The 56,408-nt window shown below is 75.3% G+C and carries 52 protein-coding genes and 1 riboswitch (1 of these 53 running past the window's edge); of the genes, 29 read left to right on the top strand and 23 right to left on the bottom strand.

Features of this window, described 5'->3' with window-relative positions; all coding sequences use genetic code 11:
• Together ACI79A_RS10240 and ACI79A_RS10235 are read left to right on the top strand one after the other, a co-directional pair.
• On the top strand, positions 1–603 hold the final stretch of the coding sequence (locus tag ACI79A_RS10240) for a DUF222 domain-containing protein (protein WP_457082665.1). 984 nt of this gene lie to the left of the window's left edge; only the last 603 of its 1,587 coding nucleotides appear in the window; the start codon falls outside the window, past its left edge; it ends in the stop codon at positions 601–603.
• Between the two features lie 153 nt (positions 604–756).
• Positions 757–1,050 carry a hypothetical protein gene (locus tag ACI79A_RS10235; RefSeq protein WP_457082663.1) on the top strand — a complete coding sequence of 98 codons (294 nt, stop codon included), beginning with the start codon at positions 757–759 and terminating at the stop codon, positions 1,048–1,050.
• Between the two features lie 158 nt (positions 1,051–1,208).
• Here ACI79A_RS10235 and ACI79A_RS10230 read toward each other — a convergent pair whose 3' ends face one another.
• The 4 genes from ACI79A_RS10230 to ACI79A_RS10215 form a co-directional block, all read right to left on the bottom strand.
• Positions 1,209–1,607 carry a thiol-disulfide oxidoreductase DCC family protein gene (locus ACI79A_RS10230; RefSeq protein ID WP_457082661.1) on the bottom strand — a complete coding sequence of 133 codons (399 nt, stop codon included), beginning with the start codon at positions 1,605–1,607 and terminating at the stop codon, positions 1,209–1,211.
• Positions 1,608–1,632: 25 nt separating this feature from the next.
• Positions 1,633–3,369 (bottom strand): pyruvate dehydrogenase, encoded by a 1,737-nt coding sequence (locus ACI79A_RS10225; RefSeq protein WP_457082659.1) that lies wholly within the window; start codon positions 3,367–3,369, stop codon positions 1,633–1,635.
• Positions 3,370–3,515: 146 nt separating this feature from the next.
• Positions 3,516–3,815, bottom strand: a complete 300-nt coding sequence (locus tag ACI79A_RS10220) for a hypothetical protein (RefSeq protein ID WP_457082657.1) — start codon at positions 3,813–3,815, stop codon at positions 3,516–3,518.
• Between the two features lie 36 nt (positions 3,816–3,851).
• Positions 3,852–4,244, bottom strand: coding sequence for a cupin domain-containing protein (locus ACI79A_RS10215; protein WP_457082655.1), 393 nt, complete (start codon positions 4,242–4,244; stop codon positions 3,852–3,854).
• A 178-nt stretch (positions 4,245–4,422) separates the two neighbouring features.
• On the opposite strand from ACI79A_RS10215, the gene ACI79A_RS10210 reads away from it, so the two are divergent.
• From ACI79A_RS10210 to ACI79A_RS10180, 7 genes are all read left to right on the top strand, one after another.
• Positions 4,423–4,854 (top strand): DUF5709 domain-containing protein, encoded by a 432-nt coding sequence (locus ACI79A_RS10210; RefSeq protein WP_457082653.1) that lies wholly within the window; start codon positions 4,423–4,425, stop codon positions 4,852–4,854.
• Between the two features lie 110 nt (positions 4,855–4,964).
• The gene (locus ACI79A_RS10205) at positions 4,965–5,513 is read left to right on the top strand and encodes a universal stress protein (protein WP_457082651.1); all 549 of its coding nucleotides are present in this window, start codon (positions 4,965–4,967) and stop codon (positions 5,511–5,513) included.
• A 46-nt stretch (positions 5,514–5,559) separates the two neighbouring features.
• Positions 5,560–6,207, top strand: coding sequence for a class I SAM-dependent methyltransferase (locus ACI79A_RS10200; RefSeq protein WP_457082649.1), 648 nt, complete (start codon positions 5,560–5,562; stop codon positions 6,205–6,207).
• 163 nt (positions 6,208–6,370) lie between these two features.
• Positions 6,371–6,519, top strand: a riboswitch (cyclic di-AMP (ydaO/yuaA leader).
• Between the two features lie 15 nt (positions 6,520–6,534).
• Positions 6,535–7,488 carry an aggregation-promoting factor C-terminal-like domain-containing protein gene (locus tag ACI79A_RS10195; protein WP_457082647.1) on the top strand — a complete coding sequence of 318 codons (954 nt, stop codon included), beginning with the start codon at positions 6,535–6,537 and terminating at the stop codon, positions 7,486–7,488.
• A gap of 140 nt (positions 7,489–7,628) precedes the next feature.
• Positions 7,629–8,228: a YceI family protein gene (locus tag ACI79A_RS10190; protein WP_457082645.1), complete on the top strand. Its 600-nt coding sequence runs from the start codon at positions 7,629–7,631 to the stop codon at positions 8,226–8,228.
• A gap of 175 nt (positions 8,229–8,403) precedes the next feature.
• The gene (gene mftD, locus ACI79A_RS10185; RefSeq protein WP_457082643.1) at positions 8,404–9,645 is read left to right on the top strand and encodes a pre-mycofactocin synthase MftD; all 1,242 of its coding nucleotides are present in this window, start codon (positions 8,404–8,406) and stop codon (positions 9,643–9,645) included.
• 102 nt (positions 9,646–9,747) lie between these two features.
• Positions 9,748–10,875 (top strand): serine hydrolase domain-containing protein, encoded by a 1,128-nt coding sequence (locus ACI79A_RS10180; RefSeq protein WP_457082641.1) that lies wholly within the window; start codon positions 9,748–9,750, stop codon positions 10,873–10,875.
• Positions 10,876–10,878: 3 nt separating this feature from the next.
• Here ACI79A_RS10180 and ACI79A_RS10175 read toward each other — a convergent pair whose 3' ends face one another.
• The 6 genes from ACI79A_RS10175 to ACI79A_RS10150 are packed head-to-tail and all read right to left on the bottom strand — an operon-like array spanning position 10,879 to position 16,123.
• Positions 10,879–11,769: a maleylpyruvate isomerase N-terminal domain-containing protein gene (locus ACI79A_RS10175; protein WP_457082639.1), complete on the bottom strand. Its 891-nt coding sequence runs from the start codon at positions 11,767–11,769 to the stop codon at positions 10,879–10,881.
• A 29-nt stretch (positions 11,770–11,798) separates the two neighbouring features.
• The gene (locus ACI79A_RS10170) at positions 11,799–12,953 is read right to left on the bottom strand and encodes a cation:proton antiporter (RefSeq protein ID WP_457082637.1); all 1,155 of its coding nucleotides are present in this window, start codon (positions 12,951–12,953) and stop codon (positions 11,799–11,801) included.
• 9 nt (positions 12,954–12,962) lie between these two features.
• Complete coding sequence (locus ACI79A_RS10165; RefSeq protein ID WP_457082635.1) at positions 12,963–13,463, bottom strand: cation:proton antiporter regulatory subunit; 501 nt, start codon at positions 13,461–13,463, stop codon at positions 12,963–12,965.
• Positions 13,464–13,486: 23 nt separating this feature from the next.
• The gene (locus tag ACI79A_RS10160; protein WP_457082633.1) at positions 13,487–14,338 is read right to left on the bottom strand and encodes an alpha/beta fold hydrolase; all 852 of its coding nucleotides are present in this window, start codon (positions 14,336–14,338) and stop codon (positions 13,487–13,489) included.
• Between the two features lie 22 nt (positions 14,339–14,360).
• Complete coding sequence (locus ACI79A_RS10155) at positions 14,361–14,981, bottom strand: CE1759 family FMN reductase (RefSeq protein ID WP_457082631.1); 621 nt, start codon at positions 14,979–14,981, stop codon at positions 14,361–14,363.
• Positions 14,978–16,123 (bottom strand): LLM class flavin-dependent oxidoreductase, encoded by a 1,146-nt coding sequence (locus ACI79A_RS10150; RefSeq protein ID WP_457082629.1) that lies wholly within the window; start codon positions 16,121–16,123, stop codon positions 14,978–14,980. The genes ACI79A_RS10155 and ACI79A_RS10150 overlap by 4 nt, the downstream gene beginning before the upstream one ends.
• A 164-nt stretch (positions 16,124–16,287) precedes the next feature.
• Here ACI79A_RS10150 and ACI79A_RS10145 point away from each other — a divergent pair, with 164 nt between their 5' ends.
• Complete coding sequence (locus ACI79A_RS10145; protein ID WP_457082627.1) at positions 16,288–16,989, top strand: universal stress protein; 702 nt, start codon at positions 16,288–16,290, stop codon at positions 16,987–16,989.
• Here ACI79A_RS10145 and ACI79A_RS10140 read toward each other — a convergent pair.
• Positions 16,962–18,110, bottom strand: a complete 1,149-nt coding sequence (locus ACI79A_RS10140) for an acyl-CoA dehydrogenase family protein (RefSeq protein ID WP_457082625.1) — start codon at positions 18,108–18,110, stop codon at positions 16,962–16,964. The genes ACI79A_RS10145 and ACI79A_RS10140 overlap by 28 nt on opposite strands.
• A 7-nt stretch (positions 18,111–18,117) precedes the next feature.
• A complete protein-coding gene (locus ACI79A_RS10135; protein ID WP_457082623.1) occupies positions 18,118–19,293 on the bottom strand; it encodes an acyl-CoA dehydrogenase family protein in 1,176 nt (391 codons plus the stop codon).
• A gap of 267 nt (positions 19,294–19,560) precedes the next feature.
• Here ACI79A_RS10135 and ACI79A_RS10130 point away from each other — a divergent pair, with 267 nt between their 5' ends.
• From ACI79A_RS10130 to ACI79A_RS10120, 3 genes are all read left to right on the top strand, one after another.
• Entirely contained in the window at positions 19,561–21,651 is a 2,091-nt protein-coding gene (locus ACI79A_RS10130) for a putative bifunctional diguanylate cyclase/phosphodiesterase (RefSeq protein WP_457082621.1), read from the top strand.
• 65 nt (positions 21,652–21,716) lie between these two features.
• Positions 21,717–22,535 carry an HDOD domain-containing protein gene (locus ACI79A_RS10125; RefSeq protein ID WP_457082619.1) on the top strand — a complete coding sequence of 273 codons (819 nt, stop codon included), beginning with the start codon at positions 21,717–21,719 and terminating at the stop codon, positions 22,533–22,535.
• Positions 22,536–22,594: 59 nt separating this feature from the next.
• Positions 22,595–23,446 (top strand): hypothetical protein, encoded by an 852-nt coding sequence (locus ACI79A_RS10120; protein WP_457082617.1) that lies wholly within the window; start codon positions 22,595–22,597, stop codon positions 23,444–23,446.
• A 24-nt stretch (positions 23,447–23,470) separates the two neighbouring features.
• Here the strand turns inward: ACI79A_RS10120 and ACI79A_RS10115 are convergent, their stop codons facing one another.
• A complete protein-coding gene (locus tag ACI79A_RS10115; RefSeq protein ID WP_457082615.1) occupies positions 23,471–24,544 on the bottom strand; it encodes a DUF3616 domain-containing protein in 1,074 nt (357 codons plus the stop codon).
• Positions 24,545–24,741: 197 nt separating this feature from the next.
• Here ACI79A_RS10115 and ACI79A_RS10110 point away from each other — a divergent pair, with 197 nt between their 5' ends.
• On the top strand, positions 24,742–25,803 hold the full coding sequence (locus ACI79A_RS10110) for an SDR family oxidoreductase (RefSeq protein WP_457082613.1): 1,062 nt from the start codon (positions 24,742–24,744) through the stop codon (positions 25,801–25,803).
• A gap of 12 nt (positions 25,804–25,815) precedes the next feature.
• Here the strand turns inward: ACI79A_RS10110 and ACI79A_RS10105 are convergent, their stop codons facing one another.
• A complete protein-coding gene (locus tag ACI79A_RS10105; protein WP_457082611.1) occupies positions 25,816–26,406 on the bottom strand; it encodes a hypothetical protein in 591 nt (196 codons plus the stop codon).
• A 179-nt stretch (positions 26,407–26,585) separates the two neighbouring features.
• Between ACI79A_RS10105 and ACI79A_RS10100 the strand changes: the two genes are divergently transcribed.
• Together ACI79A_RS10100 and ACI79A_RS10095 are read left to right on the top strand one after the other, a co-directional pair.
• Entirely contained in the window at positions 26,586–27,767 is a 1,182-nt protein-coding gene (locus tag ACI79A_RS10100) for a glycosyltransferase family 4 protein (protein WP_457082609.1), read from the top strand.
• A 1-nt stretch (position 27,768) separates the two neighbouring features.
• Positions 27,769–29,916 (top strand): amylo-alpha-1,6-glucosidase, encoded by a 2,148-nt coding sequence (locus ACI79A_RS10095; protein WP_457082607.1) that lies wholly within the window; start codon positions 27,769–27,771, stop codon positions 29,914–29,916.
• 117 nt (positions 29,917–30,033) lie between these two features.
• On the opposite strand, the gene ACI79A_RS10090 is transcribed toward ACI79A_RS10095, so the two are convergent.
• The 3 genes from ACI79A_RS10090 to ACI79A_RS10080 are packed head-to-tail and all read right to left on the bottom strand — an operon-like array spanning position 30,034 to position 32,051.
• Positions 30,034–30,972 carry an Hsp20 family protein gene (locus ACI79A_RS10090; protein ID WP_457082605.1) on the bottom strand — a complete coding sequence of 313 codons (939 nt, stop codon included), beginning with the start codon at positions 30,970–30,972 and terminating at the stop codon, positions 30,034–30,036.
• Positions 30,969–31,283, bottom strand: a complete 315-nt coding sequence (locus tag ACI79A_RS10085) for a glutaredoxin family protein (protein ID WP_457082603.1) — start codon at positions 31,281–31,283, stop codon at positions 30,969–30,971. Before ACI79A_RS10085 ends, ACI79A_RS10090 begins: the two co-directional genes overlap by 4 nt.
• A gap of 39 nt (positions 31,284–31,322) precedes the next feature.
• The gene (locus ACI79A_RS10080) at positions 31,323–32,051 is read right to left on the bottom strand and encodes a redoxin domain-containing protein (RefSeq protein ID WP_457082601.1); all 729 of its coding nucleotides are present in this window, start codon (positions 32,049–32,051) and stop codon (positions 31,323–31,325) included.
• 370 nt (positions 32,052–32,421) lie between these two features.
• Here ACI79A_RS10080 and ACI79A_RS10075 point away from each other — a divergent pair, with 370 nt between their 5' ends.
• The 5 genes from ACI79A_RS10075 (at position 32,422) to ACI79A_RS10055 (ending at position 38,305) form a co-directional block, all read left to right on the top strand.
• Positions 32,422–33,450, top strand: coding sequence for a DnaJ C-terminal domain-containing protein (locus tag ACI79A_RS10075; RefSeq protein ID WP_457082599.1), 1,029 nt, complete (start codon positions 32,422–32,424; stop codon positions 33,448–33,450).
• Between the two features lie 77 nt (positions 33,451–33,527).
• Complete coding sequence (locus ACI79A_RS10070) at positions 33,528–36,011, top strand: ATP-dependent Clp protease ATP-binding subunit (RefSeq protein WP_457082597.1); 2,484 nt, start codon at positions 33,528–33,530, stop codon at positions 36,009–36,011.
• 71 nt (positions 36,012–36,082) lie between these two features.
• Complete coding sequence (locus ACI79A_RS10065; RefSeq protein WP_457082595.1) at positions 36,083–36,433, top strand: hypothetical protein; 351 nt, start codon at positions 36,083–36,085, stop codon at positions 36,431–36,433.
• A gap of 188 nt (positions 36,434–36,621) precedes the next feature.
• Positions 36,622–37,728: an NAD(P)-dependent alcohol dehydrogenase gene (locus ACI79A_RS10060; protein WP_457082593.1), complete on the top strand. Its 1,107-nt coding sequence runs from the start codon at positions 36,622–36,624 to the stop codon at positions 37,726–37,728.
• A 139-nt stretch (positions 37,729–37,867) separates the two neighbouring features.
• Positions 37,868–38,305, top strand: a complete 438-nt coding sequence (locus ACI79A_RS10055; protein WP_457082591.1) for a hypothetical protein — start codon at positions 37,868–37,870, stop codon at positions 38,303–38,305.
• Positions 38,306–38,343: 38 nt separating this feature from the next.
• Here the strand turns inward: ACI79A_RS10055 and ACI79A_RS10050 are convergent, their stop codons facing one another.
• Positions 38,344–40,158, bottom strand: coding sequence for an alkaline phosphatase D family protein (locus tag ACI79A_RS10050; protein WP_457082589.1), 1,815 nt, complete (start codon positions 40,156–40,158; stop codon positions 38,344–38,346).
• Between the two features lie 106 nt (positions 40,159–40,264).
• Complete coding sequence (locus tag ACI79A_RS10045) at positions 40,265–41,785, bottom strand: acetyl-CoA hydrolase/transferase family protein (protein ID WP_457082587.1); 1,521 nt, start codon at positions 41,783–41,785, stop codon at positions 40,265–40,267.
• A gap of 273 nt (positions 41,786–42,058) precedes the next feature.
• On the opposite strand from ACI79A_RS10045, the gene ACI79A_RS10040 reads away from it, so the two are divergent.
• From ACI79A_RS10040 to ACI79A_RS10020, 5 genes are all read left to right on the top strand, one after another.
• On the top strand, positions 42,059–43,447 hold the full coding sequence (locus ACI79A_RS10040; protein WP_457082585.1) for a threonine/serine ThrE exporter family protein: 1,389 nt from the start codon (positions 42,059–42,061) through the stop codon (positions 43,445–43,447).
• 130 nt (positions 43,448–43,577) lie between these two features.
• Positions 43,578–45,002, top strand: coding sequence for an NADP-dependent succinic semialdehyde dehydrogenase (locus ACI79A_RS10035; RefSeq protein WP_457082583.1), 1,425 nt, complete (start codon positions 43,578–43,580; stop codon positions 45,000–45,002).
• 284 nt (positions 45,003–45,286) lie between these two features.
• Complete coding sequence (locus tag ACI79A_RS10030) at positions 45,287–45,895, top strand: PadR family transcriptional regulator (RefSeq protein WP_457082581.1); 609 nt, start codon at positions 45,287–45,289, stop codon at positions 45,893–45,895.
• Entirely contained in the window at positions 45,892–46,620 is a 729-nt protein-coding gene (locus ACI79A_RS10025; protein ID WP_457082579.1) for an ABC transporter ATP-binding protein, read from the top strand. Before ACI79A_RS10030 ends, ACI79A_RS10025 begins: the two co-directional genes overlap by 4 nt.
• Positions 46,617–49,256 (top strand): hypothetical protein, encoded by a 2,640-nt coding sequence (locus tag ACI79A_RS10020; protein ID WP_457082577.1) that lies wholly within the window; start codon positions 46,617–46,619, stop codon positions 49,254–49,256. Before ACI79A_RS10025 ends, ACI79A_RS10020 begins: the two co-directional genes overlap by 4 nt.
• Positions 49,257–49,367: 111 nt before the next feature.
• Here the strand turns inward: ACI79A_RS10020 and ACI79A_RS10015 are convergent, their stop codons facing one another.
• The 3 genes from ACI79A_RS10015 to ACI79A_RS10005 are packed head-to-tail and all read right to left on the bottom strand — an operon-like array spanning position 49,368 to position 51,900.
• On the bottom strand, positions 49,368–50,240 hold the full coding sequence (locus ACI79A_RS10015; RefSeq protein ID WP_457082575.1) for a metal ABC transporter permease: 873 nt from the start codon (positions 50,238–50,240) through the stop codon (positions 49,368–49,370).
• Positions 50,234–50,944 (bottom strand): metal ABC transporter ATP-binding protein, encoded by a 711-nt coding sequence (locus ACI79A_RS10010; protein ID WP_457082573.1) that lies wholly within the window; start codon positions 50,942–50,944, stop codon positions 50,234–50,236. Before ACI79A_RS10010 ends, ACI79A_RS10015 begins: the two co-directional genes overlap by 7 nt.
• A complete protein-coding gene (locus tag ACI79A_RS10005) occupies positions 50,935–51,900 on the bottom strand; it encodes a metal ABC transporter substrate-binding protein (RefSeq protein WP_457082571.1) in 966 nt (321 codons plus the stop codon). Before ACI79A_RS10005 ends, ACI79A_RS10010 begins: the two co-directional genes overlap by 10 nt.
• Positions 51,901–52,433: 533 nt before the next feature.
• On the opposite strand from ACI79A_RS10005, the gene ACI79A_RS10000 reads away from it, so the two are divergent.
• Complete coding sequence (locus ACI79A_RS10000) at positions 52,434–53,150, top strand: permease (protein ID WP_457082767.1); 717 nt, start codon at positions 52,434–52,436, stop codon at positions 53,148–53,150.
• Positions 53,147–53,848 (top strand): TIGR03943 family putative permease subunit, encoded by a 702-nt coding sequence (locus tag ACI79A_RS09995; protein WP_457082569.1) that lies wholly within the window; start codon positions 53,147–53,149, stop codon positions 53,846–53,848. Before ACI79A_RS10000 ends, ACI79A_RS09995 begins: the two co-directional genes overlap by 4 nt.
• 57 nt (positions 53,849–53,905) lie before the next feature.
• Here ACI79A_RS09995 and ACI79A_RS09990 read toward each other — a convergent pair whose 3' ends face one another.
• Entirely contained in the window at positions 53,906–54,763 is an 858-nt protein-coding gene (locus tag ACI79A_RS09990) for a pentapeptide repeat-containing protein (protein ID WP_457082567.1), read from the bottom strand.
• Positions 54,764–54,976: 213 nt separating this feature from the next.
• On the opposite strand from ACI79A_RS09990, the gene ACI79A_RS09985 reads away from it, so the two are divergent.
• Positions 54,977–56,140: a ScyD/ScyE family protein gene (locus tag ACI79A_RS09985; RefSeq protein ID WP_457082565.1), complete on the top strand. Its 1,164-nt coding sequence runs from the start codon at positions 54,977–54,979 to the stop codon at positions 56,138–56,140.
• The last annotated feature ends 268 nt before the right edge of the window (positions 56,141–56,408 follow it).

The following is a 56,408-nucleotide window of genomic DNA, read 5'->3' as shown; positions in this document are numbered from 1 at the left end:
TTCGCGATCACCGGCCCGGACGGGGAACTGCTGGCCACCCTCACCCCGGCCGAGCTGGCGCGGCTGGCGAAGCGGGGCTGCCCCGACCACCCCGGCCCCAGCAACGGCGAGCAGAGCGACGCCGAGCAACGTGACGCCGAGCAGAACGACGCCGAGCAGGGCGACGGGGGTGCGTCGTGCAGCTGTCCGGTGCTCGGGCCGCCGCCACCCACCGAGCGCTACGAGCCCACCGCACGGCAACGGGCCTTCGTGACCACCCGCGACCGGCGCTGCCGCTTCCCCAACTGCGGCCAGCGCGTGGGGTGGGCCGACCTCGACCACGTCGTCCCCCACGCCTGCGGCGGTGAGACCGACTGCGCCAACCTCTGCTGCCTGTGCCGCAGCCACCACCGGCTCAAGACCCACGCCCCCGGCTGGCACTTCGCCATGACCCCCGACGGCACGCTGCAGGTCACCACGTGCGGGATCACCCGCACCACCCGACCACCCGGCCTCCGACCACCTCCGCCGGAACCCGCCGAGCGATTCGGCGGGCCCGAGCCACCAGTCGCCGGCCCCGAATCACGACCGACCGAGCCCGCCGACGACCCGCCGCCCTTCTGAGATTGCGGGGAGAGGTGCTGCGACCGTGCACGGCTCTGGTCAGCGAGCCGGGTCACCGTCCAATCGGTGTGACTGGTGTGCCGGTAGTTGCTGTGCCGCGCTTCGTCGACCACTCGAGTCCCGGCGACGCAGGCTCGTGCCGATAAGAGCAGCGTGATCCGTCAGGACGTCCCGCAGGGCTCGCCGCGGAGCCCGCAGTGGTTCGACCCCGAGCACCAGGCCGACATCCTCGCGGCCTTCGACCATCACCTGGCCTCGGGGCTGCACGAGCGCACTCCGTTCTGCCCGCGCCCGGAGCGCGTGCTCGAACTGGGTCAACTCGCTGCCGCCAGCGCACTCCCCGCCCGTGCCGCCCTCCTCCGGTGGGGCGCGCTGCCTGCCTCGGTGCGCAGTCACCTGCTCACCGGCTGGTACGGGGTCCGCGAACCCCGCCGCCACGCCGCCTGACCGCACGCGCGCTCCGCCCACGTGCGGCTGACACACGCGCGTCAGCCGTACGACCGCCCTGCCCATGCGATCCGGCCGCACGACCGGCTGACTGCACGACCGGCTGACCGCACGCTCGCGTCATCAGTGCGGGCGGTGGGCGGCCGCACTGGCCGGCGTCAGCCGGCGCCGCGGTCCCGGACCGGCGGTGGCGTGGGCAGCGCGCAGGCCACCGTGCCACCCGGCAGCCGCATCCGGTTTGCCGCCACCAGCCGGTACACGCCCGCAGCCACCCAGCGCACCGGCGGCAGCACCAGCAGCAGACCCAGCAGAGGCAGCGGCCGGCGGCTCACCAGCAGCGCGTGCGCCACCGCCTGTGCGCCGCCGTCCACCCGCCCCGAGCGCCGCACCCACAGCACCTCACGCGCCGCCCGCTCGGCCGTGGTGCCCAGCGCAGGCAGGTCGGCCGGCTGCCAGGCCAGCACCTCCGCGTCGGCGGGCAGCACCCGCGGCGCCCAGCCGGCCACCCGCTGGCAGAAGCCGCAGTCGCCGTCGAACAGCAGCACCGGCCGGGCCACGGTCACCTCCACGGACGGGTGCGGGTCACGGCCGCGGGACGTTCCGCAGGTTGCTGCGGGCCAGGTCGATCATCTTCCCGACCCCGCCGCCCAGGACCATCTTCGACGCGGTCGCCGCGAACCCGCGGATCTGCTCCCCGGTGATCGCCGGCGGGATGGACAGCGCGTTCGGGTCGGTCACGAACTCCATCAGCACCGGCCCCGGCTCGGCCAGCCCCGCGGCGAGGGTGTCCCGCACCTCGCGGGGGTCCTCCACCCGCATCGACCGGATGCCGACCGCGGCCGCGATCGCCGCGAAGTTCGTCGGCTCGTGGTCGGTCTCGAAGTCCGGGATGCCGTCGACCATCATCTCCAGCTTCACCATGCCGAGCGACGCGTTGTTGAACAGCACGATCTTGACCGGCAGCCGGTGCAGCCGCGCCGTGATCAGCTCACCCAGCAGCATCGCCAGCCCGCCGTCCCCGCTCATCGACACGACCTGCCGCCCCGGCGCGGCGAACTGCGCGCCGATCGCGTGCGGCAGCGCGTTGGCCATCGACCCGTGCCGGAACGACCCGATCACCCGCCGCCGGCCGTTCGGCGTCAGGTAGCGCGCCGCCCACACGTTGCACATCCCGGTGTCCACGGTGAACACCGCGTCGTCCGCGGCGAGCTCGTCCAGCTGCGCGGCCACGTACTCCGGGTGGATCGGCCGCATCTTCTCCACCCGGTGGGTGTAGGCGTCGACCACCTTCTCCAGCGACGCCGCGTGGTCACGCAGCATCCCGTCCAGGAAGCTCCGGTCGGTCTTGCGCTCCAGCAGTGGCAGCAGCGCCCGGATCGTCTCCCCGACGTCGCCGTGCACGGCCACCTCGAGGGGGCTGCGCCGCCCCAGATGGGCGGCGTCCGCATCGACCTGCGCGGTCCGCGCCTGCGGCAGGAAGTTCACGTACGGGAAGTCGGTGCCCAGCAGCACCAGCAGGTCGGCCTCGTGCGTCGCCTTGTGCGCCGCGCCGTAGCCGAGCAGGCCGCTCATGCCGACGTCGTAGGGGTTGTCGTACTGGATGAACTCCTTGCCGCCCAGTGCGTGCCCCACCGGGGCGAGCACGTGCTCGGCCAGCTGCATCACCTCGTCGTGGGCGTCCCGGCAGCCGGCGCCGCAGAACAGCGTGACCGTGCCGGCGGCGTTGATCGCGTCGGCCAGCGCCTGCACCTGCTCGGCCGGCGGCCGGACGGGGGAGGGGCGGGCCACCATCGCCGACTCGACGGTCTCGCCACCGGACTCCTCGGCGGCCAGGTCACCGGGGAGCACAACGACGGAGACACCCTGCTCGCCGACGGCGGTCTGGATCGCCACCCGGAGCGCCTGCGGCATCTGCTTGGGGGTGACCACCTCGCACCAGGACGAGCAGTCCTGGAACGTCCGCTCCGGGTGGGTCTCCTGGAAGAAGGCCGTCCCGATCTCCTGGGACTGGATGTGCGAGGCGATCGCCAGCACCGGCGCCCCGCTGCGGTGCGCGTCGTACAGCCCCTGGATCAGGTGGGTGTTGCCCGGCCCGCAGGAACCCGCGCAGACCGCCAGCCGCCCGGTCACCTGCGCCTCGGCCGCCGCGGCGAAGGCGCCGCCCTCCTCGTTGGCCACGTGCACCCACTCGATGCCGTCGGTGTGCCGGACGGCGTCGACGATCGGGTTCAGCGAGTCACCGACCACGCCGTAGATCCGTTCCACCCCCGCGGCGCGGAGCATCTGCACGAGCTGGACGGCGACGGTCGGATGTGCCACGGGTGCTCCTCCGGACGGTGGGTCGGACGTCTGCTGCCGCACTCCTACCCGTGGCCGGTGGGCTGAACATGAACGGGGTCAGTCCTGCTCGGGCGGGGCGAACCGGGCGAGCGCCTCGACCGCCGGGCAGGTGTCGGACGCCCCGGTCAGCGGCGTGAGGTAGCCGGTCGGCCCGTCGCGCACCCCGTCCCGGCGCCGATGATCGGCTCGTCGAGGCCCGCGGTGTCGGCGGGCGCGTCGGCCGGGGCGACGGCGGCCCAGAACTCGGGCCGGAAGCCGACGACGACGTTCACGCCGCCGGTCGAGGAGAGCGGACCGGTCAGCCCGGCCACCCCGCGGACCAGGTCCGCCGCGGAGCGGCCGGGCGCCAGGTCGGGCGCCAGGTCGAACTCCAAGTAGCAGTGCTCGGGCGTCCCGAGCGCGACGATGCCGGGCTGCGGGGTCACGGCCTCACTGTGCCCGACACCCCGCAGCCGAGGGCATCAGTCGTTCGACGGCGGCTCGTCCTTGCCGGCCTCCTCGAGCGCGTCGGCCTCCTCCTTGGTCTTGTGCACGGCCTTGTCGGCGTGCTCCGGCGGCCCGTAGACGGTGTAGAGCACCAGTGGGTTGACCCCGTCGTTGACGAAGTTGTGCTTCTTGCCGGCCGGCACGACCACCAGGTCGCCCTGCGCGACCTTCTTCTCCTGGCCACCGACCTTGGCCCTGGCGGTGCCGCTGACGAAGGTCAGGATCTGGTCGACGTCGTGCACCTCCTCGCCGATCTCCCCGCCTGGCGGGATCGTCATGATCACCAGCTGGGTGTGCTCGCCGGTCCACAGCACCCGACGGAAGTCGGCACTCTGCTCGGCGACGGTGGCGATGGTGAAGTGCTCCATGGACGCCGGTCCTCCGTTCCCTCGATCCGCTGACCGGCGCGCGCCGGTCGCGACGGTCAGTCAAGAGCAGGTCGGCCGACGGCGCGATCCGAGAGCCCGTCCCCGACACCCTGGTGAATGTGGCCGCGCGGGGGGATGCTGACCGCCGTCACGCGCCGCCCGGCCCCCGGAGGCAGCCATGCGCACGCACCACGACGGCACCGACCCGGCCACCGTGGCCGCGGTCTCGGACACCCTCGAACCGGACACCGACGACGACACCGCCGGCTGGTCCCCGCCCGATCGGCCGTGGGTGTCGACCGGCTGGGGCACCACCGAGCGCGAGGAGGAGGCCGGTGAGAGCCTCTCCGGCCGGCTGGCCCGCGAGCTCCGCGACGGCGGGACCGACGACCGCGACGACGAGGGTGACGGTCTGGGCGACGACGCCGGCACCGACGGCGAGCTCCTCGACGACGAGGTCGGCGACGACCGCGCGGGCCGGCTCGCCGACGCCGACGACGACGGCCTGGTCGACCGGGAGGCGGAGCTGTACGCCGAGGACGAGGGCATCGACGGCGGGGCGGCCTCGGCGGAGGAGGCCGCGGTGCACCTCGTGCGGGACGGCGGCTGACCCGGGACCTCCGGCTCTGTGCGACCGGCGGCCCGGTGGGCCAGGCTGGTGCGAGCAGCCCGGTCGTCGGTGAGGGCCATGGGACGGCCGGGCACGGACAGGAGGACACGGTGACCGAGCAGGACGGCACGCGGGACGCGCTCGCGGCGGAGGTCGACGAGGCCATGGGCAACGCGGCTGGGGACGTGGCGCCCGCGGTGACGTCGACCGGGGCGGTCGAGGGCGGGGTCGTCGTCGGCCACGACGGTTCCGGGTGCGCCCAGGAGGCGCTCGTGTGGGCGGCCGGCCTGGCCGAGCGGGCCGGGTGGCCGCTGCACGTCGTCCGTGCCTGGCGGATCGCCACCGCGCCCCAGCCGGCCAGCTGGTCGCCGGGGTACGTCCCGCCGGTGAGCGACTACGAGAAGGCGGTCCAGGCCGACCTGGAGGCCGACGTCGTCGCGGCGCTCGGCCAGGACCGCGCCGCGGGCGTCACCTGCCACGTCGCGCACACCGCACCGGTGAAGGCGCTCATCGCCGCCGCCCGGCAGGCCGACCTCCTGGTGGTGGGTGCCCGCGGCCGCGGTGGCTTCGCCGGCCTGCTGCTGGGCTCGACCAGCGACCAGGTCACCCGGCACGCGCCCTGCCCCGTCACCGTGGTCCGGAGCGACCGCGAGGACTGACCACCCCGGCGGGTCGCGGCCGGGCCCGTGGGTGTCCACTGTCCGGGTGCCCGCCCCCGATCGCGTCCCGCCGTCCTTCCTGCAGGCCCACACCCGGGTCGAGCGGCCCACCCTGGTGCCCGAGGTGCAGCTGCACGTCGCCGACGACGTCGTCGCCCTGTGGGAGGCGATGGAGACCGAGGCCGGCGGCGCCGGCCAGGACCCGCCGTTCTGGGCCGCGGCCTGGCCGGGTGGCCAGGCCCTGGCCCGGTACGTCCTGGACACCCCGGAGCTCGTCGCCGGCAAGCGGGTGCTGGACCTCGGTGCCGGGAGCGGCCTGGTCGCCGTGGCGGCGCGGCTCGCCGGGGCGGCGCGCGTCGTCGCCAGCGACGTCGACCCGTACTCGCACGCCGCGGTCGCGCTCAACGCCGAGCTCAACGGGGTCACCGGGGTCGAGGTGGTGGGCGACGTGCTGGGCGAGGACGGACCGGACGTGGACGTCGTGCTGGCCGGCGACGTCTGCTACGACCGGGAGATGACCGCCCGGGTGCTGCCGTACCTGGGCGCCCACTGGCTGCGCGGCGCCACCGTCCTGCTCGGGGACCCGGGCCGCGCCTACCTGCCGCGGGAAGGGCTGCTGCCGGCCGCCACCCACGACGTCCCGGACGCCGACGGCGGGGAGGTCCGCCGGACGACGGTCTGGCGCCTGCCCTGAGCCGGGTGCGACCGGTGCGGCCTGCGGGACGGATCACACCGCGCTGACCAGGGGCGCCGTGGCACATCCCGACGAACTGGCGACGGAGCATTGTCACGAGGTCGTAAAGCGCTTTACCGTGGGCAGGTCCGGCCGGACGTCACGTCCCCACCCGGGGAGCCCGCGCCGGATGCCGCCGAGTCGCTGTCCGCAGCGATCCGGGGACCCACCGAAGCACTGGGGTGAATCCCGCCCGGGCACGCGCCCGGCCGGGTAGGGCGCCTTCCCGCCCGAATCCGTCAGCTAACCCGGTAGGCGGCCACGGAAGAGCCCGGAGCCCCCTCCTTCATGTCCCCACGCGCCATCCCGCACGACCACGCCGGGCACGACCTGCCGGCCGACGGAGACCTGCCCACCACGGTCCTCCCCGTCGCCGGGGAGGAGACCTCCCGTCGTGCCCGCCGCCTGGCGCCCCCGGCCGGCCTGCGCCGTCCGGCGATGTACCTGGCCGCCGCCGCGGTCGGCGCGGTCGTGGTGAACGTCGTCGTGGGCGGGCAGACCGGCGCGCAGGCCACCGCGGCGCCCGAGCCGGTGAGCATCGCCACCCAGCTGGGCCTCACCGCCCAGCACGCCAGCACCGTCGTCGCCGAGGGGCAGGTCGGCGACCGGCTCGGGGCGCTGGCGGCCGACCGCAGCCAGCGGCAGGAGGCCGAGGCCGCCGCCCAGCAGGCGCAGGCCGCCGCTGTCGCCGCCGAGGAGGCGCGGCTGGCCGAGGAGGCGCGGCTGGCCGAGGAGGCGCGGCTGGCCGAGGAGGCGCGGCTGGCCGAGGAGGCGCGGCTGGCCGAGGAGGCGCGGCTCGCGGAGGAGGCGCGCCAGGCCGAGGAGGCGCGCAAGGCGGAGGAGGCGCGCAAGGCCGAGCAGGCGGCTGCGGCTGCAGCCCCGCGGTCGCAGTCCAGCTCCCGGCCCTCCGGTGGCGGTGCCCCCGCCCCCGCCCCGGCTCCCGCCGCGCCGGCCGGCTCCTTCCAGAGCTACGCGCTGTCCCAGCTGGGCGGGGACGCCGGTCAGTTCTCCTGCCTGGAGAAGCTGTGGGGCAAGGAGAGCGGCTGGAACCCCAACGCGCAGAACCCGCGCAGCACCGCCTACGGCATCCCGCAGTTCCTGGACTCCACCTGGAAGGGCACCGGGATCGCCAAGACCTCCGACGGCTACCGTCAGATCGACGCCGGCCTGATCTACATCAACAACCGGTACGGCTCGCCGTGCGGCGCGTGGTCGCAGTCGCAGTCCGCCGGCTGGTACTGATCGACCCAGCACCGACCAGGAGGGGCCGCTCGCACCGGGCGGCCCCTCCTCGCGTGCCCAGCACGTCACCGCCCTGCCCGAATGTCACCCCCATCGGTCAGGATCACCGGGTGGACCACCCCGACCAGGAGGGCTGAACCGTGGGCAAGCACCGGGCACCCGAGCCCGCGGCCTCGGACTTCGACGCCGCGACGGCCGCGTTGGCCGACGTGACCGGCGACTACGTCGTCGACGCCGCGCACACCCGCATCGGCGTGCGGGCGCGGCACGCGATGGTGACGACGGTGCGCGGCGCGTTCACCGAGTTCGCCGGCACCGCCCATCTCGACACCGCCGACCCGGGTGCCAGCACCGTGTCGCTGCGCATCCGCACCGCCAGCATCGACACCGGCGCCCCCGACCGCGACGCGCACCTGCGCTCGCCGGACTTCCTGGACGTCGAGCGGTTCCCGGAGATGCGCTTCGACTCGACCGCGGTGCGGCAGGTCGACGACGAGGTCTACCGGGTCACCGGCGACCTGACCATCAAGGACGTCACCCGCACCGTCGAGATCGACTTCACCCTGACCGGCTCGGCGCTGGACCCGTTCGGCAACACGCGGGTCGGCTTCGAGGGTGCGCTGGCGATCAAGCGCAGCGACTGGGAGCTCACCTGGAACGCGGTCCTGGAGACCGGTGGTGTCCTGGTCAGCGACCGGATCCAGGTGGAGTTCGACGTCTCGGCGATCCGGGCCGGCTGACCCGGCGCGTTCCGCCCGCCGGGTCGCGCGCCCCGGCGGGCGGTGTCCGGGAGGCGGAAGGGTTGTGTCCCAGACCACTTCGCCCCGCTACGGTGGCACTGAGTGCCAGCGGCTGCGGCCGTGGGCACCGGAGGACGACGGCGTCCTCCGGTCCGAGCAGCAGGGGAGTGCGCAGATGGCGAACGCGTGGTTCGAGACGGTGGCCGAGGCGCAGCGGCGGGCCAAGCGCCGGTTGCCGAAGGGCGTGTACGGGGCGCTGGTCGCCGGCTCCGAGCGCGGGCTGACCGTCGACGACAACCTGGCCGCCTTCGCCGAGCTGGGCTTCGCCCCGCACACCGCCGGGCTGGCCAACGGCCGGCAGACGGCCACCCGCGTCATGGGCCAGGACATCGCGCTGCCGGTGCTGATCAGCCCGACCGGGGTGCAGGCCGTGCACCCCGACGGTGAGGTCGCCGTCGCGCGGGCCGCGGCCGCCCGCGGCACCGCGATCGGGCTCTCCTCGATGGCCAGCAAGCCGATGGAGGAGGTCATCGCCGCCAACCCGCAGACCTTCTTCCAGCTCTACTGGGTCGGCGACCGCGACCTCATGGCCGCCAAGGTCGAGCGGGCCCGGCGGGCCGGGGCGGCCGGGCTGATCGCCACGCTGGACTGGTCGTTCTCCTACGGCCGCGACTGGGGCAGCCCGTTCATCCCCGAACGCATCAACCTCGAGGCGGTGCGGCGGTACGCCCCCCAGGTGGCCCTCAAGCCCAGCTGGCTGTGGGACTTCGCCAAGACCAAGAAGCTGCCCGACCTCACCGTGCCGAACATGGTCGCCAACCCCGGCGACCCGGCGCCCACCTTCTTCGAGGCCTACGGCATGTGGATGCAGTCGCCCATGCCGACCTGGGAGGACGTCGCCTGGCTCCGGGAGCTGTGGGGCGATGACCGGCCGTTCATGCTCAAGGGCGTGATGCGCGTCGACGACGCCAGGCGGGCCGTCGACGCCGGGGTCAGCGCCATCTCCGTCTCCAACCACGGCGGCAACAACCTCGACGGCACCCCGGCCTCCGTCCGCGCCCTGCCGGCGATCGCCGAGGCCGTCGGCGACCAGGTCGAGGTGCTGCTGGACGGCGGCATCCGGCGCGGCGGCGACGTCGCCAAGGCCCTCGCCCTCGGAGCGAAGGCCGTGATGATCGGGCGCGCTTACCTCTGGGGCCTGGCGGCCAACGGGCAGGCCGGCGTGGAGAACGTGCTCGACGTGCTGCGCGACGGCCTCGGCTCGGCGATGGTCGGCCTGGGACGGGAGTCGGTGGCCGACCTGTGCCGGGACGACGTCGTCGTCCCGCCCGGCTTCGAGCGGTACCTGGGCGTCGACCAGGTCGCCGACGCCCCCGTGGAGACCGTTTCCGCGCAGCACCGGCCCGCCCGGGGGTAGCCGGCCGGGGCCGTGGCGAAGAGCTGCGGGCACCGATGACTTCGGGGCGGCTCGGCGGTCTGGGTGGGCAGAAGACCCGCCCGGTCGCCGAGGAGGCCGCCCATGTGCCCGCTGTCCCGTTTCGTTCCGCTGTGGTCGGTGCTCGAGCAGCGGGTCGCCGACGGCCGGTTGCCCGGTTACGCCGCGGCCGTCCGCTACCGGGGCGACATTGAGGTGCGCACCGGTGGCTGCCTGGTCCGCGGCGGCGGCGATCCGGTCACCCCGGACTCGCTGTTCCGGCTCGCGTCGCTGTCCAAGCCCTACGCCGGCGTGCTGACCCTGGCCCTCGTCGAGGACGGGGTGCTCACGCTGGACGACCGGGTGGCCCGGTGGCTGCCCGAGCTGGCCGACCCCCGGGTGCTCACCGTGCCCGGGGGTCCGCTGACGGAGACCGTGGCGGCGGCACGGGAGATCACCGTGCGCGACCTGCTGACGAACACCGCCGGTTTCGGTGCGCTGTTCGACGGCAGCCCGCTGGACGTCGCCATGGTCGCCGCCGGCCTGGGGGCCGGGCCGTCGTCCCCGGTGCTCCCACCCGCGGAGTTCCTCGCCCGGCTGGCCGAGCTGCCGCTGGCGGCCCAGCCGGGGGAGCGGTGGCTCTACCAGACGTGCACCGACGTCCTCTCCGTGCTGCTCGTCCGCGCGACCGGGTGCCCGCTGGGTGAGCTCCTCGCCCGGCGGGTCACCGACCCGCTGGGGCTGGCCGCGACCGGCTTCTGGGCGCGCGACGCCCGGCGGCTGACGGCCGCGTACCTGCCCGAGGGGGGAGACCTGGTGCTGCTCGACGGCCCCGGCGGGGCCGCCGCCCGGCCGCCGGTGTTCGAGGGGCTGGCCGCCGGGCTGGTCGCGACCGCCGGGGACGTGCTGGCCTTCCTCGCGGCGCTCGCCGACGGCGGCGGCCCGGTGCTGGCGCCCGGGTCGGTCGCCGAGCTGACCACCCCGTCGCTCACCGACCGGCAGCGGGCGACGGCCGGGGCGTTCCTGCCCGACGGCCTCTCGTGGGGGCTGCAGACCGGCGTGCGGGTGGACGACGGCGTGCCCGGCGGCTTCGGCTGGGACGGCGGCACCGGCACCACCGGCTGGGCCGACCCCGCCCGAGACCTGGTGGCCGTGCTGCTCACCACCCGCGGGTTCGGCGGCCCGGGGGAGGGCACCGACTGGTTCTGGCCGGAGCTGCACCGCTGCCTGTGACGGTCAGCCGCGGCGCAGCCGGCCCAGCAGGCCACCCGCGCCGCCGAGGGTGCGGGCGGCCAGCTGCAGGAGGGGACCGCCGGGTATGCCGGGCGCGGACTCGACGACGGGCGCCAGCCGCATCAGCCCGCCCAGCTGGTGCACCGTGAGCCGGCGGCGGGCGAGCGCGGCCACCGGGTTCGCCCGGCCGGAGGCGGCGTCCAGCAGCAGGTCGGCCGGGGCCTCGACCGCGGGGCCGGCCGGCCGTCCCGGGGGCACGCGCGTCACGGTCCAGCCGCCGTCGGCCGCGGCGAACGTCCAGCCGCCGTCGGGGGTGGTCAGGGTGGCGCCCGCGGTGATGCCCGCGGCCGTGGTCAGCGCGCCGGTGACGTCGGCGAGGGCGGCCAGGCCGGCCTGCAGGCTCTCCGGTGGCGGCGCGGGGGCACCGGCGGAGACCAGGTCCAGGCCGTGCACGGCCAGCTCGTAGGCCTGCCCGAGGACGACGCTGAGCAGCGGGAGCCGACCCACCGTGGCGACCGTCGGGGCGGTGTCGAGCGCGGCCGGTTCCTCGGTCAGGTAGTGCACCGTCGCCGCCCGGGCGCGCTCGAGGGCGGCGAGCACCTCGGCGCGGCTCGCGTCCCGGTGCGCCGCGGTGACCTGGGCGTTGACCACGTCCGGGTCCGCCGGGGTGCCGGTGGCGCCGGAGCGGGCGCCGGCGACCAGGTCGTCGAGCGCGGCGGCGTCCGGCCAGACGCCCAGGTGCGTGCAGACCTCCTGGGCGCGCCAGCCCGGCAACCGGGTGCTTCGGTGCAGGTCGACGGCGCGCGCCTGGGCCAGGAAGCCGTCCCAGGCCCCCAGCACCAGCCGGCTGACCTCGTCGCGTCCGGCGTCGGTCATCCCGCGGGCTGCGCTCATGCCCAGCCCCTACCCGCGCCCCGAGCCGCTCAGGCGGGCCGGAACCGGGCCGACAACGGCTCGACGAACCGCGCCAGCACCGGCCCGCCGATCGCGAGCACCAGCACGTACCCGGTGGCCAGCGGCCCGACGGCGGTCAGCCCGGCGGCGACCGCCAGCCCGGCGATGACCACGGAGAACTCCCCGCGCGCCACCAGCGCCGCCCCGGCGCGCAGCCGGCCGGGCACCGCCACGCCGTCGCGCCGGGCGGCGAACCAACCGGTGCCCAGCTTGGTGGCCGCGGTGACCAGCGCCAGCAGCAGCACGGCCGGCAGCACCGGCAGCAGGGCGCCCGGGTCGGTGGACAGCCCGAAGGCGACGAAGAAGGTCGCGGCGAACAGGTCGCGCAGCGGGGACAGCACCGCGCGGGCCCGTTCGGCCAGCGACGCCGGGACGGCGATGCCCACCAGGAAGGCGCCGACCGCGGCCGAGGCGCCCAGCGCCTGCGCCGCGCCGGCGACCAGCAGGGTCAGGCCGAACAGCCGCAGCAGCACCTGCTCGTCGTCCGGGTGGTCCAGCACCCGGCCCAGCCGGTGCCCGTGCCGGCTGGCGGCCAGCAGGACCAGCAGCACGGCGCCGCCGGCCAGCGCGATCCCGGCGACGGCCTGCAGCGGTCCGCCGCCGGCCAGCGCGACCACCAGCAGCGGGAGGAACAGCGCCATCGCGACGTCCTCGAGCACCAGCACCGACAGCACCGCGGGGGTCTCCCGGTTGCCCAGCCGGCCCAGGTCGCCGAGCAGCCGGGCGACGATCCCGGAGGAGGAGATCCAGGTGACGCCGGCCATCGCCAGCGCTCCCTGCCAGGGCAGCCCCAGCAGCAGGCCGGCGGCGAACCCCGGTGGTGCGTTGAGCAGCAGGTCGACCAGCCCGGAGGGCCCGTGCCGGCGCAGTGAGCCGAACAGCTCGGCGGCGGAGAACTCCAGGCCGAGCGCCAGCAGCAGCAGGACCACGCCGATCTCGGCGGCCGCCTCCAGGAACGGCTCGGCGGTGGTCAGCGGGGCGACCCCGCCCTCGCCGAGCGCGAGGGAGGCCAGCAGCACGAACGGGATGGGGGACAGCCCGAGCCGGCGGGCGAGCAGCCCCAGCGCCGACAGGCCGAGGAACAGCAGACCGAGCTCGACGAGGAGCGCCGCGACGTGCTCCACCGCCCGCCCTCAGGACTGGCCGGTGAGCAGTGCGGCGAAGGCGGCCAGGCCGGATCCCGAGCCGATCGCCACCAGCACGTCGCCGACCTGCAGCACCTGCTCCGGGCCGGGCGCGGTGACGACGTCGCCGCCGCGGACCAGCGCCACGATCGAGCAGCCGGTCAGGGTGCGCGCGCGGGTGTCGCCCATCGGCCGGCCGGCGAACGGCGACCCGGCGGGCACGGTCACCCGGGTGGACTCCAGCCCGGGCACCTCGCGGGACAGGTCGGCGAAGCGCTGGGTCACCCGGGGCGCGCCCAGCACCTCGGCGACCGCGGCCACCTCATCGGCCTCCAACTGCAGCACCTCGCGGGCCTGGTCGGGGTCGCGCCGGTCGTAGAAGACCAGCTCCACCGAGCCCTCCCGGCGGACCACGATGCCGACCGGCTGGCCGGCCCGGGTGGTCAGCTCGTAGCGGACACCGACGCCGGGCAGCAGCGTCTCGACGAACTCCACGGGGCTCACCGTCACCGGTCCATCGTGGCAGCCGCCGGTCAGCGCGCGGGCGGGGGCTGCAGCGCCAGCTGTGTGCGCAGCGCGGCGACCAGGGCCAGCGGCTGGTCGAGCATCGGGTGGTGCCCGGCGGCGGGCAGCTCGACCACGGGCAGCGGCCCGGGGGTGAGGCCGGCCATCTCGGTGGCCATCTCCGCGGTGACCAGCCCGTGCGCGCAGCGCAGCAGCATGGCCGGCCGGCGCAGCCGGGGGAGCAGGTCGCGCAGCCGCAGCCGGGTGCCGAAGAACTCCGGGTCGAAGGCCCAGGTCCACCCGCCGTCGACGGCGCGCAGCGAGCCGCGGGCGACGTGGTCGCGGACCTCCGGCAGGTACACCTCCTGCGGCGGGAGGGTGCGGAACCGCGCCATCGCCGCGTCCAGCGTGGGGTGCACCGTGTGCGGGCGGCACCGCTCGCGCAGCCGGCTCTCGTCCGGGGGTGCGTCGTTGAGCGGGGAGTCGATGACCACCACGCCGCCGACCTGGGCCGGGTGCTCGACCGCGGCGGTGACCGCGACCCAGCCGCCCATGCTGTGCCCGACCACCAGCGGCCGGTCCAGCCCGGCAGACGCGGCGACCGCCACCACCTCGCGGGCCCACACCAACGGGTCGTACTCGGGGCGGTGGTCGCTGTCGCCGTGCCCGGTGAGGTCCAGGGCGACCACCCGGTGCCCGGTCAGCTGCGGGGCGATGTGGTCCCACCAGCCCGAGTGGACGGCGCCGCCGTGCACCAGCACCACGCCGGGGGCGCCGGCCGGCCCCCAGGCGCGCACGTGCACGCGGGCGCCGGCCACCACGACGTCACGGTGCTCGGGCTGGGCGGCGAGGGCTTGGGTGAACCACGTCGGCGGGGTCATCCCCGGATCCTGCCCGACGGGGTCACCGGCCCTTCAGCAGCTCCTCGAACGACGTCGTCGGGTCGGCGAACGGGTCGGCCGGGCGGGCGCTGACCGGCCGGCCCGCGACCAGCCCGGCCAGCTCGCCGGCTGCCCGCTCGACCCGCTCGGCCAGCGACCGGTCGATCCCGCCGCCGGCCCAGTCCTCCGCGGCGGCGAAGACCCCGGTGGGCGCCGGCACCGCCCGCAGGTAGGCGAACAGCGGCCGCAGCGCGTACTCCACGACCAGCGAGTGCCGCGCCGTCCCCGCGGTGGCGCCCAGCAGGACCGGCCTCCCGATGAGCGCGTCCTTGTCCAGCACGTCGAAGAACGTCTTGAACAGCCCGGAGTAGCTGGCCGAGAAGACCGGGGTCACCGCGATGACGGCGTCCGCCCCGACGACGGTGTCGATCGAGGCCTGCAGGGGCTCGTTGGCGAAGCCCGTCGTCAGGTGGTCGGCCAGGTCGCGGGCGTGCCCGCGCAGCTCGACGAGCTCGACGGTGGCGTCGTCGCCGCGGCCGCGCAGCGCCTCGACCGCGGCTGCGGCGAGCCGGTCGGCCAGCAGCCGGGTCGAGCTCGGGGTGCTCAGCCCGGCGCTGACCACCGCGAGGGTGCGGGTGGTCATCGGGCCGGGACCTCCTGGACCTGGCCGGTGACGTCGTCGGCCGGGGCGTACACCGTGGCGTCCTTGCTGCCGCCGGCGGCGGCGACCAGGGAGGCGTGCGTCGGCGCCTCGGGGACGTGTGCCGGCTTGAGCGCGGCGAACTCGCGGCGCAGCACGGGCACGACCTCCTCGCCGAGGATGTCCAGCTGCTCGAGGACCGTCTTCAGCGGCAGGCCGGCGTGGTCGATGAGGAACAGCTGGCGCTGGTAGTCACCGACGTAGTCGCGGAAGCCGAGCGTCCGCTCGATCACCTGCTCCGGCGAGCCGACGGTCAGCGGGGTCTGGGTGCTGAACTCCTCCAGCGACGGTCCACCGCCGTAGACCGGCGCCTTGTCGAAGTACGGGCGGAACTCCCGGACGGCGTCCTGCGAGTTCTTCCGCATGAAGACCTGCCCGCCGAGCCCGACGATGGCCTGGTCGGCGGCGCCGTGGCCGTAGTGCTCGAACCGTCGGCGGTAGAACTCGACCATCCGCTGGGTGTGCTCGGCCGGCCAGAAGATGTGGTTGTGGAAGAAGCCGTCGCCGTAGTAGGCCGCCTGCTCGGCGATCTGCGGGCTGCGGATCGAGCCGTGCCACACGAACGGCGGGACGCCGTCGAGTGGGCGCGGTGTGGCGGTGAAGCCCTGCAGCGGCGTGCGGAACTGCCCCTCCCAGTTGACGACGTCCTCGCGCCACAGCCGGCGCAGCAGCTGGTAGTTCTCCACCGCGAGCGGGATGCCGTCGCGGATGTCCTTGCCGAACCAGGGATAGACCGGGCCGGTGTTGCCGCGGCCCATCATCAGGTCGACACGGCCATCGGCGACGTGCTGCAGGGTGGCGAAGTCCTCGGCGATCCTCACCGGGTCGGTGGTGGTGATCAGCGTCGTGGACGTCGACAGCACGAGCTTCTCGGTCTTGGCCGCGATGTAGCCCAGCGTGGTGGTGGGGGAGGAGACCACGAACGGCGGGTTGTGGTGCTGGCCCTGGGCGAAGACGTCGAGCCCCACCTCCTCGGCCTTGAGCGCGATGGTGATCAGCGACTTCACCCGCTCGGCCTCGGTGGGGGCCCGGCCGGTGGTCGGGTCGGGGGTGACGTCGCCGACGGTGAAGATCCCGAACTGCATCTCGTCCTCCTGGTGGTGGGAGCCGCACTGGTTGAGAGTGCAACTACTGTCGCACGGAACCTCCCGGGCTGTCCGGCCATTCCCGGCTGCGCAGGGACCAAGGGCCCCCGTGCGGGGGACCTGCTGCAGCCCCGGGCCGGCGGTCGATCGGGCATCGTGGGGACATGCCGACGTTCCTCTGGGTGCTCATCGTCCTCGCCGTCTGGGTCACGGCCGGCGTCGTCGCGGTCGTGGTGCTGCTCGGCCGGCAGGGGCACCGCACCGGGCGGTGGTGGCTGCCGGGGGTGGTGCTCGGCCCGCTCTTCCTGCCGATCGCGGCAGAGCGGGGACGCCACGGTGTGGTCGTGCTGGACCGCCGGGCGGCGCGCGGCGGTGACCCGGAGAAGCCGGGGCCGGGGCGGACCATCCTGGTCGCGGTCGACGGGTCGCGCGAGTCCGACCAGGCGGTCCGGGACGCGGCCCGGCTGCTCGGCGGGGCGGGGACTCGGTTCGTCCTGGTCACCGTCGTCGACCCGGACGTCGCCGAGTTCGACGACGCCGACGTCCGGGCTGCGGCGCACGACCTGCTGGCCGAGCGGGCACGCTGGCTGGGCACCGACACCGAGCCGGTGCTGGAGATCGGCTGCGGCCGGCCCAGCCGGGTGCTGGTCGACGTGGCCCGGACCGAGAGCGCGGACGTGCTGATGCTGGGCCGCCGGGGACGGGGCCTGTCGCAGCGGGTGCTGGGCAGCGTCGCGGAGCAGGTGGCCAGGCAGGCCACGACGCCGGTGCTGCTGGCCGGCCCGCCGGAGGCGGGTGGTCAGAGCGAGGGTTCCGGGGGTGAGGGTGTGCGGCAGGCTCAGCCCAGCGGGTCGACCGCCGGGTAGGAGTCGACCGAGGCGGCCAGCCGGGACAGCGCCCAGTCGCCGTCGCCGAGCAGGTGGTCGATCGCGACGAGCCGGCTGGTGCAGTGGCCCACCGAGTACTCGGCGGTCACGCCGATGCCCCCGTGCAGCTGGATCGCCTCCTCGCCGATGTGCCGGCCGGCCCGGCTGACCTGCAGCCGGGCGCGGTCCGCGGCGGCGACCACGTCGCCGTCGGCGTCGACCACCAGGGTCGCCCACAGGGCCGTGCTGCGCGCCAGCTCCAGAGAGACGTACATGTCCGCCGCCCGGTGGGTCAGCGCCTGGAAGCTGCTCAACGGAACGCCGAACTGCCGGCGCGTCTTCAGGTACTCGGCCGTGGTGGTCAGCGCGGTCTCCATCGCGCCGAGCGCCTCGTGCCCGTACGCCACCCGGGCCCGGGCCAGGGCCTTCTCGACGGCGGCCGCCTGGTCGGCGGGCCCCTCGCCGAGCGGCTCGGCCGGGGTGCCGGCGAAGGTGAGCTTCGCCGAGCGGGTGCCGTCGTGGTTGCGGTGGCCGGTCCGGGTCAGCCCCTCGGCGTCACCCGGCACCAGGAACAGCCGGGTCGTGTCGCCCACCCGTGCACTCACCACCAGCAGATCGGCGCGGGCGCCGTTCGGCACCGGCTCCTTGACCCCGGTCAGTGTCCAGGCACCGCCGGCCCCGTCGTCGGCGCGGCGCGCGGTGACCGACCGGGCCACCGGCTCCCACCGGGTGCCGATCTCGGCGTGCGCGAAGGCCGGCAGCAGCCGACCCTCGGCGAGCGCGCCGAGCACCTGCGCCCGCTGGGCGTCGCTGCCCAGGTCGGCCACCAGCCCGCCGGCGAGGACGACGGCCTCGACGAAGGGCTCGGGGGCCAGCACCCGGCCGATCTCCTCGGCGACGATCGATACCTCGACCGGGCCGGCGCCCATCCCGCCGTCGGCCTCGGCGAACGGGAGCCCGAGGACACCCATCTCGGCCAGCCGGCCCCAGGTCTTCTCGTCGAAGCCGGGCTCGGTGACGACCACCGCCCGGCGCTGCTCGCTGTCGCCGTACGCGCGGCTCAGCAGCGCTCGTGCCGCCTCGCGGAGGGCGTTCTGCTCGTCGTCGTAGCTGAAGTCCACGGTCAGGTCACAGTCCCAGGATCGAGCCGGCGATGATGGTGCGCTGCACTTCGTTGGAACCCCCGTAGATCGAGACCTTGCGGTGGTTCAGGTAGTGCGGTGCGGCGACCTGGGCCCACTCGGGGACGTCGGAGTCCGCACCGGTGAACGAGGCGACCGACAGCGGTCCGGCGATGTCGACCAGGAGCTCGGTGGCCGCCTGCTGCAGCTCCGAACCGCGCAGCTTGAGCACCGAGGACGCCGGGTGCGGTTTGCCGTCGGCGGAGTTGGCGACCACCCGCAGCGCGGTCAGCTCCAGGGCGAGCAGCTCGTTCTCCAGCTCGGCGATCCGGGCCCGGACGTAGGGGTCCGTCGCCAGCGGGGCCCCGTTGACCGTGATGCCGCGGGCGTGCTCCTTGGCGTCGATGAGCATCCGCTTGGTCGAGCCGATGCGGGCGATGCCGACCCGCTCGTTGCCGAGCAGGAACTTGGCGTAGTCCCAGCCGCGGTTCTCCTCGCCGACGAGGAACTCCCCCGGCACCCGGACGTCTTCGAAGAAGACCTCGTTGACCTCGAACCCGCCGTCGAGCAGCTCGATCGGCCGCAGCGTGACCCCGGGGGAGTCCATCGGGAACAGCAGCAGCGAGATGCCGCGCTGCTTCTTCTCCGCGGTCGGGTCGGTGCGCACCAGGCAGAAGATCCAGTCGGCGTGCTGCGCGAGCGTCGTCCAGGTCTTCTGACCGTTCACCACCCAGTCGTCGCCGTCGCGGACGGCGGTGGTGCGCAGCGAGGCGAGGTCGGAGCCCGCGTCGGGCTCCGAGAAGCCCTGGCACCACCAGATGTCGAGGTTGGCGGTGGCGGGCAGGAAGCGCTCCTTCTGCTCCTGCGAGCCGAAGGTGGCGATGACCGGGCCGATCATGCTGGCGTTGAAGGCCAGCGGCTCGGGGACGCCGGCCAGCTGCATCTCCTCGCGCCAGATGTGGCGCTGCAGCGGCGTCCAGTCCCGGCCGCCCCACTCGACCGGCCAGTGCGGCACGGCCAGGCCCGCCGCGTTGAGGACCTGCTGGGCCTCGACGAACTGCTCCTTGGTCAGCTCGCGGTGGGCCACGACGGCCTCCCGGATCGACTGCGGCACCGAGGTGGTGAAGAAGGTGCGCAGCTGGTCCCGGAACGCCTCGTCCTCCGGTGACAGGTGCAAGCGCATGGGGCCCCATTCCCGACGGCGGCTCTGCCGTCTGTGACGTGGATCCCAACATCCCACACCGGCTACCGGCGGGTAACCGGGGGGCTCCCCGGGCCGTCCGGCGCGGACGACGGGAGCCGGCCGGTGGCGGTGACCACCCGTGCTCGGGCGCCGGCGCACCCCGCCCGAAGGGGGGAACCGGCCCCGGATCGGCTGGAGCCCCGATCACCGGAGGACGAAGGTGGGCGCAGGACGCGGCACCGCGTCCGGGGCGGAGCGGGGGACGACGTGGCAGCGAGAGCACCGGTGGCGGGCGACCAGCCCTCGCCGGAGGTGGTCGCCGCCGTCTTCCACGGGGTCTCGGTCAGCTCCTCCAGCGCCATCCTGGTCGTCGAGCGCACCGGCGGTGCGACGCGGGTCGGCTGGAGCAACGAGAAGGCCGTCGCGTTGCTCGGCTACGCGCAGGAGGACCTGCGGGCGCTCCCGGTCGATCAGCTGCTCCCCTCCCTGCGGGGCGGTGAGCTGCGCCTGCTGCTGCGCCGGGAGCGCGCCGTCGTCATGACCCTGCCGGTGCGCTGCGCCAGCGGCGAGTCGCTCGAGTGCTCGGTCTCCGCGGTGCCCGCGCCCGGCGGCCGGCGCTGGACCATGCGGCTGGGGGCCACCTCGAACGAGGCCGAACGCGCGCTGCGCGCGACCGCCGACGCGCACGAGCGGCGCTTCGCCACCCTCACCGAGCGCTCGCCGATCCCCACGCTCCTCTCCGAGCAGGGGATGCGGCTGGCCCACGTCAACGACGCCTTCTGCGCGCTGGCCGGGCAGCAGGCCGAGGAGCTGCTGGGCACCGGCTGGCTGGACGTCGTCCACCCCGACGACCTCGACGAGGTGATCGAGCAGGCCACCGGGGTGCTCCTCGGCGGCGAAGGCAGCGACGGCGACGGCAGCGAGGGGGAGGCGCAGGCGCGGCTGGTCCGCCCCGACGGGACCGAGCTCACCACCGTCATCCGCTTCGCGCACCTGTTCACCCCCGGTGTCGGCGCGGGCTTCGTCGGCACCATCGAGGACATCACCGACCGGCTGGCCTTCGAGACCCGGCTGGCCCACCAGGCCAACCACGACCCGCTGACCGGGCTGCCCAACCGCACGCTGCTCGCCGACCACGTCAGCACCTGGTTCGTGCCCGGCGCCGACAGCCTGGCCTGCATCTTCCTCGACCTGGACAACTTCAAGGTCGTCAACGACTCCCTCGGCCACGCCGCCGGTGACGAGCTGCTGGTCGAGGTCGCCTCGCGGCTGCGGGCCACCGTGCGCCCCGGCGACCTGGTCGCCCGGTTCGGGGGTGACGAGTTCGTCGTCGTCTGCCAGCAGGTCAGCGAGGCCGACGCGGTCGCCCTCGCCGAGCGGATCGGGGCGCAGCTGCGCCGGCCGGTCCGCCTGGGCGGCGTGGACCTCCGGCCGCAGGCCAGCGTCGGGGTCACCGTGCAGACCGCCGAGCACCAGGCCGCGGAGGAGCTGATCCGCGACTGCGACATCGCCATGTACCAGGCGAAGTCCGGCGGCAAGGGCCGGATCACCGTGCTGGACTCCGACGCCCGGGCGAAGGCCCGGGACAAGCTGCGGCTGGTCGCCGAGCTGCGGTCGGCGATCGAGCGGCGCGAGGTCACCCTGATGTACCAGCCGATCTTCGACGCCGTCGTCGGCACGGCGACGTCGGTGGAGTCGCTGGCCCGGTGGCAGCACGCCGAGCGCGGGTCGATCAGCCCCAGCGTCTTCGTGCCGCTGGCCGAGGAGAGCGGCCTGGTCGCCGGCCTCGGGCTGCTGGTGCTCGACGAGACCTGCCGCCAGCTCGCCGCGTGGGACGAGGAGCTCGGTGCCGCGGCGCCGCGCCGGGCGCACGTGAACGTCTCCGCGCTCCAGCTGGACGACAACCTGCACGACCACGTGGCCTCCGCGCTCCGCCGGCACCGGCTGTCCGCCGACCGGCTGTCGATCGAGATCACCGAGTCGGCGCTGATGAAGGACCCAGCCGCGGCCCGCGCGGTGCTGCAGTCGCTGCGGGACCTCGGCTGCCAGATCTCCATCGACGACTTCGGCACCGGCTACTCCTCGCTGGCCTACCTGCGGCACCTGCCGGTGGACTGCCTCAAGGTCGACCGGTCCTTCGTCGCCGAGCTCGCCGACGGGCACGCCGAGATCACCTCCGCGGTGATCGCGCTGGCGCACAACCTGGGGCTGTGCACCGTCGCCGAGGGGGTGGAGACCCCGGCGCAGGCCCGGCTGCTGGCCGAGCTCGGCGCCACCTACCTGCAGGGGTTCAGCCTGGCCGCCCCCCTGGCCGCCGCCGAGGCGACCGCCTGGTTCGCCGCGGCCGCCCAGCGGTGACCACCTCGCGCGAGCCCGGTCCCCGCCCGGCCCGCCTTCCCCGACCCGCCAGACCTGGAGCCGTCGTGACCACCCCCCTCGCCGCCGCGCCGACGTTCGACCTGGAACGCGTGCTGGCCAGCATCGACACGATGGCCGCGCAGCGTCCCGTGGCCGCGCAGATCGTCTCGGTCGCCAACTCCGACCAGGCCAGCGCCAAGGAGCTCTCCCGCATCCTCAGCGCCGACGTCGCGCTCGCCGGCCGGGTGATGAAGCTGGCCAACTCCGCCTTCTACGGGATGCGCGGACGGGTGACCTCGCTGCAGTTCGCCGTCACCGTGATCGGCTTCGCCACCGTGCGCACCATGGCCACCGTCGCGCTCACCGACCTGGACGACGAGTCACGGCTGCCCGCCGACTTCTGGGAGCTCAGCACGAACGTCGCGCTGGCCGCCTCGACGCTGGCCCCGCGGTTCGCCGAGCGGCCGCAGGACGCGCTGTGCCAGGGGTTGCTGGCCCAGATGGGCGTGGCCCTGCTGCACCACAACGACCCGGAGGACTACGCGGAGCTGTGGGCGAGCCACCGCTCCTTCACCGGCCGGCGCGCGGCGGAGGTCCAGCGGTACGGCATCTCCGCGCTGCGGCTGACCGCGGTGGCGCTGGAGCAGTGGGGCTTCCCGCCGGAGATGGTCACCCCGCTCAAGCAGGTCGACGACCTCGGGTCGTTCGCCGGGGCCCTGCTGCGCGCCGCCTTCGAGGTCGGCGCACGCCTGACCGACGACGATCACGAGGAGCAGAGCATCACCGGGCTGACCTGCGGGCAGCTGCGCGAACGCGACGTGTTGCCGATCCTCTCCCAGGTGCGCGTCGACGCCGAGGAGCTGCGCAGCGCGCTGATCGGCTGACGGGCCGCGCGGCTGACGGGGCCGGGCGCCGCGCGCCGGTCGGGGGGACAGTGGAGGGCGTGTACGACTCCGCCTCCTTCGATGCCGACTTCATGGCCCTGCTGGCCCGCGAGGTGCTGCGCGAGCGCGCCGGTGCGCTGATCGCCGAGGCCTGCGCCTGGGCGGTGGGGCTGTCCGACCAGCCGCACCACCTGCGGGTGCGCGGCCGGGTGGTGAGCACCGGGCTGACCATCGGCGCCCGGGCGGTCACCGGGCAGCCGCTCTCCGGCGAGGAGGACGGTCGGCTGGAACTGGGCGACGCCCGGCCGGGCAGCTTCCAGGACGCGCTCAACGCGGTGACCGCTGACGGCACGCTGGTGGCCGAGCGGTTCGACCGCGAGGTCATCGAGCCGTTCGCCCTGGAGACCTGCGTGCTGGCCGCCGAACGTGCCCGGGACACCCGCGCGGCGGCGTGGGCCGAGCTGCTCGACGAGCTCGGCGAGGACGGCCGGGACCTGGTCGAGGTCGTCCGGGTGGGGGAGTGGGAGGCGTCGTTGCGGATCGACGCCGAGCACCTCGTGCTCGCCGCCCTCGGCAGCGCGCCGCTGGTGCAGGTGGAGGCCGAGGGGCTGCCGCTGTCGCTGGTCCGGGCCGCGGAGGCGGTCACCCGCGCGGCCGCCCCCGCCCCGCCCGCGCCCGACCCGGCGCGGGACGACCTGGCCGGTGCGCTGTTCCTGGCCGAGGCGGCCGTCCGGGAGTCCGAGCTGACCCTGCCGGTGCCGCCGGCCCAGGCCGACCGGCTGCTGGAGCTGCTGCTCGCCGAGGGGCTGCTCCCCGAGGAGGTGCCGACCCTGCTCGCCTCGCTGCCGGTCGAGCCGGCCACCGCCGCGGAGGTGCGGGCGACGGTCGCCACCCTCGGCCCGGGTCTGTGACCCGCGGGCACCCGGACCGCGGGGTCAGCGCGCCGGCAGCCGCACCACGTCGGCGGTGACGCCACCGGCGTCGTCCAGCCGGGACGGCGCCGGGCTGTCGTAGACCACCAGCAGCCGGGAGTCGTCGCCGGGCAGCAGCCCGATGCCCTCGGCGTGGTCGTCGCCGACGCCGAAGGGCAGGTCGACCTCGCGGGTGAGCTGCTCGCCGCGCACCACCTGCGGCGTCTCGGCGGTCAGCGCCCCGTGCCAGCGGAACACGTGCACCGGCCCGTCGAGGTCCATCGTCGGGCCGGTCAGCACCAGCAGGTCCTCACCGTGCGGGCACAGGTCGCGCACACCCAGCCCGGCCAGGTCCAGCACGTGCTTGCGGTACCGGCGGCCGTCGGCGAACGGCTGGAGCAGCAGGCGCCCGGGCTCCGCCGGGTCCGGCTCCGGGTGCAGCTCCAGGACGACGGCCCAGCCGCGCAGCACCGGCCCGCGCAGCCCCAGGTACACCCGCTCGTCGGCCACCGCGATGCCCTCGACGTCCAGCCCGTTGTCCTTGCCCGGGAGGGGCAGGAACGGGGCGAGGTGCTCGTCGTCGGCGAGCAGGTCGCGCAGGTCCGGGCCGCTGGCGCCGAAGACCGCCGCGGTGTGCCGGGTGCCGTCGACGGTCAGCTCGGGCACCGGGGTCGGCAGCCCGTCGACCTCGGTGACCGGCAGCCGCACGATCACCTGCCGGTTGACCTGCCCGGTCACCGTCGCCAGCCGGCGCAGCGCCTTGTCGCCGTCGTGCTTGTCCTTGATCCGCTTGCGCCGCAGGCTGTGCGACCCCACCGCCCACAGGAAGTGGCCGGCGCGGGCCAGCCCCTCGACGTCGGCCTCCTCGTCCTCGGCGCCGGGGAGGTCCACGAGGTCGGCCAGCCGGAAGGTGGTCTCGTCGCCGTAGCCGGTGGGGTGCACGGGGTCGTCGGCGACGAGCCGCTCGATCGTCGCGGTCTCGTCGCCGGCGACCCACAGCACCGGGCCGTCGCTGCGCACGGCGGAGAGGTTGGTGTGGGTCTGCGCCGCGCGGGAGGCAGAACCGAAGGACAACCGGACGGTGCGTTCGACGGTCACACCGGTCAGCCTGGCACGCCGGCCCCGCCGCGGGGGTACGGCCACGGCAAGCGGCGCAGGGAGAAGCCGCCGATCGGCGAGCTCGTCGGCTGATCCGGGGCCGGACGGGGCGAGCGCCACAGCCGTTTCCCGGTTCGCCGTCGCGCCGGCGGGCATGGACGCCCTCGGACGATCGGCGAGACGAGGGGTGCAGCGGGATGGCGGAGCAGGGCAGCGTGTTGGTGACCGGCGCGGGCGGGGTGATCGGCGCGCACGCCGCGGCGGAGTACGCGAAGCGACCGGGGTGGCGGGTGCGCGGCGTCAGCCGACGCGCGCCACGGGAGGCAGGCTGGGAGCACCTCGCCGTGGACCTCCGGGACGCCGACGCCACCCGCGACGGGCTGGCCGCGGCCGCCGACACCACCCACCTGGTGTTCGGCGCCTACGCCGAGCGGCCCACCGCGCGGGAGCTGTCCGAGGTCAACGTCGGGATGCTCCGCTCCACCCTCGACGGGCTGGCGGCCGCCGGGGCGCCGCTGGAGCACGTCACCCTCTACCAGGGCGGCAAGGCCTACGGGGCGCACATGGGGTTCTTCAACACCCCGGCCAAGGAGAGCGACCCGCGGATCATCCAGCCGAACTTCTACTACGACCAGGAGGACCTGCTCCGCCAGGTCGCCGCCGAACGCGGGTTCCGGCTCACCGTGCTGCGCCCCGAGGGCGTCATCGGCTACGCCGTCGGCAACCCGATGAACCTGCTCATGGTCATCGCCGTCTACGCCGCGATCAGCAAGGAGCTCGGCCAGCCGCTGCGCTTCCCCGGCAGCCTCGCCGCCTACGACGCCCTCTACCAGGTCACCGACGCCGAGCTGCTGGCCCGCGCCACCGTGTGGGCCGGGAGCGAACCGGCCGCCGACGGCGAGGTCTACAACGTGACCAACGGCGACCAGCTGCGCTGGCGGCACCTGTTCCCGGCCTTCGCCCGGGCCTTCGGCATGGAGTCGGCCGAGCCGCAGCCGGTGCCGCTGGCCGAGGCGATGGCCGGCCGCCGCGACGTGTGGGAGCGGCTGGTGGCCCGGCACGACCTGGTGCCCACCCCCTACGAGGACCTGGTCGGCTGGGAGTTCGGGCAGTTCATCTTCACCAGCGGCTTCGACAACGTCAGCTCCACGATCAAGCTGCGCCGGGCCGGGTTCGCCGACTGCCTGGACACCGAGGACCGGTTCGTCGAGCTGTTCGAGCAGCTCGCCGCCCGGAAGGTCATCCCGCCGCTGCGCTGAGCCCGCGCACCGTCACCGGCGGCGGAGGGCTCCGGTGACGGTGCGCAGCAGGCCGCGCCGCGGAGGCGGGGCGGGCACGTGCACGGTGCCCGGCGGCAGCTCCGCGGCGGTGAGCAGCGGCAGCACCGCCGCGGGCAGCCGGAGCAGGTCGGCCAGCTCGGGCAGGTGCGCGAGCGGGTCCGGCGCCGGCCGGGCCAGCAACGCCCGCAGCTCCGGCTCGAGCTCGGGCCGGCCGGTCGCCCGGGCGGCGATCGCCGGCTCACCCAGCTCCCCGGCGCCGGACGTCGTCCAGCTGTGCGCGGTGACGACGTCGCCGCGGTGCAGCAGGACGAACCCGGCCTCCGGCCCCGACGGGTCGGCCCAGAGCAGCACCGCCCCCGGTGCCCCCGTGCCGTGCCCGAGCGCCCGGGCCAGCGCCCCGGCCGCCGGCACCCCGCCGGTGAAGACGGTCCGGCCGCCCGGCTCGGGGGTGAGCCAGCCGCCCTGCCCGGTGGCCTGCAGCAGCGCCGCCGCCGTGGCCGGGTCCACCGGCGGCAGCAGCACCGCACGGCGGGTCGGCAGGGGGGCGGTCGCCGGGGGCGGGGCGTCGTCGGTGCCGGTCACCGGGCCATGATCGCCCAGCAGGGGGACGGGCCGGCCGGACGTCCGGCTTGAGCACCGACCGCGCCGGTGCTATGAGAGATCACGGGAGCGATGCGAACCGTGGCCCGGCGCCCGGTGTGCCGCTGCCCCGGACAGCGTCGTCCGTCCACTGGTCCAGTAGTCCTTCGCGGAGGATCCCTGTGCTGGTCGACACCCAGAAGACCGTCTCCCCGCCGGCGCCCGTCCTGCACGCGGTGCCCAACGGCGGACCCACCCCCGAGCGGACCGGCGCGCCGCTGCGGGTGGCCCTCGTCGCGCCGCCCTACTTCGACGTCCCCCCGGGTGCCTACGGCGGCGTGGAGGCCGTCGTGGCCGACCTGGCCGACGCGCTGGTCGACCGGGGGCACGACGTGACCCTGCTGGGCGCGGGCCGGGACGGCACGCGCGCCCGGTTCCGCCCGCTGTGGCCGACGGCCGTCCCCGAGCGCCTCGGCGAGCCCGCGCCGGAGGTCGTGCACGCGGCCGCGGCCCGGCGGGCCCTCCTGGAGCTGGCCGACACCGAGGGCCTCGACGTGGTGCACGACCACACGCTGGCCGGCCCGCTCAACGCCGCGGTGCTGGGTGCCCGCGGCGTCCCGACCGTGCTGACCGTGCACGGCCCGGTCGACGCCGACGCGGAACGGCTCTACCGGGACCTGGGCGCCGACGTCGGTCTGGTCGGCATCAGCCACCGGCAGCGGGAGCTCGTGCCGGACCTGAACTGGCTCGGCGTCGTGCACAACGCCCTGCGCCTGGCCGCCTGGCCGTTCGCCGCCGACAAGGGCGACCACGCGCTCTTCCTCGGTCGCTTCCACCCGCAGAAGGCGCCCCACCTGGCCCTCGACGCCGCGCACGCGGCCGGGCTCCCCCTGGTGCTGGCCGGCAAGTGCCAGGAGCCGATCGAGAAGGAGTACTTCGAGCGGGAGGTGCGGCCCCGCCTGCGCGACACCGACCGGGTGGTCGGCGTGGCCGACGCGGTGACCAAGCGGGAGCTGCTGCTGGGCGCGCGCTGCCTGCTGTTCCCGATCCAGTGGGAGGAGCCCTTCGGCATGGTGATGATCGAGGCCATGGCCTGCGGGACACCGGTCGTGGCGCTGCGCGGCGGCGCCGTCCCCGAGGTGGTCGACCACGGGGTGACCGGGCTGGTCTGCGAGACCCCGGCCGACCTGCCCGCCGCGCTCGACGCGGTCCGGGACCTGGACCCGGCGGCCTGCCGGGCCCGGGTGGCCACGCACTTCTCCGCCGAGGCGATGGCCCGCGGCTACGAGGCCGCCTACCGGCGGGCGCTGGCGGTGGCGACCGGGCCGGCGGCCACCGGCCGGCACCTGGGGGAGGTGGGCTGAGGTGACCGACGGGCCGCTCAACGCCACCGAGCCGGTGCGGATCGGTGCCGACGGCGGGCTGGTCACGCTCGTCGACGGCTCGACCTTCTGCCTGTCCACCGCCACCGGCGACGTCGTGCCGGGCGACGTCCAGGGGCTGTACTTCCGGGACGCCCGGGTCCTCTCCCGCCTCGAGCTGCGCCTGGACGGCGGCGTGCCGCAGCCGCTGTCCGTGCAGCCGGAGGAGACCTACGGTGCCCGCTTCGTGCTCCGCCGTCCCCCGGCGGGTGGTCGGGCGGACAGCACGCTGCTGCTGGTCCGCGAGCGACTGGTAGCCGACGGTCTGCGCGAGGTGGTGACGCTGCAGAACCTGGGGGCCGAGGCGACGACGGCGACCCTGACGCTCTGGCTGGGCGCCGACTTCGCCGACCTGTTCGCGGTGAAGGCCGGCCGGGCCGACGCCGGCGAGGTGATGGCGCAGGTCGAGGGCACCGCCCTCGTGCTGGCCGGTCGCGACGGGGAGCGCGGGCTGCGGGTCAGCGCGACCGGCGACGTGGTGGTCACGCCGTCGGCGTTCACCTGGCGGGTCGTCGTGCCCCCGCGCGGGCGCTGGTCGACCGAGGTCACCGTGCAGCCGGTGCTGGAGGGCCGGCTCGTGCCGCCCCGGGTGGACCGCGGGCAGGGGATGGACACCAGCCGCCCGGCCCACCAGCTGCGGGAGTGGCGGCGCGCGAGCACCGCGGTCACCGCCGACCACCCGGTGCTGGCCGAGGTGCTGCGCCGGACCGAGGACGACCTCGGTGTGCTGCAGATCCGTGACCAGCTCGGCGACCGGCCGGTGGCCGCCGCCGGCGCACCGTGGTTCATGACCCTCTTCGGCCGGGACAGCCTGCTCACGGCGCACATGGCGCTGCCGTTGGAGAGCTCGCTGGCGCTCGGCACGCTGGAGACGCTCGCCCGGCTGCAAGGACGCCGGGTCGACCCGCTCAACGAGGAGGAGCCCGGGCGCATCCTGCACGAGCTGCGACTGGGTCCCGACCGGGACAGCGCGCTGGGCAGCAGCCGGTACTACGGCACCGTCGACGCCGCGCCGCTGTTCGTCTCGCTGCTGACCGAGGCCTGGCGCTGGGGTGCGGCGGAGGACGAGGTGCGTGCGCTGCTGCCGGCCGCCGACGCCGCGCTGGAGTGGATGGACCGGTACGGCGACCGGGACGGCGACGGCTTCCTGGAGTACCAGCGGGCCACCGACCGGGGGCTGCTGAACCAGGGCTGGAAGGACAGCTTCGACGGCATCAACGACGCCGCCGGCCGGCTGGGTGAGCCACCGATCGCGCTCGCCGAGGTGCAGGGGTACGCCTACGCCGCCCGGCTGGCGCGGGCCGACCTCGCCGAGGCGTTCGGCGACCCGCTGACCGCCTCCCGCCTGCGCCGGCGCGCCGCCGAGCTGAAGGACGCGTTCGCGGAGCGGTTCTGGCTGCCCGACCGCGGCTGGTTCGCCGTCGCCCTGGACCGGGACAAGCGGCCGCTGGACGCGCTGACCAGCAATGCCGCCCAGTGCCTCTGGAGCGGGATCGTGACCGACGAGCACGCCGCCGTGCTGGTGCAGCGGCTGGCGGACGCCGCGATGGACAGCGGGTTCGGGCTGCGGACCCTCGCCGAGGGCATGGGCGCCTACAACCCGATGAGCTACCACAACGGCTCGGTCTGGCCGCACGACACCGCGCTCGCGGTCGCCGGGCTGGTCCGGTACGCGCACCTGCCCGGGGCGGTCGAGCTCGCCCAGCACCTCGCCGACGGGCTGCTGGACGCCGCGGCGGCGTTCGGTGGGCGGCTGCCGGAGCTGTTCTGTGGGTTCAGCCGGGCCGAGTTCGACCCACCGGTGCCCTACCCGACCTCCTGCTCGCCGCAGGCCTGGGCCAGCGCGGCGCCGCTGCTGCTGGTGCGGGCGCTGCTGGGGCTCGAGCTCGACGTGCCGCGCCGCCGCCTGGCGCTCCGGCCGCGGCTCCCCGGGTCGTGGGGCCGGGTGGTGCTCGACGGGCTCGACCTCGGGGGCGCGCAGCAGGTCCGCATCGAGGCGGTGGGGGACCGGGCGGAGGTGACCGGGCTGCCCGACGGCTGGACGGCCGACGGGCTCCGGCCGGCCGAGCCGGCGCCGGCCCGCTCCGCCTGACCCGCTCCGCCTGACCCGCTCCGCCTGACCCGCACGTGCGAACGGGCCAGGAGCTCCGAGCTCCTGGCCCGTTCGCACGTGCCGATCGGGCTGTACCGATCAGGGTGTGGCAGCTGATCAGCTGCTGATCGCGATCCGACGAGGCTTGGCCGCCTGGGACTTCGGCACCCGGACGGTCAGCACGCCGTCGTGCAGGTGCGCCTGCACGCTGTCGGCGTCGACGTCGCCGGGCAGCGTCACCGAGTACTGGAAGGCGCCCACGCGTCGGGTGCGCCGGTGCAGCACCCCGGTGCGCTCCTTCTCCTTGACCTCACCGGAGACGGTGAGCACCCGGTCCTGCAGCTGCACGTCGACGTCGTCGCGGGCGACGCCGGGGAGCTCCAGCTCCAGCGACCAGGCGTCGTCGGTCTCCTCCAGGTCGGCAGAGGGGACCCAGCGGTCGACCACCCCGCCGAGCTCGGACTGCCAGAGCGTGGTGAACCGGTCGTAGAGCTCGTCGAGCTCACGGAAGGGGTCGCGGGTCGCCATGCTCCGCGACCGGGACAGGACGGGCAGTGCCATGGTGGCCTCCTCTCGTGTTCGGTGCCCTTCGTCGGACACCCCATATAACTTGTAGTCGTCGCTGTAGATTCCCGATCGGCTCAGGAGAGCTCGCCGTCGAGCCAGCGGGAGACCCGGTCGGCCGGCTGTGCGCCGACCATCCGGGACCGCTCCTGCCCGCCGGTGAACAGTGCGATTCGTGGGGATGCCCCGCACCCCCAGGCGTGCGCTGACGCCGGGCGCCTCGTCGGCGTCCAGCTTCACCACCTTCAGCCGGCCGGCCCGTTCGCGGGCGAGCTGCTCGACGACCGGGGCGAGCACCCGGCACGGGCCGCACCAGGGCGCCCAGACGTCGACGAGCACCGGCAGCGGGCTCTCCCGCACGGCGGCGTCGAAGTCCGCGTCGCCGGCGTCCACCAGCCAGGGCAGGTCGGCGTGGCACGCCGGGCAGCGCACCCGGCCCCGGGCGGCCACCGGCACCCGGGCGCGCCGTCCGCAGCCCGGGCAGGTGGTCACAGCAGACCGTGGCGTGCCAGTGCCCACTGCAGCTCCCGGGGGGTCGGTTGCTCGAGCCACTCGCCGCCCACCTGGACGACCGGGTTGCGGAGGTCCCCGCCGGTCATCCAGCGCAGCCGGCGCCGGGCGGCGGGGTCCAGGTCGAGGTCGACGTAGCGGTAGGGGATCCCGGACCGGTCCAGCAGGCGGCGGGTCATCTGGGTGATGCCGCACCAGCGGTTCCCGTAGACCACCACCGGCGCCGTCGCCGTCGCCGCTCCGGCCGGGGTGATCGGCGCGCCCAGCGCCGTGGTCAGATAGGGGGTGCTCATTGCCTCCTCCAGGGGTGTCAGGGTGTTCTCGGGCCGGGCTCAGGCCGTGTCGGGCCGGCCGGTGACCTCGTCGAGCGCGTCGAAGAGCTCGTAGACGTCGGGCAGGTGCTCCACCCGGGGCGAGACGTGCGCGTACCGGATGACCCCGTCGCCGTCGACCACGTACAGCGCCCGGTCGCTGAAGCCGTCGGAGTCCCGCCAGACGCGGTACCGGCGAGCGACCTCGCCCTTGGGGTGGAAGTCCGACAGCAGCGGGAAGCCGATGCCCCGGACCGCGGCCCACGCGCCGTGGCTGTAGATCGAGTCGGCGGAGATGCCGATCAGCTGCACCCCGCGCCGGGTGAACTCCTCCCGCTCCTGCTCGTACAGCTCCAGCTGGCGGCTGCAGCCGGGGCTCCAGTCCAGCGGGTAGAAGACCACCACGACCGGACGGCCGCGCAGGTCGGCCAGGCGCACCGGGTGGCCCTGGCTGTCGGGCAGCGCGAAGTCCGGTGCCGGTGTGCCCACGGGCAGGCCGGTGGACTCCGCGGCCCCCGTCATGGGCGGCGCCGTCAGGTGGAGGTCCGCGACGTCCTGGAGCGTCGGGCCGGAGCTCCCCGGTGGTGTCGGCGGGGCCGGCTGCCGGGCCAGTTCGTGGACCATCGCGTGCAGCACCGACAGGGCGTCGGTGACGGGGGAGTCGTCGAGCCGGTCACCCAGCTCGGCGAACCGCTGCTCCAGCTCGGCCAGACGCGGCGACGGGCCGAGCTCGACCGCCGACGTCGTCATGTGACCCACCTCCTCGTCCCGCGCGCGGGACAGGTCCGGACGGTGCGGGGCACCCGGCGGATCTCCTGGCCGGAGGCCGGGGTGGACGGGGCGTCGCGCCTCGCGTCCCGCCGGCCGCCGCGGTGCCCGGCATGGCTGTCAGTCGCATCGGTGTGCAGTTGTGCTTCGCCGGTCGCGGTGGCGTCCGGCCGCCGGCCGGGGTGGACGCTCCGCAGCAGGCGTCCCGATCGGCCACCGTCGAACCCGACGCCCCGGAGAACTTGCAGTCGCCACTGGAAATTCCCGGCGTCGCCGGTTCGTTGAGCAGGGCGACGCACGGAGGTCCGCGACCGGTCCCGAGGAGGGGGGGCGTACGCACGTGGTGGCGAGCGTGGAGTGGCTGGAGACCGACCACTACCGGGTGCTGGGTGTCCCGGAGACCGCCACCGACCAGGAGATCACTGCTGCCTACCGGCGGCTGGTCCGGCGGTTGCACCCGGACACCAACCCCGACAGCGGGGACGGCGCGGCGTTCCGGGAGGTGGCGACCGCCTACGAGGTGCTCCACGACCCGACCAGGCGCCGTGAGTACGACGAGCTGCGCCGGCCGCCCCGCCGCACCGGCCCCGGGACCCGCCCGGGTGGTGTCCGCGGCCAGGGACAGCGGATCCGGGTGCACCGGACCGGCGACGGCGCCGGTCGTCGCAGCGCCCGGGCCGGAGACGGCGCGTACTCCGGTGACCTCCGCGGTGACGTGTTCGGCCGGCGGCCGGGCGCGGGGCCGGGCCGCCCCCGCCGGGGCCGCGACCTGCGGGCCGAGGTGACGCTCGGCTTCGAGGAGGCCGTCCGCGGCGCCACCCGCCGGCTCGAGGTGGCCGAGGAGGTCCCGTGCGCCGTCTGCGCAGGGACCGGGAGCGGCCCGGCCGCCGGCCGGGCGTGCCCCGCGTGCCTCGGCTCCGGTGCGCAGCGCCGCACCCGCACCGTGGTGGTCCGCCTCCCGGCCGGGGTCGCCGACGGCCAGTCGGTCTCCCTGCCCGGCCGTGGGGGTCCGGGGGCGGACGGCGGTCCACCGGGGGACCTGCGGGTCCGGGTGCGGGTCGAGCCGCACCCGGTGTTCGGCCGGCAGGGCGACGACCTGACCGTCACGGTGCCGGTCACGTTCCCCGAGGCGGCGCTGGGCGCCGACGTGCCGGTGCCGACCCTGGGCCGGCCGGTGACCGTGCGGGTGCCGCCCGGCACCCAGCCCGGCGCCACCCTGCGGGTCCGCGGACGAGGCGTCCCGACCGCCACCGGGGCCGGTGACCTGCTGGTCACCGTCCGGGTCGAGGTGCCCCGCCGGTTGGACGAGGACCGGCGCGCGGCGATCGAGGCGCTCGCGCGCCTCACGCCGCCGGCGGCGCGGGACCGGATCGCGGACTGACCCGAGACCCGGGACAGCCGACCACCAGCTCCAGCTCACCCACCAGATCAGCTCATCCACCAGGAGGTATCCCACCGATGTCCCACGCGTTCGAACCCCAGCGGTGGACGCGACGCAGCCAGGAAGCGGTCCAGGCAGCGGTCGAGCGAGCCCGGGCGGACTCACACCCGGAGGTGACCCCCGACCACCTGGTCGCGGCGCTGCTGGCCCAGGAGGACGGGGTCGTGCTGCCCCTGCTGCAGCGGGCCGGCGTGCCGCTGCCCGCGGTCCGCGACCGCGTGCAGGAGCAGCTGGACCGCCTGCCGCACGCCTACGGTTCCGAGGCACAGCTGGGCCGCGAGCTGCGCGAGGTGCTGCAGCGCGCCGACGGCGAGCGCGAGCAGCTGGGCGACGAGTACCTGTCCTCCGAGCACCTGCTGCTGGCCACCGCCGACCGACTCGGGGTGCCGCGCGAGCAGCTGCTCGGCGCCCTGCAGCAGGTCCGGGGCAGCCACCGGGTGACGTCGCCGGAGGCCGAGGACCAGTACCAGGCGCTGGAGAAGTACGGCCGCGACCTCACCGAGGAGGCCCGCGCGGGGACGCTCGACCCGGTCGTCGGCCGGGACGAGGAGATCCGCCGCGTGGTCCAGGTGCTGTCCCGGCGCACCAAGAACAACCCGGTCCTCATCGGTGAGCCCGGTGTCGGCAAGACCGCGATCGCCGAGGGGCTGGCCCGGCGGATCGTCGAGGGCGACGTGCCGGAGAGCCTGCGCGGCAAGCGGCTGATCGCCCTGGACCTGGCGTCCATGGTGGCCGGCGCGAAGTACCGCGGTGAGTTCGAGGAGCGGCTCAAGGCGGTGCTGCAGGAGATCGCAGACGCCCAGGGCCAGGTGATCACCTTCCTCGACGAGATGCACACCGTGATCGGCGCCGGCTCGGCCGAGGGGTCGATGGACGCGGGCAACATGCTCAAGCCGATGCTGGCCCGCGGGCAGCTGCGGATGATCGGCGCGACGACGCTCGACGAGTACCGCAAGCACATCGAGAAGGACCCGGCCCTGGAGCGGCGGTTCCAGCAGGTGCTGGTCGGTGAGCCGGGCGTCCAGGACGCCGTCGCGATCCTGCGGGGGCTCAAGGAGCGCTACGAGGTGCACCACGGCGTGCGCATCCAGGACGCCGCGCTGGTCGCCGCCGCTGTCCTCTCCGACCGGTACGTCACCGGGCGGTTCCTGCCGGACAAGGCGATCGACCTGGTCGACGAGGCCGCCAGCCGGCTGCGCATCGAGATCGACTCCCTGCCCACCGAGATCGACGTGGTCGAACGGCGGATCCGGCAGCTGGAGATCGAGCGCGTCGCCCTCGCCAAGGAGACCGACGACGCCAGCCGCGAGCGCCTCGCCGCACTGGACGGCGAGCTGTCCGAGCTCCGGGAGCAGTCCTCGTCGATGAAGGCCCACTGGCAGGCCGAGAAGGACGCCATCACCACCATCCGCGGGCTCAAGGAGGAGCTCGAGGCGCTGCGTGGTCAGGTCGAGCGGGAGACCGACCTCACCCGGGCGGCGGAGATCCGCTACGGCCGCATCCCGGCGCTGGAGAAGCAGGTCGAGGAGGCGACCGCCCGGCTGGCCGAGCTGCAGTCGACGCAGCGGATGCTGAAGGAGGAGGTGGACGAGGAGGACGTCGCCGAGGTCGTCAGCCGCTGGACCGGCATCCCCGTCGCCCGGCTGGTGGAGGGCGAGGTCGCCAAGCTGGTCCGGATGGAGGAGGTGCTGCACGCCCGGGTCGTCGGTCAGGACGAGGCGGTGCGGGCCGTGGCCAACGCCATCCGGCGCAGCCGCTCCGGCCTGGCCGACCGCAACCGGCCGATCGGCAGCTTCCTCTTCCTCGGCCCGACCGGCGTCGGCAAGACCGAGCTCGCCCGCAGCCTGGCGGACTTCCTCTTCGACGACGAACGCGCCATGGTCCGCATCGACATGAGCGAGTACATGGAGAAGCACGCCGTCTCCCGGCTGGTGGGCGCGCCCCCGGGCTACGTCGGGTACGACGAGGGCGGTCAGCTGACCGAGGTGGTCCGGCGGCGTCCGTACGCGGTGGTGCTGCTCGACGAGATCGAGAAGGCGCACCCGGACGTGTTCAACGTGCTGCTGCAGGTCCTCGACGACGGGCGGCTGACCGACGGGCAGGGGCGCACGGTCGACTTCACCAACACCGTGCTGATCATGACCTCGAACCTGCCCGGTGACCCGGCGGACTTCTTCAAGCCGGAGTTCGTCAACCGGATCGACGAGATCGTCCGGTTCCGCCCGCTCACCGAGGCCGACATCGAGCAGGTGCTCGACATCCAGGTGCGCGGGCTGGAGGCGCGGCTGGCCGAGCGGAAGCTGGCGCTGCACCTCAGCGAGGAGGCGCGGCACTGGCTGGCCCGGCGCGGCTACGACCCCGACTACGGCGCGCGGCCGCTCAAGCGGCTCCTCCAGCACGCGATCGTCGACCCGCTCGCCCTGGAGCTGCTCTCCGGCGTCTACCGGGAGGGTGACACCGTGCACGTGGAGGTCGCCGGTGACGGCATCGTGCTGAAGTGAGCACGGACGCCACCCCCGCCGGCCCCGGCCGGCGGGGGTGGCGGACGGCCCCGGGCGGGTAGTGCCGCGGCATGCCCAGCTACCGAGTGAACGAGGCCGGCGTCCGGCACGCCCAGCAGCTCATCGACGCCGGGGAGTACGACGACACCACCGAGTGGTCCGACGCCGCGCCGTCGACCCAGGAGCGGAACTCCGAGATCGAGGACGAGGGCCGCGAGGAGTGGAGCCGCTGGTACCTCGCCGAGGACACCGACGCGGGGGAGGGCACCAAGGCCCGGTTCCGCTTCCCCCACGGCGACTTCGCGAAAGTCAACCGGGCGGCGCTGATCCACGCCGAGCAGCGGGCCTCGCAGAACGACCACGAGGAGATCCGCCGCGCGGCGAAGGACCTGCTCGACCGGCTCGACGCGAAGCGATCCTGAGACCCGGCCCGGTCCGCCGGCGCCCGGGACGGATGTCCTGGGGCGCACCTGCCGGTCCGATCCGCTCGCCCGGACCCCGAGACTCACGGGCAGACTGCGGGCACGCCGGGGCACGGACGTCCGCGGCGCGACGGTCCGCGGGCGCACCGGCGCGGCCGCCGATGACCGGCCCGGTGCGGGGAGCGCAGATGAGAGCAACCGCCGCCGTCGTCGAGCAGCCGGACGCGCCGTTCGCCATCCGGGACGTCGAGTTGGACGAGCCCGGCCCGGGTGAGGTGCTGGTGCAGGTCACCGCCACCGGCTTCTGCCACACCGACGGGCTGGCCCGGGAGGGCAACATGCCGTTCCCGCTGCCCGGCGTGCTGGGGCACGAGGGCGCCGGGACGGTCGTCGCCGTCGGTGACGGGGTCACCAACGTCCGCGAGGGCCAGGCCGTGGTCATGGGCTGGCCGTGGTGCGGCCACTGCCGCAACTGCCTGGACGGCGAGCCCCGGTACTGCCTGAACCTGGGCGAGCTCGCCTTCAGCGGCCACCGGCCGGTCGGCACCTCCGGCGTGCGCACCGCCGGCGGCGACCCGCTGGCCGGGGCGTTCTTCGGCCAGTCCTCGTTCGCCACGCACTCGCTGGCCACGGCCACCTCGCTGGTGCCGATCCCCGACGGTCTCCCGGTCGACCTCATGGGGCCGCTGGCCTGCGGGCTGGCGACCGGCGCCGGCGCGGTCTTCCACACCGCCCGCCCGCTGCCCGGGGCCTCGCTCGTCGTCTACGGCGCGGGCACGGTGGGGCTGGCGGCGATCATGGCCGCACGCAACTCCGCGGCCAGCACCATCATCGCCGTCGACCGGCACGAGTCCCGGCTGCAGCTGGCCCGCGAGCTCGGCGCCACCGAGGTGGTCGACGCCGGCGACACCGACCCGGTCCAGGCGATCACCGACATCTGCGGCGGCCCGGCCGACTTCGCCCTCGAGTGCACCGGCATCCTGCCGGTCGTCCGACAGGCCATCGACTCCGTCGGCATGCGCGGGAAGACCATCCTGATCGGCGGGGCGCCGGCCGGGGCGGAGTTCAGCGCCGACCACATGAGCACGCTGTGGGGCAAGTCGATCGTCGGCACCCTCGGCGGCAGCGGCCGCAGCGGACCGCTGATCGGTGCGCTGATGGACCTCTACGCCGCCGGCCGCTTCCCGATCGACCGACTGGTGGAGCGGTTCCCGCTGGAGCGGATCGGCGAGGCGATGGAGGCCTCGTACAGCGGCGCGGTGGTCAAGCCGGTCATCACCATGCCCGAGGCCTGAGCCGCAGCCCGACCCGGGAGTTCGGCGGACCGTCGCACGGTGGTCGACCGTGCGACGTCCGCCGGTCTACCGCGGACCGGCCGGTCGGGCCTACCGTCGCCCTCGACGGAACCCGCCAGCGCCGGAAGGGGAACGCACCATGCCGAAGACCCTGGTCCTCGCCAACCAGACCCTGGGCGGCGAGCAACTCCTCGCCGCGGTGCAGGAGCGGGTCGCCGCCGGCCCGCACCAGTTCCACGTCGTCGTCCCGGCGACCCCGGTGCAGGACCAGGCCGGCCCGCTCGGGGGCGGCCCGCCGTCGGACGAGCGCGCCTATGCGCTGGCCGCCCAGCGGCTGGACCGCGCGCTCACCGAGATCCGGGAGCTCGGTGGCGAGGTCGACGGCGAGGTCGGCGACCCCGACGCGATGGAGGCGCTGCGCCTGGCGCTGGGGCGGTTCCCCGCCGACGAGGTGATCGTCTCCACGCTGCCGCTGGGCCTCTCCCGCTGGCTGCGCGGCAACCTGCCGGCCAAGATCCAGAAGACCTGCGGCCTGCCGGTCGTCCACCTCGTCGACGACCGGGCGCACGCGGGCTGACCGCCCCGGCTCACCAGCCGGGGCGGTCGGCCGGCGGGTCAGCGGGGAACGGCCACCCGCGCGTCGCGCGGGGAGTCGCTGCGGGCGCCCAGCTGGGACACCGGCCCGCTCACCTTCCGCGAGCCCTTGACCGAGGCGAAGGACGTCTCGTAGCCGACCGTCGCCTGCGGGTCCAGCCGCGGGTCGACGGCCAGCCCCTTGTCCCCGTTGCTGCGGATGAACCAGTAGTCGGCCTGCACCCGCTCCGGCGTCACGTCCAGGACGACGAAGCCGTGCCCGATGCCCTCCAGGTACCGCACCCAGGGGTTGGCGGCCTGGAAGGCGGCGGTGGTGGCGGACGCGGCGGCGGCCGACCCGACGGCCTCCTTGAACCCGTTGCTGGTCACCGACGGGCAGACGAACTCCACGCCCACCGAGTTGCCGTCGGTCTGGTAGGCGGCGACGTCGACGGGGAGGTCGTTGGCCCACGAGGAGTGGATGTCGCCGGTGAGCACCACCGGGTCGGTCCGCTGGGCCGCGGCCATCGCCTCCAGCACCGTTCGCTGGTCTGCCTGGTAGCCGTCCCACTGGTCGGTGTTGAACACCGAGCCGGGCACGGTGCCCGGGCGCGGGACGGCGAAGACCCGGGCGAACACCGTCTGGTTGCCGACCAGGTGCCAGTCGGTCTGCCCGGAGCTGATGCCCTTCGTCAGCCAGTCCAGCTGCGGCGGCTCGGGCAGGTGCCGGCGGGGGTCGGTCAGCGCCGGGTTGAGCTCGCCGTCGACGGTGCCCGGCACCTGCTCGCTGCGGTTCTGCCGGGTGTCGATCACCGACAGCTCGGCCAGGTCGCCGAAGCTGAAGCGGCGGAAGAACTGCCGGCCCTTGCTCGGGCGCGGCTGCCACATCGCGGGCTCGCGGATCGGCATCCACTCCAGGTAGGCCTGGAACGCCTTCGCCCGGCGGAACAGGAAGTCGCCCTCGGGCTTGATGCCGTCCGGCTTGCCCGGCTCGGTGTAGGGGGTGTCCGGGTCGTCGTCCCGCTCGTGGTTCTCCGCGCCGAAGTCGTAGGCGTCGTTGGTGATCTCGTGGTCGTCGAAGATGACGATCCACGGGTGCTGCTGGTGCGCCCGCTGCAGGTCCGGGTCGGTCTTGTACAGCGCGTGCCGGATCCGGTAGTCCTCCAGCGACACCATCTCGTGGACCGGCTCGTGGTCCCGGATGCCGATCAGCGCGTTGGGGCCGTACCGGTCGCCGGAGCCCGCCACCCCGGCCACCCGCGGGGAGTTGCCGTACTCGTAGAGGTAGTCGCCCAGGTGCAGCACGAAGTCCAGGTCGTCCCGGGCGGCGATGCCGCGGTAGGCGGTGAAGTACCCGCCGGTCCAGTTGCTGCAGGACACGAACGCCATGCGCAGCGCGTGGGTCTCGCCCGGCTCGTCCGGCGCGGTCTGGGTCCGGCCCACGGGGGAGGTCTGCCCGGCGCAGGTGAACCGGTAGAAGTAGCGGGTGTAGGGGGTCAGCCGGTTCACCACGACCTTGACGGTGTGGTCGCGGCTGACGTCGGCGACGACGTTCCCGCTGCGCACGATCTCGGTGAACGCCTCGTCGGCGGCGACCTCCCAGCGGACCGGGACGGCCGGCCCGCGCCGGCTGCCGGGCAGCGACTCGGGGGTGGGGGTCACCCGGGTCCAGAGCAGCAGTTCGGTGGCCGTGGGGTCGCCGCTGGCGACGCCGAAGCCGAACACGCCCGAGCGGGCGGTCTCGGCCACGGCGGCGCGGGCAGCCTCGGGGGTGAGGTTGGCGAGGGTGAGGGCGGCCGCCGCGGCGGCGCCGCCCTTGAAGACGGTGCGACGGGACAGCGGTGCATCGAGGGGCATGCGGGCACTGTGGGTGACCGCAGCAACCACCCGAGGGGCACCAGGTGAACGCCGGACGTCGCCGGGCTGACCGGCGTCCCGCGCCCGGTGCGCCGCCCCGCCGGGCTCAGCGGGGCGGCAGCATGGACCCCGTCTCGGCGTACCGGGCGTGCCAGCTCAGCGCCTCGGCCATCAGGTGCGGGGTGTGCATCCCGAAGGCGCCGCGCTCGGCCCGCTCGAGGTAGTCGCACAGCATCGGCCGGTAGTCCGGGTGCGCGCACTTCTCGATCACCAGCTGGGCGCGCCGCCGGGGGGAGAGCCCCCGCAGGTCGGCCAGGCCCTGCTCGGTGACGACGACCGCGACGTCGTGCTCGGTGTGGTCGACGTGGGAGACCATCGGCACGATCGAGGAGATCGCCCCGCCCTTGGCCGTCGACGGGCTGACGAAGAAGGAGACGTAGGAGTTGCGGGCGAAGTCACCCGAGCCGCCGATCCCGTTCTGGATGCGGCTGCCCATCAGGTGGGTGGAGTTCACGTTGCCGTACAGGTCGGCCTCGATCATCCCGTTCATCGCCAGCACGCCCAGCCGCCGGATGATCTCGGGGTGGTTGCTGATCTCCTGCGGCCGCAGCAGGATCCGGTCGCGGAACTCGTCGACGTGCGCGGTGAAGTCGGCGATCGCGGTCGGGCTCAGCGAGAACGCCGTCGCCGAGGCCGACGACAGCGTGCCCGACCGGAGCAGGTCCAGCATGCCGTCCTGGATCACCTCGGTGTAGGCGGTCAACTGCTCGAAGCGCGACTCCTGCAGGCCGGCGAGGACGGCGTTGGCGACGTTGCCGACCCCGGACTGCAGCGGCAGCAGGTCCGCCGGCAGCCGGCCGCGGGTCACCTCGTGCTCGAGGTACTCGATGAGGTGGCCGGCGATCGCCCGCGCCGTGTCGTCGGGCGCCGCGAACGGGGTGTTCCGGTCAGGGGCGTCGGTCTCGACCACCGCGACCACCTTGTCCGGGTCGACGCGCAGGTGCGGCACCCCGATCCGGTCGTCGGGGCGGGTGAGCTGCACCGGTCGGCGGTGCGGCGGCAGCGCGGTGCCGTAGTAGACGTCGTGCATGCCGGCCAGCCCGGCCGGCTGCCACGCGTTGACCTCCAGCACCACCCGCTCGGCCAGGTCCAGCCAGGTCTTGTTGTTCCCCACCGACGACGACGGGACGAGCAGTCCGTCCTCGGTGATGGCGCTGACCTCGACCACGGCCACGTCGAGCGGGCCGAGGAAGCCCTCCCAGGCCAGCTGCGCCACGTGCGAGAGGTGCACGTCGACGTAGTCGACCGCACCGCGGTTGATCCTCTCCCGCAGCACCGGGTCGGACTGGTAGGGCAGCCGCCGCGCGATGCCGTCGACCGCCGCGAGCACCCCGTCCAGCTCGGGCGCGGTCGAGGCGCCGGTCCACAGGTCGACCTGGAACGGGTCGCCGGCGTTCTGCGCCTCGGTGATCCGCCGGGCCAGCGCCCCGGGCACCGCCTTCGGGTGGCCGGCGCCGGTGAAGCCGCTCATCCCGACGTTGTCACCCGGCCGGATGGCGGCGGCGGCCTCCTCGGCCGGCACCACCTTCCGGGCCAGTGCGGCGTTCCGGATCCGTCCGGCGTCCATCCGACCTCCGTGTTCCCGCGGCCGCCCGGTCCGCGGCCGTCCTGCTCCGACGCTACGGGCGGGACCAGCGTCCCGCCCGCCGCGGGCCGGGTGGCCCGCCCGGGTCGGCGTCCCTGCCGGGTGGTCGGGAGCACACCGCCCGTCGCTGCGGCCCGGTGCCCGGCCTGGGAGGGTGGCCGGGACAGGCAGTGCCCCGGTGCGCGCCGGGGAGCACCGAGCAGGAGGTCGCCGGTGGTCGCAGGACGCCGACGCGGGGAACGGCGTCCGGATCAGTTGACGACCCAGGAGCCGTTGCACCTGCCGGAGCCGGACGAGCGCGAGGCCTACCGGGTCCTGGACTTCGCGCTCCGCGCCGGCGAGGTGCTCCTCTCCGGCGGGGCCGGGGCCGCCGACGTCACGGCCACCCTCGTGACGCTGGCCCGGGCCTGCGGGCTGGAGCGGGTGGTCTGCGAGGTCATGTTCACCTCCATCACCCTCACCTACGTGCGGGCGTCGGACGTCGCACCGGTCACCAGCGTGCGGCTGGTGCAGGTCCGCGCGCCGGACCACACCCGGGTGACCGAGGTCGACAACCTCGTCGCCGACCTGGTGGAGCAGCGCGTGACGCCGGAGCAGGCGATGGTCCGGCTGGAGGAGATCCGGGGAGCCCGGCACCCCTACCCGCGGTGGGCGGTCACCGCCTTCCGGGCCGCGCTGGCGTCGGCGATCGCCGTGCTGCTGGGCGGCGGTGCGCTCGTCGCGGCCGTGGCCTTCGCCACCACCGGGGTCGTGGACCGGATGGCCGCAGCGCTCTCCGTGCGGGGGCTGCCCGACTTCTACGCCAACGTGCTGGGTGCGGCGTTCGCGACCGCGGTGGCCATGGGCCTGCTCGCCGCCGAACTCGACGTCCGTCCCTCCCTGGTGGTGGCCAGCGGCATCGTGCTGCTGCTGCCCGGCCTCACGCTGGTGGGCTCGGTGCAGGACGCGATCACCGGGTTCCTGCTCACCGCCAGCGCCCGGGCCTTCGAGGTGTTCGTGCTGACCGCCGGGATCGTCGCCGGGGTGGCCGGCGTGCTCTCCGTCGCCGACCGGCTGGGGGTCAGCCTCGCGGTGAACCAGCAGCCCGCGACGCAGCTGGGGGACCTGCCGGTCCAGGTGCTCGCCGCGGTGGTGGCCGCCGCCGCCGCGGCCGCGGCCAACTATGCGCCCCGGCGGACGATCCCCGCCGCCGGGGTCGCCGGCGCCCTGGGCTGGGGGGCCTTCCGGGCACTGGACCACGCCGGTCTGAACCCCGCCCTGTCGACCGGGCTGGCGGCCGTCGTGGTCGGGATGGGCGCCTACGTCTTCGCCCACCGGCTACGGGCGCCCGCGATCGTCCTGGTCGCCGCCGGGATCATCCCGCTGCTGCCCGGGCTGACCATCTACCGCGGCATGCTGTTCCTGGCCGGCGGTGACACCGGGACCGGCTTCCTGCTGCTGAGCCAGGCCATCTCGATCGGGCTGGCGCTGGCTGCGGGGGTGATCCTGGGGAGCTTCCTCGCGCAGCCGGCGCGCCGGGAGCTCCAGCGCGTCGAGCAACGCATCGCCGGCCCCCGGATCGCCGGCCCTCGGATCGCCGGCCCCCGGATCGCCGGCCCCCGCGGCGGCGCACGGATCGTCGGCCCGCTGCGCCGGAGGGGCTGACCGGAGCGGTTTCACCGCCCTCCCGTCGGGCAGGTGCACAGCGCACCGGTGCCCGTCCGGGCCGCCCGAGCGCCCTCTGCCGAGCGCCGCCGTCCGGACCCGCGCCTCCAGCTGACGACGGGAGACCCCCATGGCCATCGCCACCATCAACCCCACCACCGGCGAGACGCTGAAGACCTACGAGCCGCTCACCGACGAGGCGCTCGAGGAGAAGATCGGCCGGGCGGCGGCGGCCTTCCGCAGCTACCGGCTGACCTCGGTCGAGGACCGGGTCCGCTGGCTGCGCGCCGCGGCCGACGTGCTGGACGCCGACACCGACGGCGTCGCCGAGCTGATGACCACCGAGATGGGCAAGCCGCTGTCGGCGGCGAAGGCCGAGGTCGGCAAGTGCGCCAAGGCCCTGCGCTACTACGCCGACCACGGGCCGGCGATGCTCGAGCCGCAGCAGCTGGACGCCGATGCGGTGGGGGCCCGACAGGCCTACGTCAGCTACCAGCCGCTGGGCGTGGTGCTCGCGGTGATGCCGTGGAACTTCCCGCTGTGGCAGGCGATGCGCTTCGCCGCCCCGGCGCTGATGGCCGGCAACGTCGGGCTGCTCAAGCACGCCAGCAACGTGCCGCAGACCGCGCTGTACCTGGAGGAGCTGTTCCGCAAGGCCGGGTTCCCCGCCGACGTCTTCCAGACCCTGCTCATCGGCTCGGGCACGATCGAGCGGGTGCTCCGCGACGACCGGGTGGTCGCCGCGACGCTCACCGGCAGCGCGCCCGCCGGGCAGTCGGTCGCCTCGATCGCCGGGGACGCGCTCAAGCCCACGGTGCTGGAGCTGGGCGGCTCCGACCCGTTCATCGTGATGCCCTCCGCGCACCTGGAGACCGCCGCGGACGTCGCGGTGACCGCGCGCAACCAGAACAACGGGCAGAGCTGCATCGCGGCCAAGCGGTTCTTCGTGCACCGCGACGTCGCCGACGAGTTCACCCGGCTGTTCGCCGAGAAGATCGCCGCCCTGACCGTCGGTGACCCGATGGACGAGGGCACCGACGTCGGCCCGCTGGCCACCGAGTCCGGCCTGCAGGACGTCGCGGACTACGTCGACGACGCCGTCGGCAAGGGTGCCACCGTGGTGGTCGGTGGCAATCGGGTCGACCGGCCGGGCTGGTTCTACGAGCCGACCCTGCTGACCGGGATCACCCCCGAGATGAAGCTGTACTCCGAGGAGGTCTTCGGCCCGGTCGCCGCGCTGTGGACCGTGGACGGCCTGGACGAGGCGATCGAGATCGCCAACAGTCACCCCTACGGTCTGGGCTCGAACCTGTGGAGCGAGGACGAGGCCGAGCGGGCGCAGTTCGTCCGCGACATCCAGTCCGGCATGGCGTTCGTCAACGGCATGACCACCAGCTACCCGGAGCTGCCCTTCGGCGGGGTCAAGCAGAGCGGCTACGGCCGGGAGCTCACCGAGCTGGGCATGCGCGAGTTCATGAACGCCAAGACCGTCTGGGTGGGCGGGCCCAGCAGCGAGCAGGAGAACGGCAGCACCGCCGGCACCGCCGCCGAGTGACCCCCGTCCCGCCGGAATGGCCACGAGGGCGGGCCCCTGAGCCGCCAAGATGGCCACTACGGCGGGTCAGGCGGGGCGGGGTGGGGCGCCGACGCCGGCGACGGCGCCGCGCAGGCACTCGGGCAGCACCCCCGATCCGTGGTCGGGCCCGACGGGTGGAGCTCGGCCGCTCCACCCGTCGACGGGTCGTCGGTCGCGTCGGAAGGCCCGACCCCGCGCTCCCGTCCGCATCGCCTGCGCGCCGCTCTTGGCAGCCACATACGAAGTATGCATACTCCGTATCCATGTCCATCCGACACGGCCTGCTGGCGCTGCTGGAGCGCGGACCCAGTCACGGCTACCAGCTGCGCGCCTCGTTCGACGCGGCGACCGGGGCGACCTGGCCGCTGAACGTCGGGCAGGTGTACACGACCCTCGACCGGCTCGAGCGCGACGGGCTCGTGGTCCAGGACGGGCCCCCCGACACCGACGGGCGGATCGCCTACCGGATCACCGACGCCGGCCGGGCGGAGGTGCGGGCGTGGTTCGGCTCGCCGGTCGGGGCCAAGGCCGCGCCCCGGGACGAGCTGGCGATCAAGCTGGCGCTGGCGGTGACGACCCCGGACGTCGACGTCCTCTCGGTGGTGCAGACCCAGCGCTCGGCCACGATGACCTCGCTGCAGGAGCTGACCCGGCTCAAGACGCGGGAGGGCGCCGACGACCTGGCCTGGTCCCTGGTGCTGGACTCCCTGGTGTTCCGGGCCGAGGCGGAGATCCGCTGGCTGGACCACTGTGAGGCGCGGGTCGCCCGGGCCGCGGCCCAGCGTCCGACGGCTGCGCCGGCTGCGCCGGCTGCCCCGGCTGCCGCTCCGGCCGCTGCTCCGGCCGGAATCGGGAAGCGCGGACGGCGATGAGCGCCCTGGTGCTCGAGCTCCGCGGGGTCACCCGCGAGCACCGGCAGGGCGACCTGGTCGTGCACGCCCTGCGCGGGGCCGACCTCACCGTGTCGCCCGGCGAGCTGGTCGCGGTCATGGGCGCCTCCGGCTCGGGCAAGTCGACGCTGCTGCACGTCGCCGGCGGGCTGGACACCCCCACCGCCGGGCAGGTCCGGGTCGAGGGGCAGGACCTCGCCGGCCTCTCCGCAGCTGCCCTGGCCGCCGTCCGCCGGCGCAGCGTCGGCTACGTGTTCCAGGACCTCAACCTGATCCCCGCGCTGACCGCGGTGGAGAACGTCTCGCTGCCCCGGGAGCTGGACGGGGTCCGCAGCCGGCAGGCGCGGGCCGAGGCGCGCGCCGCGCTCGACGAGGTGGGCGTCGGGAACCTCGCCGACCGGTTCCCGGACGACATGTCCGGCGGGCAGCAGCAGCGGGTGGCGATCGCGCGTGCGCTGGTCGGGCAGCGCCGTCTGCTGCTGGCCGACGAGCCCACCGGCGCGCTGGACTCCTCGACCGGTGAGGAGGTGCTCCGTGTCCTGCGCGCCCGCTGCACGGCCGGCGCCGCCGGCGTGCTGGTCACCCACGAGGCCCGGCACGCGGCGTGGGCCGACCGGGTGGTCTTCCTGCGCGACGGCGTCGTCGTCGACACCACCGGGCCGGTCTCCGGCGCGGAGTCGCTGCTGCCGGCGGGCGGCGGCGCGTGACCGCCTGGCTGGTGCGCTGGCGGCTGGCGCTGCGCATCGCCCGCCGCGACGCGCTGCGCGCCCGGGGCCGCAGCGTCCTGGTGCTGCTGATGGTCGGTCTGCCGGTGCTGGCGATCGTCGCCGGGGACACCCTGTACCGGACCGCCGAGGTCAGCGCCGTCGAGCAGCTGCCGACCACCCTCGGCGCCGCCGACGCCCGCATCGAGGGCGTCTCCCGGGAACGGCTCTGGGCCGACCCGACGGACGGGGAGATCCTCAGCTACGAGCCGGGTGGTGACGGCGCACGGTGGACGGCGGCGGAGGTGCGCGACCTCCTGCCCCCGGGCGCCGCAGTGACCGAGGTGCCGACCGGGCCGATCGCCTACCGGACCGATGCCGGGTACGCGACGGTCGACGGCTACGCCGACGACCTCGCGGACCCGCTGCGCCAGGCCGCCTACGAGGTGGTCGACGGCCGGGCGCCGGCAGCGGCCGGCGAGGTGGCGGTCAGCCGCTCCGTCGCGCGCCGCGGCATCGCCGTCGGCGACGAGCTGGCGCTGACCCGCGACGACGTGCCGGCGACGGTCGTCGGCGTGCTCGCCTCGCGCCCCGGCGAGGACCCGTTCCTGGTGGTGCCACCGTCGGACGTGGACCTGCTGGGCCGGTCCACTGCCGAGTTCTACGTGACGGTGCCCGGGGGACTGGCATGGCCGGCCGTGCAGGAGCTCAACGCGCAGGGGCTGGTGGTGACCTCCCGCGCGGTGGTCGAGGACCCGCCTGCCCAGGCGGAGTACTCCCCACCTGGCTGGTCGGCCGACGGGGGCCTGGGCACTGCCGAGGTGGCCGTGCTGGCGCTCATCGTCACCGGCCTGCTGCTGGAGGTGGTGCTGCTGGCCGGGCCGGCCTTCGCCGTCGGGCTGCGCCGGCAACGCCGGGACCTGGCCCTGCTGGCCGCGGCCGGCGGCGCCCCGGGCGACCTGCAGCGCGTGGTCCTCGCCTCCGGGGCCGTGCTCGGCGGCGGAGCCGCGGTGCTGGGTGCCGGGCTCGGCGTCGCGCTCGCCGCGGTCGCGGTGCCGGTGATCGAGAGCCGCTCGGACCTCGTGTTCGGCCCGTTCGACGTGCCGCTGCTGCACGTGCTCGTCGTGGTGGCCGCCGGCACGTTCGCCGGCCTGGCGGCGGCCGCCGTCCCCGCCCAGCAGGCCGCGGCGACCGACGTGGTGACCACGCTGACCGGCCGGCGCGGCCAGGTGCGGAGCTCCCGCACGCTGCCGGTGCTGGGGCTGATCGCGGCCGCCGCCGGGCTGGTGGTCACTGTGGCGGGCGCGCAGGGCACCGAGTTCGCCGTCGCCATCGGAGCGGTGTTGCTCGTGCTGGGGACGGTGATCGCCACCCCCTGGCTGGTCGGGCTGCTCGCGCCGCTGGCCGGGCGGCTGCCCACCGCACTCCGGCTCGCGGTCCGGGACGCCACCCGCAACCGCACCCGCACCGCGCCCGCGGTGGCCGCCGTGATGGCCACCGTCGCCGGGATCACCACGCTGGGCATCGGCAGCGCCAGCGACAGCGCGCAGGCCGAGCGCGACTACGCCGCGCAGGCGCCGATGGGCGCCGCCGTGGTCCGGCTGTACAACGCCGGCGGGGTGGAGTGGTCCGACGTCGAGCGGGTGGTGGGCGAACAGCTGCCCGACCGTGCGGTCAGCCCGGTGCGGACGGCGCAGTGGACGGAGGGCAGTCAGCAGCAGCTGGCGGTCTCCCGCCCGGGCTGCGGGTCCGATGTCGCGGAGTGCCGGTGGTTCCCCAAGGGCGGCGGGTGGTTCGCCCCGGTGCTCGGCGGGGACGAGGTGGTCGTCGTGGCGGCCGACGTGCTGGCCGCCGCGACCCCGCCCGAGGTGCGGGACCAGGTGCTCAGCGCTTTCTCGGCCGGCCGGGCGGTCGTCTTCGGCGAGGGCGCGGTCGACGGCGGCGCCGTGACGCTGCAGGCCTCCGAGTGGAACGGCAGCACCGACCGCCCGCTGGGCAGCGTCGACCTCCCCGCGACGGAGGTCGCCGTCTCGGCGACCGACACGCTGCGCGTGCCGGCGCTCGTCGTCGTCCCGCCGGCGCTGGCCGACCGGCTGCCCGTGCCGGTGGCGACTTCGCAGCTCGTCGTCGGCGGCCCGGACTCCCCGGTGACCGAGGCGGAGGAGACGGAGCTGCGGGAGACGCTGGCCGCGCTGTCGGCCGGCACCTCGGTGTACGTCGAGCGCGGCTGGACCGACTACCTGGCCATCGGCCGGGTGCTGCTGCTGGTCATCGGTGGCGCGCTGGTGCTCATCGCCACGCTCACCGCGACGGGCCTGGCGCTCGCCGATGCCCGGCCGGACCTGGCCACGTTGGCGGCGGTCGGTGCGGCCCCTGCGACCCGACGGCGGGTGGCGATGGGATCGGCGGCCGTGATCGGCGGCACCGGCGCGCTGCTGGGCGTGCTCGTGGGCCTCGCCCCCGGCATCGCCGTCGCCTACCCGCTGACCAGCACCGACTACGGGATGGGGGCCCGGCCGCTGATCGACGTCCCATGGCTGCTGCTGCTCGCCGTCGCCGTCGTCGTCCCGCTGCTCGCCGTCGTCGGGACCGGCCTGTTCGTCCGTTCCCGGCTGCCGATGGCCGGCCGGCTCCGGTGAACGGGCCGCAGGAGCGCGCGTCGGTGGTGGCCGCGGCGCAGCTGGCCCGCGAGGCGCACGAGCGCAGCCGCCGGCCGCGCGTTCCCCGCCGTCGGGTGGTGCCGGCCGCGCTCAGCCGGGCACGCGCAGCGGCGCCGCCTCCGCCACCGGGTGCTCCGGGATGACGACGACGCAGGCCGGCCGGTGCCGTCGGCGGGCGGTCCGCGCGATGCTGAGCACCGCGTAGGCCGCCACCGCCATCAGCACGATGGTCCCGCCAGAGGGGGTGTCGGCGTAGTAGGAGACGACCGTGCCGCTCACCGCCACGGTCACCCCGACCAGCACCGCGACGGCGAGGGCGGCCCGGAAGCTGCGGGCCACCAGCTGGGCGCAGCCGGCAGGCAGCACCATCAGGCCGCTGATCAGCAGCAGGCCGATCACCCGCATCGACAGCGTGACCGTGGCGGCGGTGACCACCGCCAGCAGCAGGTTCAGCGGCAGCACCGGCAGCCCGGCGGCGCGGGCGTGCTCCTCGTCGAGGGCGACGGTGAACAGCGACCGGCCCAGGCCGATCGTCACCGCGAGCACCACGACGGTCATCGCGGCGAACACCACCAGGTCGCCCCGGGTCGTGGTGGTGAGCGCGCCGAACAGGTAGCTGTCCAGCGTGATCGGCGTCCCGGCCGGCGCGCGGGTGACCACCACGACGCCGCCGGCCAGCCCGCCGTAGAACAGGATGGCCAGCGCGACGTCGGCGCCGGCCGACCGGCGGGCGCGCAGCACCTCCACCACCACCGCGCCGGTCACCGTGGCCAGCAGGGCGGTGAGCACCGGCGCGGACCGGGTGACCAGGCCGACCGCCACCCCGAGCAGGGCGACGTGCCCCAGTCCGTCGCCGATCAGCGACAGCCGGCGCTGGACCAGGTAGACCCCCACCGTGGGGGCGGTGAGGCCGACGAGCACGGCGGCCGCCAGAGCCAGCTGCATGAACTCGTAGCTCAGCACGGCGCGGGTGTGCCCGGCAGGGTGACCACCCGGGTCACCACGTCGGCGAGCGGGCCCAGCTCGTGCAGCACCACGACGACGGCGGCGCCGGTCTCGGCGAGCCCGGCGAGCGTGCCGGCGAGGACCCGCTGGCTGGCCGCGTCGACGCCGGCGGTCGGCTCGTCGAGCAGCAGCAGCTCCGGGTCGCCGGCCAGGGCGCGGGCGACCAGCGCCCGGCGCTGCTGCCCGCCGGAGAGCTCGGCCAGCGGGCGGCGGTCGAACCCGGCCAGCGCCGTGCCCTCCAGCGCGCAGTCGACCGCGCACCGGTCGATGTCGCCGAAGCGCTGCCAGGGGCGCAGCCGGTTGAGCCGGCCGGTGGACACCAGCTCCCGCACGGTCACCGGCACCCCGCCGGCGACGGTGTGCCGCTGCGGCACGTAGCCGATCCGGTGCCACTCCCGGAACCGCTCATGCGGCCGGTCGAACAGCCGCAGCTCCCCGGCGAGCACGTCGCACAGGCCGAGCAGCCCGCGCACCAGGGTCGACTTGCCGGCTCCGTTGGGTCCTCGGACGGCGACCACCTCCCCGGGGCGGACCACCAGGTCGACCTCGCTGAGCACCGGCCGCCGCCCGTGACCGAAGGCGCCTCCGCGCACGGACAGCACGGTGTCCGACGCCGGCGCCAGCAGCTCCGGCGCGGGGCCCGGGCGAGCGCTCAGGAGCACTGCTGACCCTCCTGCAGGCTGGCCAGGTTGGCCCGCATGAGCGCGAGGTAGTCCGCGCCCTGCGACTGGTCGGTGAGCCCCTCGATGGGGTCCAGCTGCCGGGTCTGCGCGCCGGTCTCCCGGGCCACGGTCTCCGCCACGGCCGGGCTGACCAGCGTCTCGAAGTAGATCGTGCGGACGTCGTGCGCACGGACGAACTCCGTCGCCTCGGTCAGCGCGCTGGTCGAGGGCTCCGCGTCGGGGGCCAGCCCGCTGATGCCGAACTGCTCCAGTTCGTAGGCGTCGGCCAGGTAGCCGAAGGCGGAGTGGCTGGTCACCAGCTCCCGGGTCGCGCAGTCGGCCAGGCCGGCCCGGAACTCGCCGTCGAGCTCGGTGAGCTGGGTGCGCAGGTCGCCGGCGTTGGCCGCGTACTGCTCGGCGTGCTCCTCGTCGACCGTGCCCAGGAACTCGGCGAGCGCGTCGCCGACGTCGGCCATCCGCAGCGGGTCGTGCCAGAAGTGCGGGTCGGTGACGGACTCGCCGTGCTCGTCGTCGGTGTGCTCCTCGCCCTCGTCCTCGTCCTCGTGCCCGTGGCCGTGGTCGTGCGCCTCGTAGGTGAGCGACAGGTTCGCGGCCGCGCCGGCGTCGAACGCCCGGTCGCCGGCCTGCTGGTCGACGACCGCGTCGACGGCGGGCTGCAGCGTGGGGAGGTACACGACGGCGTCGGCCTCGGTGGCCGCGGCGACGTCGCGCGGGGTGACCTCGTACTCGTGCGGCTCGGCGCCGTCCGGGGTGAGCAGGGTGACGGTGGCCAGGTCGCCGGTCACCTGCTCGCCGAGCCAGGCCAGCGGGTAGAACGCCGCCACCACCGCCACGTCGTCGTCGCTGGCCGCGGTGGCCGATCCGCAGCCGGTGAGCAGCAGCCCGGCGGCGAGGGACACGGCGAGGGCGGGGGAGCGGCGGAACGGCGGCGGCATGCCCCGATGCTGGCGTTAATGAGAACCATTGTCAAAGCGGTGGGTGTCGACAGTCGACCCCGGTGCGCACCGTGCCGCCGCCCGTGCGGAGCAGGCGGGCGGCGCCCGCGGTGCGGTTCTTCGACGGCGACTCGGCCACGGACGTTCTCCTCGGGGTCGGGGGGTGAGAGGCTGCTGCCCGGTAAAAGCCAACGGGAACCGTTCCCATGGCGCGCGGTGTGGCCCAGCAGGGGAGATGACGATCAGCGAGGTCCTCGAGGCACGTCCGCGCCACCCGGTGCCGGGGCGGGACCGCCGGTTGCGCAGCGGCGACCTGCTCGGCGCCGGGCTCGTGCTGCTCGTCGTCATGCACTTCGCCGCCCCTGGCCTGCTGACCTCCCCGGCGCTGCTCGCCTGGAGCACGGTGTTCGTCGCGGTCTGCCTGCAGGCGCTGCCGTTCCTCGCCCTGGGCGTGCTCCTCTCGGCGGCGATCAGCACCCTGGTGCCGGCCTCGTTCTTCACCCGGGTGCTGCCCCGGCGCCCGGCGCCCGGCGCTGGCGGTGCCGGTGGCCGGGGCGGCCGGGGTGGTGCTGCCCGGCTGCGAGTGCGCGTCGGTGCCGGTGGCCGGCAGCCTGGTCGGCCGCGGCGTCCCGCAGGCCGCGGCGCTGGCGTTCCTGCTGGCCGCACCGGCGATCAACCCGGTGGTGCTGGTGGCCACCGCGGTCGCCTTCCCCGGCCAGCCGGAGATGGTCGCCGCGCGGTTCGCCGCCTCGCTGCTGGTGGCGGTGCTGATGGGCTGGCTGTGGACGGCGTTCGCCCGACCAGGCTGGCTGCGGCTGCCGCGCCCCGCGGTGACCGACCCGGTCGCCGGCCGCGGCGACGCGTTCCGCCGCGCGGTGCAGCACGACCTGGTGCACGCCGGTGGCTTCCTCGTCGTCGGCGGCCTGACCGCGGCCACGCTCAACACCCTGGTGCCCCGGGCCTGGCTGGACACGGTGGCCGGGTCCGCCGTCCTCTCGGTGCTGGTGCTCGCGGCGCTGGCCGTGGTGCTGGCGATCTGCTCGGAGGCCGATGCCTTCGTCGCCGCCAGCCTCACCTCGTTCTCGCTCACCTCGCGGCTGGTGTTCCTGGTGGTCGGCCCCGCCGTCGACGTGAAGCTGGTGGCGCTGCAGGTGGGCACCTTCGGTCGCGGGTTCGCGCTGCGCTTCGCGCCGGCCACCCTGCTGGTCGCCGTCGCCGTGGCCCTGGGGGTGGGGGAGGTGCTGCTGTGAGCGCGCGCCCGGACCGGCCCACCCAGCAGGTGCTCCTGCTGCTGCTCGGCCTGGTCGTGCTGGTCGTCGCCCTCACCGACCAGCACCTGGCCTACGTGCGCGGCGGATTCCAGCCCTTCCTCGTCGCTTCCGGGGTGCTGCTGGTCGTCGTCGGCGGGCTGGGGTTGCTGCGCGACCGTGGGCACCGGTCCGACCACCCCGGCCCCGGGGTCGGCTGGCTGCTGGCCGCGCCGGTCGCCGTCCTGGTGGTCGTCGCGCCCCCGGCCCTGGGGGCCTTCTCCGTCGACCGGCTCGAGGCACAGCCGGTGGTGGCCGCGGAGGCCCCGGGGGAGGGGATCGGCCCGGACGACCCCGGCGCCGACCACCGGACCATGACGCTGCTGCAGTACACGATCTGGTCGCAGGCCGACCCGGCGGCGCTGGCCGAATGGCGGGTGCGCCTGGTCGGCTTCGTCGTCCCCAGCGACGACGGCGGACCGGACGACGTCACGTGGGACATCGCCCGGTTCTCCATCGCCTGCTGCGCCGCCGATGCAGCGGCGCTGCGGGTGCAGGTGCGGGACGCGCCGGGCGGGCTGCCCGCCGACCAGTGGGTCGAGGTGGTCGGTACGCCCGGCCCCCGGGAGCCCGGCGGGCCGCCGGTGCTGCGCGCTGCCGCCGTCGAGCGGATCGCGGCACCGGCCGAGCCCTACGAGTGACCTCTCCGGGGGCGGCCACGGCCGTGCCGGGGTGAGCGCCGCGCCGGTCCCGGCGCGTCAGCCGGCCCAGTGCTCCGGCCGGGGCAGGTCCGCGGGGACGAGGGTGGCGGCGTCGCCACGCGCGGCGGTCAGCTGCGGCACGGTGAGGAACAGTGCGCCGGTGAGGTCCGCGCCGCGCAGGTCCGCGGCCCGCAGGTCGGCGCCGAGCAGATCGGCCCGCCGGAGGTCGGCCCCGCGCAGGTCCGCGCCGATCAGGTAGGCCCCGCGCAGCGACGCACCCCGCAGCCGGACGCGGCGCAGGTCCCGCCCGATCAGGTCCGCGCCCGCCCGGTCCCGTCCCCGGTCGGGTACGTCCGCGCGCACCTGCTCGCTCACCCGGCCCAGCAGGCCCCCAGCCTCCGCGCGCAGCGCCGGGACGTCGGTCTCCGGGAGTTCCGGCGCGGTGGTCAGCGCCTCGACCCGGGTGCGCAGGGCGGTGACTTCGTCGGACAGCGGCCCGGCCGGCACCAGCACCGCGTCCACCAGCAGCTCGGCCTCCACCAGGTGCCAGAGCACCTCGGTGAGCTGCCGCATCACCGGGAGGACGGCGAGCACCTCGGCCGTCGTCACCGGGTCGGCCCGCCAGTCCCGGCCGGCGCCGGTCAGCGCGGTCACCCGCTGGCCGGCGCCGAAGCAGTCGAAGACGACGCAGCCGGGCATGCCGCGCCCGCGCAGCTGGGCGTGGATGTCGCAGCGGGTGTCGGGGCGCAGGTGTCGGCAGGGGGTGCCGGCCGGCTTGTCGAAGGCGAAGTCGGCCGAGGCGGTGAACGCCGGCGCGACGCAGCACAGCGCCATGCACCGGTCGCAGTCGGCGCGGAGGTCGGCGCGGAGGTCGGCGCGCAGCCCGGCCGGCTCGGGCACGGGGGACGGGGACACCGGTGACGCCCTCCAGGGGTCGGGAACGGCCGGGGTGGACGCCCGGATCAGCGTAGGTGGCCCGGGCGGCCACGCCGCCGAGTGACGGCGGTCACTACTGGCGACGACGCGCGCCCGGACCGCAGATGACCGTTGATCGCCTCCGCGTGCGAGCGGGAGCCTCGCCGCGCCACAGGAGTTGCACAGCAGCTCCACACAGATCCGGAGGACGTGATGAGGCGTTACAGCAGGACTGCGGCGGCGCTGGCCGGGGCGGCACTCATGGTGGTGGTGCCGGTGACGGCGGCCCAGGCCGGCGGGGGTCACGGCGGGGGTCACGGTGGGGGTCACCCGCCGGACGACCAGATCGCCACCGTCGCCACCGGCCTGGACGGTCCCCGGCAGGTCAGCGCGGCCCGAGGGCACCGGGTCGTGGTCGCGGAGTCCGACAGCGGGGAGGTGTCCTCGGTCGACCTGCGCAGCGGTGAGGTGCGCACGCTGCTGTCGGGGCTGGCCAACCCGCAGGGCGTCGACACCGACCGGGGGCTGCTGTTCGTCGCCGTCGGGGAGACCCCGCCCCCGCCCGAGGAGGGTGAACCGGCGCCGCCGCCCTCGCCGTTCCCGCCCCCGCCCGCCGACGCCGCCAGCACCTCGCTGCTGGTCGCGAAGCCCGGTGGTCCGGTGCTGCACACCGTCGACCTGCTGGCCCACGAGCTGGCCGAGAACCCCGACCGTCAGGAGCAGTACGTCGACGGCGAGCCGGTGGAGACGCTGTCCAACCCCTACGCGGTGCTGGCCCAGAAGAAGCGGGTGCTGGTCGCCGACGCCGGCGCGAACGCCGTCCTGTCCGTCGACCGGCGCTCGGGTGCGGTCAGCACGTTCTTCGTGCCGCCGGTGGTGACGCCCGAGGAGGTGCCCGGCTGCGCCGATGCGCCCAACAACCCGGGCACGGTGGGCTGCGACCCGGTGCCGACCGGGATCGCCCAGGGCCCGAAGGGGTTGGTCTTCGTCAGCACCCTGGGGGCCGAGGTGCCCGGTGCGGGGCGGGTGTACGTGCTGAGCCCGCGAGGCGAGGTCGTGCACGTCATCGAGGACCTCACCTCGCCCACCGGGGTGGCCGTCGACCACCGCGGCACGGTGTACGTCTCGAACGTGCTCGCCGGGATGCCGATGGGTGAGCCGGGGCCGGGGTTCGACCCGGCGGCGGTCGGTGAGGTCACCCGGGTGGCGCGCGACGGCAGCCGCGCAACGGTCTCGGTGACGATGCCGACCGGGCTGCTCGTCGAGGACGGACGGCTGTACGCGGCGGCGTGGGGCATCGCCGGCTTCCTCGGGTTCCCGCCCGGCTCCGGGCAGCTCGTCCGGGTGGGCGCCGGCGCGTTCACCCCGGCCGGCTGAGCCGTGGGGGGGGGGGGGGGGGGGGGGGGGGGGGGGGGGGGGGGGGGGGGGGGGGGGGGGGGGGGGGGGGGGGGGGGGGGGGGGGGGGGGGGGGGGGCGGGCGGGGGGGGGGGGGGGGGGGGGGGGGCCGCCCGCGGCCCCCCCCCCCCCCCCCCCGCCCGAGGTGCGGGACCAGGTGCTCAGCGCTTTCTCGGCCGGCCGGGCGGTCGTCTTCGGCGAGGGCGCGGTCGACGGCGGCGCCGTGACGCTGCAGGCCTCCGAGTGGAAC

Source organism: Modestobacter sp. SYSU DS0657, from assembly GCF_054050925.1.
The sequence above is the reverse complement of the archived record's forward strand: the minus strand, read 5'-3'. Positions and strand labels throughout refer to the sequence as shown.

What these genes read in the sequence shown, in the direction of transcription:
- ACI79A_RS10150 (WP_457082629.1), bottom strand. Translation starts at nt 16,123, where the DNA reads ATGCAGTTCGGGATCTTCACCGTCGGCGACGTCACCCCCGACCCGACC.
- ACI79A_RS10145 (WP_457082627.1), top strand. Translation starts at nt 16,288, where the DNA reads ATGCCGACGTTCCTCTGGGTGCTCATCGTCCTCGCCGTCTGGGTCACG.
- ACI79A_RS10195 (WP_457082647.1), top strand. Translation starts at nt 6,535, where the DNA reads ATGTCCCCACGCGCCATCCCGCACGACCACGCCGGGCACGACCTGCCG.
- ACI79A_RS10180 (WP_457082641.1), top strand. Translation starts at nt 9,748, where the DNA reads ATGTGCCCGCTGTCCCGTTTCGTTCCGCTGTGGTCGGTGCTCGAGCAG.
- ACI79A_RS10155 (WP_457082631.1), bottom strand. Translation starts at nt 14,981, where the DNA reads ATGACCACCCGCACCCTCGCGGTGGTCAGCGCCGGGCTGAGCACCCCG.
- ACI79A_RS10085 (WP_457082603.1), bottom strand. Translation starts at nt 31,283, where the DNA reads ATGAGCACCCCCTATCTGACCACGGCGCTGGGCGCGCCGATCACCCCG.
- ACI79A_RS10065 (WP_457082595.1), top strand. Translation starts at nt 36,083, where the DNA reads ATGCCCAGCTACCGAGTGAACGAGGCCGGCGTCCGGCACGCCCAGCAG.
- ACI79A_RS10215 (WP_457082655.1), bottom strand. Translation starts at nt 4,244, where the DNA reads ATGGAGCACTTCACCATCGCCACCGTCGCCGAGCAGAGTGCCGACTTC.
- ACI79A_RS10030 (WP_457082581.1), top strand. Translation starts at nt 45,287, where the DNA reads ATGTCCATCCGACACGGCCTGCTGGCGCTGCTGGAGCGCGGACCCAGT.
- mftD (WP_457082643.1), top strand. Translation starts at nt 8,404, where the DNA reads ATGGCGAACGCGTGGTTCGAGACGGTGGCCGAGGCGCAGCGGCGGGCC.
- ACI79A_RS10025 (WP_457082579.1), top strand. Translation starts at nt 45,892, where the DNA reads ATGAGCGCCCTGGTGCTCGAGCTCCGCGGGGTCACCCGCGAGCACCGG.
- ACI79A_RS10160 (WP_457082633.1), bottom strand. Translation starts at nt 14,338, where the DNA reads ATGACCCCGCCGACGTGGTTCACCCAAGCCCTCGCCGCCCAGCCCGAG.
- ACI79A_RS10210 (WP_457082653.1), top strand. Translation starts at nt 4,423, where the DNA reads ATGCGCACGCACCACGACGGCACCGACCCGGCCACCGTGGCCGCGGTC.
- ACI79A_RS10050 (WP_457082589.1), bottom strand. Translation starts at nt 40,158, where the DNA reads ATGCCCCTCGATGCACCGCTGTCCCGTCGCACCGTCTTCAAGGGCGGC.
- ACI79A_RS10060 (WP_457082593.1), top strand. Translation starts at nt 36,622, where the DNA reads ATGAGAGCAACCGCCGCCGTCGTCGAGCAGCCGGACGCGCCGTTCGCC.
- ACI79A_RS10035 (WP_457082583.1), top strand. Translation starts at nt 43,578, where the DNA reads ATGGCCATCGCCACCATCAACCCCACCACCGGCGAGACGCTGAAGACC.
- ACI79A_RS10005 (WP_457082571.1), bottom strand. Translation starts at nt 51,900, where the DNA reads ATGCCGCCGCCGTTCCGCCGCTCCCCCGCCCTCGCCGTGTCCCTCGCC.
- ACI79A_RS10080 (WP_457082601.1), bottom strand. Translation starts at nt 32,051, where the DNA reads ATGACGACGTCGGCGGTCGAGCTCGGCCCGTCGCCGCGTCTGGCCGAG.
- ACI79A_RS10055 (WP_457082591.1), top strand. Translation starts at nt 37,868, where the DNA reads ATGCCGAAGACCCTGGTCCTCGCCAACCAGACCCTGGGCGGCGAGCAA.
- ACI79A_RS10175 (WP_457082639.1), bottom strand. Translation starts at nt 11,769, where the DNA reads ATGAGCGCAGCCCGCGGGATGACCGACGCCGGACGCGACGAGGTCAGC.
- ACI79A_RS09985 (WP_457082565.1), top strand. Translation starts at nt 54,977, where the DNA reads ATGAGGCGTTACAGCAGGACTGCGGCGGCGCTGGCCGGGGCGGCACTC.
- ACI79A_RS10110 (WP_457082613.1), top strand. Translation starts at nt 24,742, where the DNA reads ATGGCGGAGCAGGGCAGCGTGTTGGTGACCGGCGCGGGCGGGGTGATC.
- ACI79A_RS10070 (WP_457082597.1), top strand. Translation starts at nt 33,528, where the DNA reads ATGTCCCACGCGTTCGAACCCCAGCGGTGGACGCGACGCAGCCAGGAA.
- ACI79A_RS10135 (WP_457082623.1), bottom strand. Translation starts at nt 19,293, where the DNA reads ATGCGCTTGCACCTGTCACCGGAGGACGAGGCGTTCCGGGACCAGCTG.
- ACI79A_RS10045 (WP_457082587.1), bottom strand. Translation starts at nt 41,785, where the DNA reads ATGGACGCCGGACGGATCCGGAACGCCGCACTGGCCCGGAAGGTGGTG.